The organism is Variovorax sp. GW823-FHT04B03 (assembly GCF_058796495.1).
Genome location: NZ_JBXAIT010000001.1, coordinates 1,794,759 through 1,850,658, shown reverse-complemented (window position 1 = coordinate 1,850,658; position 55,900 = coordinate 1,794,759). Strand labels below are relative to the sequence as shown.

53 protein-coding genes (2 of these 53 only partly in view) are annotated in these 55,900 nt (G+C 67.7%); 37 read left to right on the top strand and 16 right to left on the bottom strand.

The features are described 5' to 3' along the window. Window positions 1-1,100, bottom strand: partial view of an ABC transporter substrate-binding protein gene (locus tag AC1RAD_RS08665; RefSeq protein ID WP_070063979.1) — the 5' portion only. It extends 106 nt beyond the left edge of the window; only the first 1,100 of its 1,206 coding nucleotides appear in the window; it begins with the start codon at window positions 1,098-1,100; its stop codon lies off the left edge, out of view. A gap of 214 nt (window positions 1,101-1,314) precedes the next feature. On the opposite strand from AC1RAD_RS08665, the gene AC1RAD_RS08660 reads away from it, so the two are divergent. Then, window positions 1,315-2,079 (top strand): FadR/GntR family transcriptional regulator, encoded by a 765-nt coding sequence (locus AC1RAD_RS08660; RefSeq protein ID WP_070063978.1) that lies wholly within the window; start codon window positions 1,315-1,317, stop codon window positions 2,077-2,079. Between the two features lie 12 nt (window positions 2,080-2,091). Here the strand turns inward: AC1RAD_RS08660 and AC1RAD_RS08655 are convergent, their stop codons facing one another. After that, complete coding sequence (locus AC1RAD_RS08655) at window positions 2,092-2,550, bottom strand: GNAT family N-acetyltransferase (RefSeq protein ID WP_153286170.1); 459 nt, start codon at window positions 2,548-2,550, stop codon at window positions 2,092-2,094. Window positions 2,551-2,570: 20 nt separating this feature from the next. Next, window positions 2,571-3,551 (bottom strand): LysR family transcriptional regulator, encoded by a 981-nt coding sequence (locus AC1RAD_RS08650; protein ID WP_062468761.1) that lies wholly within the window; start codon window positions 3,549-3,551, stop codon window positions 2,571-2,573. A gap of 106 nt (window positions 3,552-3,657) precedes the next feature. On the opposite strand from AC1RAD_RS08650, the gene aptA reads away from it, so the two are divergent. Then, a complete protein-coding gene (gene aptA, locus AC1RAD_RS08645; RefSeq protein WP_492734526.1) occupies window positions 3,658-5,013 on the top strand; it encodes an omega-aminotransferase AptA in 1,356 nt (451 codons plus the stop codon). Window positions 5,014-5,035: 22 nt separating this feature from the next. Continuing rightward, complete coding sequence (locus AC1RAD_RS08640; protein ID WP_095744313.1) at window positions 5,036-6,553, top strand: CoA-acylating methylmalonate-semialdehyde dehydrogenase; 1,518 nt, start codon at window positions 5,036-5,038, stop codon at window positions 6,551-6,553. 177 nt (window positions 6,554-6,730) lie between these two features. Here the strand turns inward: AC1RAD_RS08640 and AC1RAD_RS08635 are convergent, their stop codons facing one another. The 5 genes from AC1RAD_RS08635 to AC1RAD_RS08615 are packed head-to-tail and all read right to left on the bottom strand — an operon-like array spanning window position 6,731 to window position 12,148. Next, window positions 6,731-8,119 (bottom strand): FAD-dependent oxidoreductase, encoded by a 1,389-nt coding sequence (locus tag AC1RAD_RS08635; protein ID WP_492677870.1) that lies wholly within the window; start codon window positions 8,117-8,119, stop codon window positions 6,731-6,733. 9 nt (window positions 8,120-8,128) lie between these two features. Further along, on the bottom strand, window positions 8,129-8,701 hold the full coding sequence (locus AC1RAD_RS08630; RefSeq protein ID WP_492734525.1) for a phosphonate degradation HD-domain oxygenase: 573 nt from the start codon (window positions 8,699-8,701) through the stop codon (window positions 8,129-8,131). 2 nt (window positions 8,702-8,703) lie between these two features. Then, on the bottom strand, window positions 8,704-10,152 hold the full coding sequence (gene phnY, locus AC1RAD_RS08625; protein WP_492677866.1) for a phosphonoacetaldehyde dehydrogenase: 1,449 nt from the start codon (window positions 10,150-10,152) through the stop codon (window positions 8,704-8,706). 21 nt (window positions 10,153-10,173) lie between these two features. Further along, window positions 10,174-11,400, bottom strand: coding sequence for a phosphonoacetate hydrolase (gene phnA / locus AC1RAD_RS08620; protein WP_062468779.1), 1,227 nt, complete (start codon window positions 11,398-11,400; stop codon window positions 10,174-10,176). 1 nt (window position 11,401) lies between these two features. Further along, window positions 11,402-12,148: a phosphonate utilization associated transcriptional regulator gene (locus AC1RAD_RS08615; protein WP_070061830.1), complete on the bottom strand. Its 747-nt coding sequence runs from the start codon at window positions 12,146-12,148 to the stop codon at window positions 11,402-11,404. Between the two features lie 160 nt (window positions 12,149-12,308). Between AC1RAD_RS08615 and AC1RAD_RS08610 the strand changes: the two genes are divergently transcribed. From AC1RAD_RS08610 to AC1RAD_RS08590, 5 genes are all read left to right on the top strand, one after another. After that, the gene (locus tag AC1RAD_RS08610) at window positions 12,309-13,346 is read left to right on the top strand and encodes a putative 2-aminoethylphosphonate ABC transporter substrate-binding protein (RefSeq protein WP_062468784.1); all 1,038 of its coding nucleotides are present in this window, start codon (window positions 12,309-12,311) and stop codon (window positions 13,344-13,346) included. A 77-nt stretch (window positions 13,347-13,423) separates the two neighbouring features. Further along, on the top strand, window positions 13,424-14,566 hold the full coding sequence (locus AC1RAD_RS08605) for a putative 2-aminoethylphosphonate ABC transporter ATP-binding protein (protein ID WP_492677858.1): 1,143 nt from the start codon (window positions 13,424-13,426) through the stop codon (window positions 14,564-14,566). Beyond that, window positions 14,563-16,287, top strand: a complete 1,725-nt coding sequence (locus AC1RAD_RS08600) for a putative 2-aminoethylphosphonate ABC transporter permease subunit (protein ID WP_492734524.1) — start codon at window positions 14,563-14,565, stop codon at window positions 16,285-16,287. The genes AC1RAD_RS08605 and AC1RAD_RS08600 overlap by 4 nt, the downstream gene beginning before the upstream one ends. Before the next feature lie 52 nt (window positions 16,288-16,339). Next, window positions 16,340-17,470, top strand: coding sequence for a 2-aminoethylphosphonate--pyruvate transaminase (locus AC1RAD_RS08595; RefSeq protein ID WP_492734523.1), 1,131 nt, complete (start codon window positions 16,340-16,342; stop codon window positions 17,468-17,470). A gap of 77 nt (window positions 17,471-17,547) precedes the next feature. Beyond that, on the top strand, window positions 17,548-18,990 hold the full coding sequence (locus AC1RAD_RS08590; protein ID WP_492734522.1) for an MFS transporter: 1,443 nt from the start codon (window positions 17,548-17,550) through the stop codon (window positions 18,988-18,990). Window positions 18,991-18,996: 6 nt separating this feature from the next. Here the strand turns inward: AC1RAD_RS08590 and AC1RAD_RS08585 are convergent, their stop codons facing one another. Then, window positions 18,997-20,289 carry an SUMF1/EgtB/PvdO family nonheme iron enzyme gene (locus AC1RAD_RS08585; protein WP_492734520.1) on the bottom strand — a complete coding sequence of 431 codons (1,293 nt, stop codon included), beginning with the start codon at window positions 20,287-20,289 and terminating at the stop codon, window positions 18,997-18,999. Between the two features lie 167 nt (window positions 20,290-20,456). Between AC1RAD_RS08585 and AC1RAD_RS08580 the strand changes: the two genes are divergently transcribed. The 3 genes from AC1RAD_RS08580 (at window position 20,457) to AC1RAD_RS08570 (ending at window position 23,117) form a co-directional block, all read left to right on the top strand. Beyond that, window positions 20,457-20,996, top strand: coding sequence for a TRAP transporter small permease subunit (locus AC1RAD_RS08580; protein WP_070061823.1), 540 nt, complete (start codon window positions 20,457-20,459; stop codon window positions 20,994-20,996). Window positions 20,997-21,060: 64 nt separating this feature from the next. Continuing rightward, complete coding sequence (locus AC1RAD_RS08575; protein ID WP_062468805.1) at window positions 21,061-22,599, top strand: TRAP transporter large permease; 1,539 nt, start codon at window positions 21,061-21,063, stop codon at window positions 22,597-22,599. Further along, window positions 22,596-23,117, top strand: coding sequence for a hypothetical protein (locus AC1RAD_RS08570; protein WP_139701873.1), 522 nt, complete (start codon window positions 22,596-22,598; stop codon window positions 23,115-23,117). The genes AC1RAD_RS08575 and AC1RAD_RS08570 overlap by 4 nt, the downstream gene beginning before the upstream one ends. 78 nt (window positions 23,118-23,195) lie before the next feature. Here AC1RAD_RS08570 and AC1RAD_RS08565 read toward each other — a convergent pair whose 3' ends face one another. The 4 genes from AC1RAD_RS08565 to xseB form a co-directional block, all read right to left on the bottom strand. Next, the gene (locus AC1RAD_RS08565; RefSeq protein WP_062468808.1) at window positions 23,196-24,275 is read right to left on the bottom strand and encodes a TRAP transporter substrate-binding protein; all 1,080 of its coding nucleotides are present in this window, start codon (window positions 24,273-24,275) and stop codon (window positions 23,196-23,198) included. 130 nt (window positions 24,276-24,405) lie between these two features. After that, window positions 24,406-26,250, bottom strand: coding sequence for a 1-deoxy-D-xylulose-5-phosphate synthase (gene dxs, locus AC1RAD_RS08560; RefSeq protein WP_070061821.1), 1,845 nt, complete (start codon window positions 26,248-26,250; stop codon window positions 24,406-24,408). A gap of 22 nt (window positions 26,251-26,272) precedes the next feature. Beyond that, window positions 26,273-27,187, bottom strand: a complete 915-nt coding sequence (locus AC1RAD_RS08555; protein WP_492734519.1) for a polyprenyl synthetase family protein — start codon at window positions 27,185-27,187, stop codon at window positions 26,273-26,275. Window positions 27,188-27,198: 11 nt separating this feature from the next. Next, window positions 27,199-27,465, bottom strand: a complete 267-nt coding sequence (gene xseB, locus AC1RAD_RS08550) for an exodeoxyribonuclease VII small subunit (RefSeq protein WP_062468817.1) — start codon at window positions 27,463-27,465, stop codon at window positions 27,199-27,201. Between the two features lie 271 nt (window positions 27,466-27,736). On the opposite strand from xseB, the gene AC1RAD_RS08545 reads away from it, so the two are divergent. The 8 genes from AC1RAD_RS08545 to AC1RAD_RS08510 all read left to right on the top strand — a co-directional run bounded on the left by AC1RAD_RS08545 (window position 27,737) and on the right by AC1RAD_RS08510 (window position 36,625). Beyond that, complete coding sequence (locus tag AC1RAD_RS08545; RefSeq protein ID WP_070061819.1) at window positions 27,737-28,882, top strand: aromatic ring-hydroxylating oxygenase subunit alpha; 1,146 nt, start codon at window positions 27,737-27,739, stop codon at window positions 28,880-28,882. A 58-nt stretch (window positions 28,883-28,940) separates the two neighbouring features. After that, on the top strand, window positions 28,941-29,873 hold the full coding sequence (locus AC1RAD_RS08540) for a DMT family transporter (protein WP_062468822.1): 933 nt from the start codon (window positions 28,941-28,943) through the stop codon (window positions 29,871-29,873). 53 nt (window positions 29,874-29,926) lie between these two features. After that, entirely contained in the window at window positions 29,927-30,835 is a 909-nt protein-coding gene (locus AC1RAD_RS08535) for a sulfurtransferase (protein ID WP_492734517.1), read from the top strand. Beyond that, window positions 30,832-31,422 carry a DUF2796 domain-containing protein gene (locus tag AC1RAD_RS08530; RefSeq protein WP_492734516.1) on the top strand — a complete coding sequence of 197 codons (591 nt, stop codon included), beginning with the start codon at window positions 30,832-30,834 and terminating at the stop codon, window positions 31,420-31,422. The genes AC1RAD_RS08535 and AC1RAD_RS08530 overlap by 4 nt, the downstream gene beginning before the upstream one ends. A 4-nt stretch (window positions 31,423-31,426) precedes the next feature. After that, window positions 31,427-32,173 (top strand): ABC transporter ATP-binding protein, encoded by a 747-nt coding sequence (locus AC1RAD_RS08525; protein WP_492734515.1) that lies wholly within the window; start codon window positions 31,427-31,429, stop codon window positions 32,171-32,173. A gap of 55 nt (window positions 32,174-32,228) precedes the next feature. Further along, on the top strand, window positions 32,229-33,491 hold the full coding sequence (locus AC1RAD_RS08520; RefSeq protein ID WP_070061815.1) for an ABC transporter permease: 1,263 nt from the start codon (window positions 32,229-32,231) through the stop codon (window positions 33,489-33,491). 2 nt (window positions 33,492-33,493) lie between these two features. Next, a complete protein-coding gene (locus AC1RAD_RS08515; protein WP_492734514.1) occupies window positions 33,494-34,120 on the top strand; it encodes a DUF3299 domain-containing protein in 627 nt (208 codons plus the stop codon). A 186-nt stretch (window positions 34,121-34,306) separates the two neighbouring features. Further along, complete coding sequence (locus AC1RAD_RS08510) at window positions 34,307-36,625, top strand: DUF3300 domain-containing protein (protein ID WP_492734513.1); 2,319 nt, start codon at window positions 34,307-34,309, stop codon at window positions 36,623-36,625. Between the two features lie 40 nt (window positions 36,626-36,665). Here the strand turns inward: AC1RAD_RS08510 and AC1RAD_RS08505 are convergent, their stop codons facing one another. Then, complete coding sequence (locus AC1RAD_RS08505; RefSeq protein WP_492734511.1) at window positions 36,666-37,937, bottom strand: glutamate carboxypeptidase; 1,272 nt, start codon at window positions 37,935-37,937, stop codon at window positions 36,666-36,668. A gap of 136 nt (window positions 37,938-38,073) precedes the next feature. On the opposite strand from AC1RAD_RS08505, the gene AC1RAD_RS08500 reads away from it, so the two are divergent. After that, on the top strand, window positions 38,074-38,712 hold the full coding sequence (locus AC1RAD_RS08500; RefSeq protein WP_492734510.1) for a class I SAM-dependent methyltransferase: 639 nt from the start codon (window positions 38,074-38,076) through the stop codon (window positions 38,710-38,712). Between the two features lie 176 nt (window positions 38,713-38,888). Next, on the top strand, window positions 38,889-40,541 hold the full coding sequence (locus AC1RAD_RS08495) for an ankyrin repeat domain-containing protein (protein ID WP_492734509.1): 1,653 nt from the start codon (window positions 38,889-38,891) through the stop codon (window positions 40,539-40,541). Between the two features lie 20 nt (window positions 40,542-40,561). On the opposite strand, the gene AC1RAD_RS08490 is transcribed toward AC1RAD_RS08495, so the two are convergent. Then, window positions 40,562-41,389 carry a sulfite exporter TauE/SafE family protein gene (locus AC1RAD_RS08490; protein WP_492734562.1) on the bottom strand — a complete coding sequence of 276 codons (828 nt, stop codon included), beginning with the start codon at window positions 41,387-41,389 and terminating at the stop codon, window positions 40,562-40,564. Between the two features lie 102 nt (window positions 41,390-41,491). Here AC1RAD_RS08490 and AC1RAD_RS08485 point away from each other — a divergent pair, with 102 nt between their 5' ends. From AC1RAD_RS08485 to AC1RAD_RS08445, 9 genes are all read left to right on the top strand, one after another. Further along, complete coding sequence (locus AC1RAD_RS08485) at window positions 41,492-42,256, top strand: AraC family transcriptional regulator (RefSeq protein WP_492734507.1); 765 nt, start codon at window positions 41,492-41,494, stop codon at window positions 42,254-42,256. A 74-nt stretch (window positions 42,257-42,330) separates the two neighbouring features. Further along, window positions 42,331-42,771: a surface-adhesin E family protein gene (locus tag AC1RAD_RS08480; RefSeq protein ID WP_492734506.1), complete on the top strand. Its 441-nt coding sequence runs from the start codon at window positions 42,331-42,333 to the stop codon at window positions 42,769-42,771. Window positions 42,772-42,941: 170 nt separating this feature from the next. Then, window positions 42,942-44,315 (top strand): chromate efflux transporter, encoded by a 1,374-nt coding sequence (gene chrA, locus AC1RAD_RS08475; protein ID WP_492734505.1) that lies wholly within the window; start codon window positions 42,942-42,944, stop codon window positions 44,313-44,315. Window positions 44,316-44,325: 10 nt separating this feature from the next. Further along, window positions 44,326-45,252: a Fe-Mn family superoxide dismutase gene (locus tag AC1RAD_RS08470; protein WP_492734504.1), complete on the top strand. Its 927-nt coding sequence runs from the start codon at window positions 44,326-44,328 to the stop codon at window positions 45,250-45,252. Continuing rightward, window positions 45,249-45,707 carry a chromate resistance protein ChrB domain-containing protein gene (locus AC1RAD_RS08465; RefSeq protein WP_492734503.1) on the top strand — a complete coding sequence of 153 codons (459 nt, stop codon included), beginning with the start codon at window positions 45,249-45,251 and terminating at the stop codon, window positions 45,705-45,707. Before AC1RAD_RS08470 ends, AC1RAD_RS08465 begins: the two co-directional genes overlap by 4 nt. Before the next feature lie 132 nt (window positions 45,708-45,839). Then, window positions 45,840-46,136: a hypothetical protein gene (locus AC1RAD_RS08460; RefSeq protein ID WP_492734502.1), complete on the top strand. Its 297-nt coding sequence runs from the start codon at window positions 45,840-45,842 to the stop codon at window positions 46,134-46,136. Between the two features lie 44 nt (window positions 46,137-46,180). Then, window positions 46,181-46,546 (top strand): DUF2845 domain-containing protein, encoded by a 366-nt coding sequence (locus AC1RAD_RS08455; protein WP_492734501.1) that lies wholly within the window; start codon window positions 46,181-46,183, stop codon window positions 46,544-46,546. Between the two features lie 204 nt (window positions 46,547-46,750). Beyond that, the gene (locus tag AC1RAD_RS08450; RefSeq protein ID WP_492734500.1) at window positions 46,751-47,566 is read left to right on the top strand and encodes a class I SAM-dependent methyltransferase; all 816 of its coding nucleotides are present in this window, start codon (window positions 46,751-46,753) and stop codon (window positions 47,564-47,566) included. A 100-nt stretch (window positions 47,567-47,666) separates the two neighbouring features. Then, window positions 47,667-48,404 (top strand): IclR family transcriptional regulator, encoded by a 738-nt coding sequence (locus AC1RAD_RS08445; RefSeq protein WP_492734498.1) that lies wholly within the window; start codon window positions 47,667-47,669, stop codon window positions 48,402-48,404. Window positions 48,405-48,416: 12 nt separating this feature from the next. Here the strand turns inward: AC1RAD_RS08445 and AC1RAD_RS08440 are convergent, their stop codons facing one another. Further along, window positions 48,417-49,322 (bottom strand): HpcH/HpaI aldolase/citrate lyase family protein, encoded by a 906-nt coding sequence (locus AC1RAD_RS08440; RefSeq protein WP_492734497.1) that lies wholly within the window; start codon window positions 49,320-49,322, stop codon window positions 48,417-48,419. A gap of 207 nt (window positions 49,323-49,529) precedes the next feature. Between AC1RAD_RS08440 and AC1RAD_RS08435 the strand changes: the two genes are divergently transcribed. The 7 genes in view from AC1RAD_RS08435 to AC1RAD_RS08405 are tightly spaced (at most 60 nt apart) and all read left to right on the top strand, a layout consistent with a single transcriptional unit that may run on beyond the window. Next, the gene (locus AC1RAD_RS08435) at window positions 49,530-50,894 is read left to right on the top strand and encodes an MmgE/PrpD family protein (protein WP_492734495.1); all 1,365 of its coding nucleotides are present in this window, start codon (window positions 49,530-49,532) and stop codon (window positions 50,892-50,894) included. Then, window positions 50,891-51,391: a MaoC family dehydratase gene (locus AC1RAD_RS08430; protein WP_159274584.1), complete on the top strand. Its 501-nt coding sequence runs from the start codon at window positions 50,891-50,893 to the stop codon at window positions 51,389-51,391. Before AC1RAD_RS08435 ends, AC1RAD_RS08430 begins: the two co-directional genes overlap by 4 nt. Before the next feature lie 2 nt (window positions 51,392-51,393). Next, on the top strand, window positions 51,394-52,635 hold the full coding sequence (locus AC1RAD_RS08425) for an acyl-CoA dehydrogenase family protein (protein WP_492734494.1): 1,242 nt from the start codon (window positions 51,394-51,396) through the stop codon (window positions 52,633-52,635). After that, window positions 52,632-53,120 (top strand): MaoC family dehydratase, encoded by a 489-nt coding sequence (locus AC1RAD_RS08420; RefSeq protein ID WP_492734493.1) that lies wholly within the window; start codon window positions 52,632-52,634, stop codon window positions 53,118-53,120. Before AC1RAD_RS08425 ends, AC1RAD_RS08420 begins: the two co-directional genes overlap by 4 nt. Then, window positions 53,120-54,376, top strand: coding sequence for a CaiB/BaiF CoA transferase family protein (locus tag AC1RAD_RS08415; protein WP_492734492.1), 1,257 nt, complete (start codon window positions 53,120-53,122; stop codon window positions 54,374-54,376). The genes AC1RAD_RS08420 and AC1RAD_RS08415 overlap by 1 nt, the downstream gene beginning before the upstream one ends. 35 nt (window positions 54,377-54,411) lie before the next feature. Further along, window positions 54,412-55,323 (top strand): HpcH/HpaI aldolase/citrate lyase family protein, encoded by a 912-nt coding sequence (locus tag AC1RAD_RS08410; RefSeq protein WP_492734491.1) that lies wholly within the window; start codon window positions 54,412-54,414, stop codon window positions 55,321-55,323. Between the two features lie 60 nt (window positions 55,324-55,383). Further along, window positions 55,384-55,900, top strand: the 5' portion of a protein-coding gene (locus AC1RAD_RS08405; RefSeq protein ID WP_492734490.1) for a Bug family tripartite tricarboxylate transporter substrate binding protein. Its footprint extends 509 nt past the window's final position; only the first 517 of its 1,026 coding nucleotides appear in the window; it begins with the start codon at window positions 55,384-55,386; its stop codon lies off the right edge, out of view.

The window sequence follows — 55,900 nt, the reverse complement described above, 5'->3', positions numbered from 1 at the left end:
TTGAGCAGGTAGTAGTCCTTGATGACCTGGTGGTCGGCCTTGCGGATTTCTTCCACGCCCGTGAGGCCGTCGAACTTCATGCCTTCGAGCGCCGCGACCACCGCCTTCGGGTCGACCGTGCCGGCCTTGACGATGCCGTCGATGAGGATCTTGGTGCAGATGTACGAGCCGGCCAGGCTGTAGTTGGGCACGATCTTGAGCTTGTCGGCAGTGCGCTTCACCAGGTCCTTGTTGAGCGGCGTGTCGACCGTGTGCCAGTACTGCGCACCGAAGTAGACGCCGTCGCACAGGTCGGCGCCCAGCTCGTCGAACTGCTCCAGGCCCGAGGCCCAGGCCATGAGGATCGTCATGTTCTTGTGCATGCCGAAGCTCACCGCCTGGCGCAGCGCGGCGGACGACTGCGCGCCGAAGTTCAGCAGCAGCAGCACGTCGGGCTTGGCGGCCATGGCGTTGGTGAGGTAGCCGCTGAACTCCTTGTCGTTGAGCGAGTGGTAGCTGTTGCCCACGTGCTCGATGCCCTTCTCCTGGAAGATGGTCTTGGCCGCGCTCAGCAGGCCGTCGCCGAACACGTACTGCGGCGTGATCGTGTACCAGCGCTTGGCCTTGGGCATGGACGCGATCAGCGGGCGCACCGTCTGCTCGATCGCACCGAAGGTGGGCACCGACCAGCGGAAGGTGGCGGGGTTGCAGTCCTTGCCGGTGATTTCGTCGGCGCCCGCGGTGGTGATGAACAGGCCGCCAGCCTTCTCGGCCTCCTTGCCCATGGCCAGCGCCTCGGAAGACAGGATGCCGCCGACGAAGAACTTCGCGCCCTGCTGCTGCGAGGCCTCCTGCACCTTGCGCACGGCCGTGGCCGGCTTGCCCTCGGTATCGAGCACCGTGTAGGCCAGCGGCCGGTTCAGCACCTTGCCGTACTGCTCGATCGCCAGCTTGGTGCCCAGGTCGGCGAACTTGCCGTTGGCCGCGAAGGCACCCGACATGGGCACCGGTGCACCGAATCGGATCGCGTCGGTGGCCTGGGCGAAGACCGAGCGGCTCATCAGGAGCGAAGCCGGGGCGGCCGACAGGGCGGCCAGCTGAAGGAGTTGTCTGCGTTGCATGGGGTTCTCCGGTCGTGGTGTGGGAAGTGGGGAAGAAAACACAGTGCCTGCGATCGCCGGCAATTTAAGCGGATAAATAGGATTAATATGTTGGTAAAAACCCGTTAGCAAGCCCCGTGCCCAAACCCAACCCGACCCTGCCGATGACGCCGTTAAGATCGCGCGCTGTTGCGCATCCCGCGCATCTCCCGATGTGCATGGATGGAGCGTTTTGATGAGAGTGGGGCACAACCCTCCGAAGCGGCAAAAGCTCTCGGACGTCATCGTCGAAGACGTCAAGCGATGGATCGTTGCCGAGCGCAAGCAGCCCGGCGACCGGCTACCGAACGAGAAGGAACTGATCGAGCTCTTCGGCTATTCGAAGAGCACGGTGCGCGAGGCGCTGAAGGCGCTCGAGGTGCGCGGGCTGATCTCGATCCGCACCGGCCCCGGAGGCGGCGCGTACCTGCAGCAGGTGTCGGTCGACCATGCGTCGGAGCCGCTGCGCAACTTCCTGCACTTTCATCACCTGGACGGCCACCACATCTACCAGCTGCGCAAGGCGCTGGAGCCCGAACTGGCCGTGAGCGTGGTCGGGCGTCTCACGCCCGAACAGTTCGCGCGGCTCGAAGAGAACGTGCGCCTGTGCACCGTCGAGCCGACCAACGAAGACGAATTGCGTACGCAGCGCGAGGCCGAGCTGGCCTTTCACACGATGCTGGCCGAGGCCTGCCCCAACCCGGTGCTGTCCTTCATGTGCCGCTTTCTCAACGACCTGCTGCGCGACCTCGTCGTCTACAAGAAGGCGCTGGACCACCACCACTTCGGCGAGACCAATGTGGACTACCACACGCAGCTGCTGGCGGCCTACCGCAAGGAAGATGCGGACGAGGTGCGGCGGTTGATGGTGGAGCACATGGTGGATGCGGAGCACCACATGCATGAGATGGAAGCGCACATCGGGGCGAAGCATTTGTTGCTGCCCAGCGGACAGCGATAGCACCACAAAGGTCTAGAAGACCTTGCGGAACCGCTCGGCCCTGCCGAAGCGCACGGCGACAGTGCCATTCGCCTCGAATCCGCATCGAAGGTAGAACGACCCGGCGTGTGGATTGCCGGTGACGTGGAGTGCCGACGCACCCTGGCGCCGGGAAAGCTCGACACAATGCGCGACCAATGCCTTGCCGATGCCGCGACGCCATGCCTCGGGCTCGACGAACAATCCATCGAGTTCGGCGCTGCCGTCATCGTTGGGCAGCACGACAGCGAATCCCGCCGTCACGCCATGGATCTCTGCCACGAACACCCGGCCATCGACGATCTGGGCCAGAGGCAGTTCGATGGCGTCCGGGTCGGACTGAATCGCCTCGCGATCGCCAGGGTTCGCGAGCGATGCGCGCCGCTGCAAGTCTTCGAGTGCCCGGTGTTCCGACGCAAGTGCAGGGCGAATACGCAGTGGTGTTTCGGTCATCTGGGGTGGTTTCAGTGCCTTCAGATCTTCGCACCGCCATGCGCCTGCTCCAGGCACGCCTGAAACGCCAGCACCGCCCGCGAAGGCTTCGGCGACCGCCGCAGCAGGCTCACGAACCGGCACGCATAGTTGAAGCGCGCCGGCAGCACCGCCTTCATCAGCCCGCGCTGCTCGAACACCTGCGCGTAGTGGTCGGGCAGAAAGCCCAGGAAGCGCCCTGACAGGATCAGCGTCGCAATCGCCTCCTGGTCGAACCCCGTCGCCTTGCGCGACAGCCTTGCCCGGTGACTCAGCTCCATGTTCGGCGAGTGATACCCCAGCCCCGCGAAATGGTGCTCGCCCAGCTTCGACCACGTGAGCTTGCCGTGCGGGCTGTCGAACAGCGGATGCCCCTGGCCGCAGTACAGCAGCATGGTTTCATCAAACAGGTCGGCGTAGACGAGGCTCTTCGAGCTGCGGTGCGCCGGGATGATGCCGATCTGGAAATTGCCCTCCAGCACACCCTGCTCGATGGCGTTGATGGAGCCCACGTGCACCGCCAGGTTCACCTCGGGCGCGATCTCGGTGAAGCGGGCAATGGCCTCGCCGATGCGCGCCTTCGGGTTGGTCGCGGTCTTGTCGAACAGCGCCACGTCGAGCTGCCCGCCCATGCGGTTGTGGATGTCGTCGATGCTGCCGCGAAAGGCATCGACCGAGGCCAGCAGGCGCAGCGTCTCGTCGTACACGCGCTGGCCCTCGGCCGTGAGCGCAAAGCCCGCCCGGCCGCGCCGGCACAGCACGAGGCCCAGGCGCGTTTCCAGGTCTTTCACGTGGCGGCTCACGGTCGAGGTGCCGATGTTCAGCTCCAGTTCGGCCGCCGCCATGCCGCCGCAGTCGACCACGCTCTTGAACACCTTGAGCAGGCGCAGGTCCATGTCGCTGAGCTGCCCCAGCACGGCGCGGTTGCGGGTGCCCTGGGCAGCGGTTTCGTCGGCGGGCGAGGCCTTGGCCTTTACTTGCATGGATCGTCAAGTGAACATTGATATTGCGCCATTCTCCACACTGAAGGCGTTGCGAACAATCGGCGCATCCCTTCACCCCCGGAGCCCGCCTTGCGCGGGATGCGCCATGACCCTCGCCACACCCGCCATCGAACCCACGCCCACCGCGCGCACCGACGCCGCCTGGCTCGAGGCGCACTGGATGCCCTACACCGGCAACCGCAACTTCAAGGCCGATCCGCGGATCATCGTGGAGGCCAAGGGCGCCTACTTCACCGACAACGACGGTCGCAAGATCTTCGACGGCCTGTCGGGCCTGTGGTGCTCGGGCCTGGGCCACGGCCGCCCCGAGATCACCGAGGCGGTGAGCCGCCAGATCGCCAAGCTCGACTACTCGCCCGCCTTCCAGTTCGGCCACCCGCTCTCGTTCGAACTGGCCAACAAGATCAAGGAACTGACGCCCGCCGGCCTGGACTACGTGTTCTTCACCGGCTCGGGCTCCGAAGCCGCCGACACCTCGCTGAAGATGGCGCGCGCCTACTGGCGCACCAAGGGCCAGGCCGGCAAGACGCGCCTGATCGGCCGCGAGAAGGGCTACCACGGCGTGAACTACGGCGGCATCTCGGTGGGCGGCATCGCGGCCAACCGCAAGCTGTTCGGCCAGGGCGTCGAGGCCGACCACCTGCCGCACACGCAGCTGGCCAGCAATGCCTTCTCGCGCGGCATGCCCGACAGCGGCGCCGAGCTGGCCGACCGCCTGCTCGACCTCATCGCACTGCACGACGCCTCGACCATCGCGGCCGTGATCGTGGAGCCCTTTGCCGGTTCGGCCGGCGTGGTGATTCCGCCCAAGGGCTACCTGAAGCGCCTGCGCGACATCTGCACGGCCAACAACATCCTGCTGATTTTTGACGAAGTGATCACCGGGTTCGGCCGCTGCGGCGCGCTCACGGGCGCCGATGCCTTCGGCGTCACGCCCGACATCATGAACATCGCCAAGCAGGTCACCAACGGCGCGCAGCCGCTGGGCGCCGTGGTGGCCAGCAAGGACATCTACGACACCTTCATGGCCGCCGGCGGTCCCGAGTACATGCTCGAATTCCCGCACGGCTACACCTACGGCGCGCACCCCGTGGCCTGCGCCGCCGGCATCGCCGCGCTCGACGTGCTCCAGAAGGAAGACATGATCGGCCGCGTGCAGACGCTGGCCCCGCACTTCGAGAACGCCGTGCACAGCCTGAAGGGCAGCAAGCACGTGGCCGACATCCGCAACTACGGCCTGGCCGCCGGCATCACCATCGCCGCGCTGCCGGGCGAGCCCGCACGCCGCCCCTACGAGATCGCGATGAACTGCTGGAAGAAGGGCTTCTACGTGCGCTACGGCGGCGACACGATCCAGCTCGCACCGCCCTTCATCGCCGAGAAGGCCGAGATCGACCGCATGGTCAATGCCCTCGCCGACGCTCTGGCCGAAACCAACTGATCCCCTTTCGAGACCTGAAGACATGCAACACGACAAGAACGTCACCGCCACCATCGGCCACTTCATCGACGGCAAGCACGTCGGCGGCGGCAGCCGCGTGCAGCCGGTGTTCGACCCCGCCACCGGCCTGTCGGCCAAGAGCGTGGCGCTCGCCGACAAGCTCACGGTCGAGCAGGCCATCGCTTCGGCGCAGGCCGCCTTCCCGGCCTGGCGCAACACGCCGCCGCTCAAGCGCGCCCGCGTGATGAGCCGCCTGAAGACGCTGCTCGAGGAAAACGCCGACACCATCGCCGCGCTGATCACCGCCGAGCACGGCAAGGTGCTGGCCGACGCGCACGGCGAGCTGCAGCGCGGCATCGAGAACGTCGAGTACGCCAGCTACGTGCCCGAGCTGCTCAAGGGCGAGCACAGCAAGAACGTGGGCCCGTCGATCGACTCGTGGAGCGAGTTCCAGGCCATGGGCGTCGCCGCCGGCATCACGCCGTTCAACTTCCCCGTCATGGTGCCGCTGTGGATGTGGCCGATGGCCGTGGCGTGCGGCAACACCTTCGTGCTCAAGCCTTCGGAGCGCACGCCCTCCTCCACGCTGTTCATGGCCGAACTCGCGCTGCAGGCCGGCCTGCCGCCGGGCGTGCTGAACGTGGTCAACGGCGACAAGGAAGCGGTCGACACGCTGCTGACCGACCGCCGCGTGAAGGCCGTGAGCTTCGTGGGCTCCACGCCCATCGCCGAATACATCTACACCACGGGCACGGCCCACGGCAAGCGCGTGCAGGCGCTGGGTGGCGCCAAGAACCACGCGGTGGTGATGCCCGACGCCGACATCGGCAACGCCGTGAGCGCGCTCATGGGCGCGGCCTACGGCTCGTGCGGCGAGCGCTGCATGGCGATCCCGCTGGTGGTGGCCGTGGGCGACGCCACGGCCGACGCGGTGGTCGAGGGCCTGAAGGTCGAGATCGCCAAGATGAAGGTCGGCCCCGGCACCGACAACGGCAACGACATGGGCCCGCTGGTCACCCAGCCGCACTTCGAGAAGGTCAAGGCCTTCGTCGACGCGGGCGTGGCCGCCGGCGCCAAGCTGGTGGTCGACGGCCGCGGCATCCAGGTCGAAGGCCACGAAGGCGGCTACTACCTGGGCGCCTGCCTGTTCGACCACGTCAAGCCCGGCATGACGATCTACCAGGAAGAAATCTTCGGCCCGGTGCTCGGCGTGGTGCGCGTGAAGACGCTGCAGGAAGCCATGGACCTGATCGATGCGCACGAGTACGGCAACGGCACCTGCATCTTCACGCGCGACGGTGAGGCCGCGCGCTGGTTCAGCGACAACATCCAGGTCGGCATGGTCGGCATCAACGTGCCGCTGCCAGTGCCCGTGGCGTACCACTCGTTCGGCGGCTGGAAGCGTTCGCTGTTCGGCGACCTGCACGCCTACGGCCCCGACGCCGTGCGCTTCTACACCAAGCGCAAGACCGTCACGCAGCGCTGGCCCTCGGCCGGCGTGCGTGAAGGGACGATGTTCTCGTTCCCCTCGAACCGTTGATGCGGTAGCCGCGGGTCAGAAGGTGGGAATGAATCCGCCGTGTCCGAGCAGCCCGCGCAGGCGCGTGCCCTCAAGGCGCAAAGCGCAGCCGTAGCTTGAGCTACGGCGAGCATTTGCAACGCCGAGGGCGCGTGTCTGCGCGGGATGAGCGGGCATGGCGGGTTCGTTCACACCTTCTCAAGCCTTGTCGGCCTTGCCTGCGGCGTTCGCCAGCTTGCTGAGCATGCGGTCCACCAGCCATGGCTGGCGGTCCTCATCCTCAGCGCGTTCCTTGCGGCGGATCGCGTTGCGCACGACGATCGAGCCCACATAGCGCATCGGCTCCGGCGGAAAGTAGCCCAGCGGCCCGTTCGTGATCGGGCTGCGCGTCCATGCGTTGTCCTGGTCGAGCACCAGCGACGACAGGATCTGCCCGCCCATGTAGGTCGGCCCCACCCCGTTGCCCGAGTAGCCGAAGCCGTAGTAGATGTGCGGCGCGCCATCGAGCTTGCCGAAGAACGGAAAGCCCGTCACCGAGCGGTCGGACGGGCCGTTCCAGCTCGCGGTGATCGGCGTGTCGCGCAATGCGGGGAAGAAGGAATGCAGGGCCTGCGTGAGCTCGCCCTCGTAGGGCGAGCGCTCGTCGAACACCTTGGCCATGCGACCGCCCCACGCGAAGGTGTTGCCGCCCTTGCCCAGCATGATGCGGCCGTCGACCGTGCTGCGGTAGTAGTACACGAAGGTGCGCGAGTCGAGCACCGACACGCCGTCGGTCAGGCCGATCTGCTGCAACAGCTCGGGGCAGCGCTCGGTGATGATCATGTCGCTCGACACGATGGCGATGGTCCGCTCGAACTGCGGGAAGCGGCTGGCCATCCACGCGTTCATCGCCAGCACCAGTTTCTTCGCGCGCACGCGCCCGGTGGGCGTGTGCACCAGCACGGGCTGGTCGGTGCTGAAGTCGAGCATGGGCGTGCGCTCGTGGATGCGGATGCCCATGGCCAGCGCCACGCGCCGCAGCCCGCGCACCAGCTTGCCCGGGTGCACGGTGGCGGCGATCGGCGAGTACACGCCGGCCAGGTTGCGCGCCGAGCCCGAGCGCCGCGCCACCTCGTCGGGCGGCAGCGCGTGGTACGAGTGGATGCCGCGCGCCTCCAGCGCCTGCATCATCGGATCGAGCGTGCCGATCTGCGCCTGCGAGGTCGCGGTGTAGAGCGTGCCGTCGCGCCGAAGTTCGGCGTCGATGCCGTGCGCCGCGCAGAAGTCGGCGATGTGCCCCACCGCCGCTTCCGACGCCTTCACGAGGCGCACCGCCTCGTCTTCGCCGAACAGCCGCCGCAGCGTCAAAAACTTGGCCGACCAGGTGAGCAGGCAACCGCCGTTGCGCCCGCTCGCGCCGGCGCCGCACAGGTCGCTTTCGAGAATGACGATGTCCAGCGCGGGCGCCTGCAGCTTGGCCTGGATGGCCGTCCACAGGCCGGTGAAGCCGCCGCCGACGATGCAGACGTCGGCGGTGGTTTCACCTTGCAGCGCCGGTGCCAGATCGCCGTCGTTGAAGAGCGCTTGTTCGATCCAGAAGGGGCGCATCCGTGTGCCTTAAGCGGTGGTGAGGGCTTGCCGGTGTTCGGCGGAACTGATCTCGAGGTGGCGCACGAAGTGCGCGAGGCCGGGCATGTCGGCATCGGCCAGCTTGGCCGTGTCGTCCCACTGCCGCAGGCGCACCGCGTCCATCGCATGCGGCAGCGTCTCGAAAGCCTTGGCCTGTGCCTCGTCGAAGACGCCGCCCTGCAGTTGCAGGCTGCGCTTCGAGTCGGGCGACAGCGCCTCCAGGTAGCCCGGCACGCGCGCGCACAGGAAGCGCTTGGCGTCCACATGCAACCGGATCGGTTCCAGCGTGGCCGGGCCGAACAGCGCGCGCAGGAACGGCAGGCAGCGGTACTGGTGCAGGTCGTCCAGCCCCTGCTGCGTCGGCGTGCCGCCGAAGTCGTGCAGCAGGTGGCCCAGGTCATGCAGCAGGGCGGCGGCGATCAGCGCGCTGTCCGCCCCCTCCTGCTCGGCCAGGTGCGCGGACTGCAGCGCGTGCTCCAGCTGCGTGACCGGCTCGCCGTCGTACTGCGCATGGCCCTTGGTCTCGAAGAGGCCGACGATGTCGGGGATGCTGAGGCTCATGGTTACCAGGGCAGCGAGTAGGTCTTGGTGTTGGTGAAGCTCTTCATGGCTTCGAGCACGCCTTCCTTGTAGCCCAGGCCCGAGTCCTTGATGCCGCCGAAGGGCGTGAGCTCCAGGCGGTAGCCGGGCACTTCGCGCACGTTGACGCTGCCCACGTTCAGCTCGCGGATGAAGCGCGTGATGTAGTCCAGGCGGTTGGTGCAGATCGAGGACGACAAACCGTAGGCCGTGCCGTTGGAGATGCGGATCGCCTCGTCGATGTTCCTGAAGCGGATCACCGGCGACACGGGGCCGAAGGTCTCGTGCTTGGCAACGGTCATCTCGGGATCGACGTGGTCGAGCACGGTGGGCGAGTACAGCGCGCCGCGGCGTTCGTTGCCGTACAGGAGCTTGGCGCCTGCGGCGATGGCTTCGTTGACCACGGCCTCGAACTGCTTCGCAGCTGCCTCGTCGATCACGGTGCCCATGTCGGTGTCGGGGTCCATCGGGTCGCCGTATTTCAGTGCGCGGGTCTTCTCGACCAGCAGTTCGACGAAGCGATCTGCGACCGACTCGTGCACCAGCATGCGTTTGACTGCGGTGCAGCGCTGCCCCGAGTTCTTGTACGACCCATTGGCAGCCAGCGTCGCCGCCTCCTCGATGTCCGCGTCTTCCATCACGATGATCGGGTCGTTGCCGCCCAGCTCCAGGATCTGGCGCTTGTAGGTGGCCTTGCCCGCGATGTACTTGCCGATGGGCACGCCACCCGTGAAGGTGACGAGGTCGACATCGGCATTGGTCAGCAGCTCGTCGGCGATCTCCTTGGGGTCGCCCGTGAGCACCGACAGCATCTGCGGCGGCAGGCCCGCCTCGTACAGGATGTCGGCCAGCAAGAAGGCCGTGAGCGGCGTCTTCTCGCTGGGTTTCAGAACGATGCGGTTGTTGGTCGCAATGGCCGGTGCCACCTTGTGGATCACCTGGTTCAGCGGATGGTTGAACGGCGTGATGGCGGTGATGGCGCCCAAGAGCGGCTCGCGCATCGTGTAGACCTTGCGGCTCTTGCCGTGGTGCGTGAGGTCGCAGGAGAACACCTGGCCGTCGTCCACCAGCGCCTGGTTGGCGGCGAACAGCAGCACGTCGGAGGCGCGGCCCACTTCGTACAGCGAGTCCTTGCGCGACAGGCCCGACTCGAGCGTGATGGTGCGCGACATCTCGTCCAGGCGCGAGGCGATGATCTCGCCGGCGCGCATGAGAATCTTGTAGCGCTCGTAGCGCGTGAGCGTGGGCTTGTAGTCGCGGGCGATGCGCAGGGCATGGCGCACGTCGTCCAGCGTGGCCTTGGGCACGGTGGCGATCACCTCGCCGGTGTACGGGTAGGTGACCTCGATGGTGCGGTCGCGATGGACTTTCTCGCCGGCGATGCGCAAGGCTTCGCGGTGGACGGTGCCTGGCTTCAGGATGGCTTGGCTCATGGGTGCTTGCTCCGTGTGGCTTCAGCGTGCGTGGTTCAGGGCGAGGTCGAGCGCATCGAAGTTGCGCAGCCGGCGGCCGGGGGCAATGCCTTCGACCGGGCGGTTGCAGATCAGCGGCACCTTCTGCTCGGACACGCCGCCGTGCGAACGCAGCGGCACTTCGAGGGCCGACAGGTCGTGGCGACTGGCGGCGGTGCCGATGACGGTGCTCTGTTCGCTCACCACCACGATGTCGCCGATGCGGTCCGGCGGCAGCTCGAAGCGCTTGGCGGCTTCGGCGCGCGAGAGCACGAGCTCCATGCCCGGGATGCCCTTGATGCGTTCGATCCAGCCCGGCACGCTGGCTTCATCGGGCGCGTACACGGTGGCGAAAGAACCGAGCGCGCCGTGGTGCACGACGTAAGGGTCGGTGATCGGCAGGATCACGCGGGCCTTTTCAGCGCCGTACCAGCCGTCGAGCACGTCCTGCAGATAGATCACGTTGGGCGAGCCGTCCGCGCCGTGCTTGTCGTTCATGCCGTGGTCGGCCGTGAGCACGATGGTGGCGCCCAGCGCATCGAGTTGCGCGAGATAGCCGTCCATCATTTGATAGAACGCGTTGGCGGCGGGGCTGCCCGGCGCGGCCTTGTGCTGCACGTAGTCGGTGGTCGACAGGTACATGAGGTCAGGGCGCTGTGACTCCATCAGCTTCACGCCGGCGGCAAACACGAACTCCGAGAGCTCCGCGCTGTACACCGAAGGCACCGGCATGCCGACCATGTCGAGCACGTTGTCGATGCCGTTTTCTTCCATCGTCACCTGGTCCGACTTCTCGGACGAGAAGCAGATGCCCTTCATCTTGTGGCCCAGCAGCTTGCGCAGCTTGTCCTTGGCCGTGACCACCGCGAGCTTGGCGCCCGCATCGGCAAACGCAGCCAGCACCGTGCCGGCGCGCAGGTACTTGGGGTCGTTCATCATCACTTCCTGGCCCAGCTCGCGGTCGAAGAAGTAGTTGCCACAGATGCCGTGCACGGCCGGCGGCGCGCCGGTCACGATCGACAGGTTGTTGGGGTTGGTGAACGAGGGCACGACGCAATCGGCGAGCAGGTCGGCACCGTCCTTGCGCATGCGGGCGATGTAGGGCGCCACGCCGGCTTCGATGGCCGCGTCGAGGTAGGCCGGCTCGCAGCCGTCCACGCACACGACCACGATCGGACGCGCCATCCAGCGATAGCTCCTGGCATTGACTTCAAGTGTCTCCGGTGTCATTTCAGACTTCCTTTTGGGGTGGGTGGTTCGGGGTAGCGGTGGTGTTGCTCGAAGTGGCCGCATCGGCGTCGATGCGGCCGAAGGCCTTGTGCATGCGTGCGCGGCTGCCGGCCACGTGTTCGCGCAGTGCGCGCCCGGCCGTGTCGGGGTTGCCGCTGGCGATGGCGTCGACGATGTGGCTGTGCTCGTCGGCCGAGACCCGCAGGCCGCCGCCGCTGTCGAGCGCGCGCATTCTGAAAAGGTGCAGCTCCTTGACGAGCCGCTTGTAGGTTTCGGTGAGCTTCTTGCTGCCGGCGGTGTCGAGCAGGATCTCGTGGAACTGCAGGTTGAGCTGCGCGTACTGCTCCACGTCCTGCGCCTGCGCCGCCGAGCGCATGGCGTCGACCATGGCGCGCAGGCGCTCCACCGCGTCGGGCTGGATCGCCAGCGCCACGCGCCGGCCGATGATTTCTTCCAGCGCCTCGCGCAGCTCGTAGATCTCGTCGGCTTCCTCGAACGCGATCTCGCGCACGAAGACGCCGCGGTTCTTCTCGTTGCGCACGAGGCCCGCTTCTTCCAGGGCACGCAACGCCTCGCGGATCGGGCCGCGGCTGGTGTTGAAGCGCTGCGAGAGCTCGCTCTCGTTGATGCGGCTGCCCACGGGGAGCTCGCCCGTCATGATCAAACGCTCGATTTCTTCCTGCATCAGCATCGGCAGCGAGCTGGACTGGAGGAACGCGAGGGCGGCGGAGTGATTGCTGGTGACCATGGGGCGTATTTTCCCGAAGGATCGTCAACTGTCAACAATTTTTTATTGACAGTCATCAATCAGCAACCTACATTGCAAACACCGGATGGCGTTGCCCACCCTCGCGCCGGCGCCAGCCCTCACCCTTCTTCAGTGACAGCCAGCCTTTCAGGAGAAACAGATGACGATGAAACAAAGCACGCGCCGTCTCACGGCCGCCCTGTGTGTTGCGGCCCTCGGCCTCGTGTCCGGCAGTGCGTGGGCGCAAAAGACGCCGCTCCTGGTCTACACGGCGCTCGAGACCGACGCCATGAAGCTCTACAAGGACGCGTTCGAGAAGGCCAACCCCGACATCGAGGTGAAGTGGGTGCGCGACTCCACCGGCATCGTCACCGCCAAGCTGCTGGCCGAAAAAGCCAACCCGCAGGCCGACGTGGTGGCCGGCCTGGCCGCCAGCAGCCTGGCGCTGCTGCAGCAGGAAGGCATGCTGCTGCCTTATGAGCCCAAGGGCTTCAAGGAGCTGAACCCCGCGTACTCCGACGCCGCGCGCCCGCCCGCCTGGGTCGGCATGGACGTGTGGGCCGCCACCATCTGCTTCAACACGGTCGAGGCCAAGAAGCTCGGCCTGCCCAAGCCCGAGAGCTGGAAGGACCTGACCAAGCCCGTCTACAAGGGCACGATCTCGATGCCGCACCCCGCCTCCAGCGGCACCGGCTACCTCGACGTGTCGTACTGGCTGCAGAACATGGGCGACGCCGAAGGCTGGAAGTACATGGACGCGCTGCACCAGAACATCGCGCAGTACGTGCACTCGGGCTCCAAGCCCTGCAAGCAGGCGGGCGCGGGCGAGTTCCCCATCGGCATCTCGTTCGAGTTCCGCGCGCACCAGGTGAAGAAGTCGGGCGCGCCGGTCGACCTGATCTTCCCCAAGGAAGGCCTGGGCTGGGACATCGAGGCCACCAGCCTCATGAAGACCAGCACGAAGCTGGCGCAGGGCAAGCGCTTTGCCGACTGGATGGCGAGCAAGGAAGCCAACCAGATCAGCGCGCGCTGGTGGGCCGTGGTCGCCTACCCGGGCGTGGTCTCCAAGCTGGAAGGCATTCCGGACAACTACGAGAAGCTGCTGGCCAAGAACGACCTGAACTGGGCCGCGAAGAACCGCGAACGCATCCTGGCCGAATGGAGCAAGCGCTACGAAGGCAAGGCCGAACCCAAGTAAGCCCGACGGCATCCCCCGGTTTTCAATTCAAGGGTGCCGCCGCAGCTGGTGACGCCCTCCAACGACGAGTGCGAAAAATGGACATGACCGACACCCGCTTCATCGCCAGCCAGTTGACTCCCACCTCGGCCCCGCCCGCGGCCCTCGAGATCGTCGGCGTTCGCAAGGACTTCGAGACCTTCAGCGCGCTGCGCGACGTGCACCTGCGCGTGAACCCGGGCGAGATGCTGTGCTTTCTCGGCCCCTCCGGCTGCGGCAAGACCACGCTGCTGCGCATCATCGCGGGCCTGGAGACGCAGACCGCCGGGCAGATCCTGCAGAACGGCAAGGACGTCTCGTGGCTCTCGCCGGACAAGCGCGACTACGGCATCGTGTTCCAGTCGTACGCGCTCTTTCCCAACCTGTCGATCGCCGAGAACGTGGGCTACGGCCTCGTCAACAGCCGTGCGAAGCGGGGCGAGATCAAGTCGCGTGTCGACGAGCTGCTGAAGCTGGTCGGCCTGCCGACCTCGGGCGCCAAGTACCCGAGCCAGCTCTCGGGCGGCCAGCAACAGCGCGTGGCCTTGGCCCGCGCGCTGGCCACGCGGCCCGGCCTGCTGCTGCTGGACGAGCCGCTGTCGGCGCTCGACGCGCTGGAGCGCATTCGCCTGCGCGGCGAGATCCGCCGGCTGCAGAAGCAGGTCGGCATCACGACCATCATGGTCACGCACGACCAGGAAGAAGCGCTGTCGATGGCCGACCGCATCGTGGTGATGAACCACGGCGTGATCGAGCAGGTCGGCACGCCGATGGAAATCTACGAACAGCCGGCCACGCCCTTCGTCGCCGACTTCGTGGGCAAGGTCAACGTGCTGCGCGCGATGGCGCTGGGCAACCAGCGCTTCCAGGTCGGCGACATGGAACTGCAGTGCGACGCCTGCGACGGCGCCTTCGAGCCCGGCGACGCGGTCAACCTCTACCTGCGGCCCGAAGACCGCGCGGTGGAACACCTGCGCGAGGACACGCCCAACCGCCTGCAGGCCAAGGTCACGAAGGTCGAGTTCCTGGGCGGCCTGTGCATTGCCGAAGTGACGGCCGACGCACTGCACGGCCAGACACTGGGCCTGCATTTCTCGCTGAACCAGCTGCACGACCTGGACATCCGCGAGGGCAACACGATCGACATCGCGCTGCGCGCCAACCGCATCCGCGCCTTTGCCGCGCGCACCGCCAAGCCATGAACACGCTGGCTCATCCCCGCCCTGTGCTCGCCGCACGCCCGGCCTTGCGCTGGAGCCGCGACGAGACCATCGCGCGCGCCATCCTGTTCGTGGTGATGGCGATGCTGTTCGTGTTCCTCATCGCGCCGCTTTTGACCATCCTGGCCCACGCGGTGCAGGACAAGAACGGCCGCTTCGTCGGCCTGGCCCACTTCATCACCTACTTCCAGACGCCGAGCCTGCTGCGCGCGGCCTGGAACTCGGTGTGGGTGTCGGCCGCGGTGGTGATGATCTCGGTGCCCACGGCCTTCGTGTTCGCCTACGCGCTCACGCGCAGCCGCATGCCGGCGCCGCTGAAGGCGGTGTTCCGGCTCATCGCGCTCATTCCGCTGCTCGCGCCCTCGCTGCTGTCGGCCATCTCTTTCGTGCAGTGGTTCGGCAACCAGGGCGCGCTCAAGTTCCTGCTGGGCGGCGCCTCGATCTACGGTGCGCCCGGCATCATCCTGGCCGAGGTCTACAACACCTTTCCGCACGCGCTGATGATCCTGGTCACCGCGCTGTCGCTGGCCGACGGCCGGCTGTACGAGGCGGCCACCGCGCTGCGCACGCGGCCCCTGCGCCAGTTCATGACGATCACCCTGCCCTCGTGCAAGTACGGCCTGATCAGCGCGGCCACCGTGGTCTTCACCTACGTGGTGAGCGACTTCGGCGCGCCCAAGGTCATCGGCGGCAACTTCAACGTGCTGTCGGTCGACGTGTTCAAGCAGGTGGTGGGCCAGCACAACTTCTCCATCGGCGCGGTGGTGGGCATGCTGCTGCTCATTCCGTCGATCATCTCCTTCGTGATCGACTACGTGGTGCGGCGCAAGCTGAAGGCGCAGCTCACGGCGCGCTCGGTGCCCTACACACCCAAGCCGCGCAAGGTGGCCGATGCGCTGCTCACGCTGTTCTGCACCGTGGTCTGCAGCCTGCTGCTGGCCACCATCGGCATGGCGATCTACACCTCGGCGATCTCGCTGTGGCCGTACGACCTGTCGTTCACGCTCAAGCACTACCACTTCGTGCTGGTCGAAAGCGACATGGCCGCCGCCTACGGCAACAGCCTGCTGGTGGCCATGGTCACCGCGGTGGCCGGCTCGCTCATCGTGTTCGTGGGCGCCTACCTGATCGAGAAGACGCGCAACCTGGGCCTCATGCGCAAGGGCATGCACCTGATGGCGGTGCTGTCGATGGCGGTGCCGGGCCTGGTGCTGGGCCTGGGCTACGTGATGTTCTTCAACCATCCGTCCAACCCGCTGAACTTCCTGTACCAGACGATGGCGATCCTGGTCATCTCGATGGTGGTGCACTACTACACCTCGAGCCACCTCACGGCGGTGACGGCGCTCAAGCAGATCGACAACGAGTTCGAGGCCGTGTCGGCGTCGCTGAAGGTGCCGTTCTTCAAGACCTTCCTGCGCGTGACGGTGCCGGTGTGCCTGCCGGCCATCCTGGACATCGGGCGCTACTTCTTCGTGGTGTCGATGGCCAGCCTGTCGTGCGCCATCTTCCTGTACACGCCGGAGACCATCCTCGCGTCGGTCGCGATCATGCACCTGGACGACGCCGGCGACATCGGCCCGGCCGCCGCGCTGGCCAGCCTGATCGTCGTCACCTCGACGCTGGTGTGCATCGCCTACGCACTGCTCACCCGCGTGCTGCTCGCACGCACGCAGGCCTGGCGCAACCTCGGCCGCGGCTGAACGAACCCTTTTACCTCTCGCCCCTCATTCCCTTTCCCTGCCTGGAGACACCATGAGTCAAGCCGCCCACCCCATCCTGCTCACGCCCGGCCCCCTGACCACCTCGGACCGCACCCGCCAAGCGATGCTGCGCGACTGGGGCTCATGGGACGCCGACTTCAACCAGATCACGGCGCGCATCCGCAAGGAAGTGCTCAACATCGTGCACGGCACGGGCACGCACGAATGCGTTCCGTTGCAAGGCAGCGGCACCTTCTCGGTCGAAGCGGCCATCGGCACGATCGTGCCGCGCAACGGCCATGTGCTGGTGCCGAGCAACGGCGCCTACTGCCAACGCCTGGCCAAGATCTGCAAGGTGCTCGGCCGCAAGCTCACCACCATCGACTACACCGAAGAAAAACAGGTCTCGCCCGCCGACGTCGACCGCGCGCTCGCGGCCGACCCCAGCATCACGCACGTCGCGGTGGTGCACTGCGAAACCGGCGCCGGCGTGCTCAACCCGCTGCACGAGATCGCGCTGGTCGTCGCCAAGCATGGGCGCGGCCTGATCATCGATGCGATGAGCTCCTTCGGCGCGCTGGAGATCGACGCGCGCAAGACACCGTTCGATGCCGTGGTCGCCGCCTCGGGCAAGTGCCTCGAAGGCGTGCCGGGCATGGGCTTCGTCATCATCAAGCGCAGCACGCTCGAAAAGTGCGAAGGCAACTGCCACTCGCTGAGCATGGACCTGTACGACCAGTGGGTCTACATGGAGAAGACCACGCAGTGGCGCTTCACGCCGCCCACGCACGTGGTGGCCGCGCTCGACACCGCCATTGCGCAGTACATCGAGGAAGGTGGCCTGCCCGCACGCGGCGGACGCTATGCGCGCAACTGCAAGGCGCTGGTCGACGGCCTCGCCACGCTGGGCTTCCGGCCTTTCCTCGACCCGGCCATCCAGGCGCCGATCATCGTCACCTTCCATGCGCCCGACGATGCCAACTACGACTTCAAGACCTTCTATCAAGAGGTGAAGAAGCGCGGCTACATCCTCTACCCCGGCAAGCTGACACAGGTCGAGACCTTCCGCGTGGGCTGCATGGGGCACTTCGGCGACGCGGGCATCCCGGGCGCGGTGGCGGCCATTGCCGACACGCTGAAAGCCATGGGCATCCGGCAGGTGACGGCGGCCGTCGCGGCCTGAAGCACCTGTGAGCGGACCGGCGCATTGCAGCGCCGGTCCTACAACGCGGGGGTGATGCGCTTCGCATAATGCCCCGCATGACGGTTCTGCGCAGCGACATCCCTGCCCGCCTGGACCGCCTGCCGTGGTCGCGCTGGCACTGGCGCGTGGTGATCGCGCTGGGCGTGGCCTGGATCCTCGACGGCCTCGAGGTCACGCTGGTGGGCTCCATCGGCGCGGTGCTGGAGCGGCCCGACACGCTCGGGCTCACGGCGGCAGAAATCGGCTGGTCGGGCTCGATCTACATCGCGGGCGCGGTGATCGGCGCGCTGGTGTTCGGCCGGCTCACCGACCGGCTCGGGCGCAAGAAGCTCTTCCTGCTCACGCTCGTGGTCTACACGCTCGGCACGCTGGCCACGGCCTTCTCCCCCAACTTCGCCTTCTTCGCGCTGTGCCGCTTCGTCACGGGGCTGGGCATCGGCGGCGAGTACGCGGCCATCAACTCGGCCATCGACGAACTCATTCCGGCGCGTGTGCGCGGGCGCGTCAACCTCGCGATCAATGGCAGCTTCTGGATCGGTGCAGCGCTCGGCGCGGCGCTGAGCCTGGTGCTGCTCGATGCGCGCGTGATCGGCCCCGTGTGGGGCTGGCGCGCGGGCTTCGCGCTGGGGGCGGTGCTGGCGGTGGCGATCCTGCTGGTGCGCCGCCACGTGCCCGAGAGCCCGCGCTGGCTCATCGCGCACGGACGTGCGGACGAAGCCGAGCGCATCGTCGCAAACATTGAGCGCGAAGTCGAAACGCAGCACGGGCCGCTGCCCGCTGCGCAAGGCCACGTCATGTACACCGCCGCGCGCCAGAACAGCCCGCCGATGCGCGAGGTGGCGCGCGTGCTGCTGCGGCGCTACCCGGCGCGCAGCGTGGTGGCGACAGCGCTCATGGTGTCGCAGGCCTTTTTCTACAACGCGATCTTCTTCACCTACGCGCTGGTGCTCACACGCTTCTACGGCGTGGCCGAAGGCCGCGTGGCGCTGTACATCTTTCCGTTCGCGCTGGGCAACGTGCTCGGGCCGCTGCTGCTGGGTCCGCTGTTCGACAGCGTAGGCCGGCGCCGGATGATCGCGCTGACCTATGTGCTGGCCGGCGTGGGCCTGGCGCTCACGGGCTGGGCCTTCATGCAGGGCTGGCTCGACGCGCGCAGCCAGGCGCTGTGCTGGTCGGCGGTGTTCTTTCTTGCGTCGGCCGCGGCCAGCTCGGCCTACCTGACGGTGAGCGAGGTGTTCCCGCTGGAGATGCGCGCCATGGCCATCGCGATCTTCTATGCCATCGGCATGGGCGCGGGCGGCTTCGCGGCGCCGGTGCTGTTCGGGATGCTGATCGAGACCGGCAGCCGCGGCGCGGTGATGGTGGGCTACCTGATCGGCGCCATGCTGGTCATCGTCGCGGGGCTGCTGGCGCTGCGCTACGCGGCCGATGCGGAACGCAAGCCGCTGGAAGAAGTGGCGCCGCCGCTGTCGTCGGAAGCGGGCGGCGAGCGGCCCTGAAGACGGCTACAGCGCGCAGGTGCGGAAGCCGAAGAAGCCGTCGTCGGCATCGGGCAGCGCGAAGCCACGGCGGCGCGGCGAGCGCAGCCGCGCACGGGTCGCGAACGAGGCGCCGCGCAGCACGCGCGCACGGCCGAAGGCGGCCACCGGATCGAACTCGCCACCGGCGCTCCACGGATCGGACCGGAAGCCCGGCCAGGGCTGCAGCGTGCCTGCCGTCCACTCGTGCACATCGGCCCAGCGAAAGCCGCGGCGCGCGGCCGTGTGGGCCGCGATCTCCCATTCGACCTCGGTCGCGATGCGCCGGCCGGCCCAGCGCGCCCAGGCGTCGGCCTCCCACCAGCTCAGGTGCACGGCGCTGTGGTGCCCGGCCGCGCGCACGGTGACGCCGAAGCGCTGCTGCAGCACCGAGCCACCCGTGCCGTTGCGCGACACGCCGATCTGCTCCACATGGCGCGGCCCGCGCCGGCCTTCGGTCTGCGCGGCGAGCCAGCGCCAGCCGTCGCTGTGCCACAGTTCCTCGCGGTCGTAGCCGCCGTCGTCGACGAACTCGATGTACTGGTCCCAGGTGACGGGCTGCGCGTCGATCTCGAACTCGGGCACGTCGACGCGGTGCGCCGCGCCTTCCTGCGCAAACAGGAAGCCGCTGTGCTCGGGCAGGCCGAGCTCCCAGCGCGTGGCCGGCAGCAGCAGCGGCTCGCGCGTGACGGCGGTGGGCGGCTGCTCGATGTTCAGCGGCAGGCCCAGCGTCTGCGCCAGCACCACGAGCTGTTCGCCGCGCAGGTCTTCATGGAAGAGCGCGAGCCGGTAGAAGTACAGGCCGGCGTCGGTCTCGGCGGCGTTCTCGAGCAGCTCGAGCGTGCTTTCGAGGGTTTCGAGCAGGTAGGCCTTGGTCTGGCCCAGGCCCGGCAGGTCGGGCGACCAGCAGCGATCGGCCGCGCCCTGGGCCGGGTTCCACCAGTCGTCGGCGTCGGGGTCGATGGCGGCCAGCCGCGTGGGGCGCACGGGGCAGTCGATGCCGAAGGCGCGCTGGGTGTTGCGCCCGATCCACCATTCGGCGAACCAGCCGATGTGGCCCGCCAGCCAGACCGGCGGCACCACGCCCGGCTGCGGCGGCACGCGCATGGCTTCGCCCAACGCCTGTTCAAACAGGGACAGCAGGTGCAGCGTGTGGTTGCGCGCGTCGATGAGGGCCAGCGAGAGCAGGTCGCGGCCGGCGCGGCGCATGTCGGGGGAGTCGATCGACAGGGGCGGGCTCGCCGCACCGAAGGGCGTCGAAGGCGGCGGGCTCGAAGACATGGGCCATTATGGCGACCGCCCGACAGGCCCTCTGGCGACGCGGATTCCGGGTAAACCCGAGTTTGTGTCAAGGCAATACTAAGGTTCACCGAGATACCATTGCGGGCTTTGCGCGCAGCCCCCACCAGGGGCCGGCGCTTCACCTTGGGCTTCGCGGGAGACACCCCTTGTCTGTATTCCTCAAATTCGCGGCCGTCATGGACTGGGTCAGCGAAAAACTCGGCAAATTTGCCGGCTATGCGGTCCTGGCCGCATCGCTCATCTCGGCCGCCAATGCCTTCGTCCGGTACGGCTTCGACTTCAGCAACAACGCCTTCCTCGAGATCCAGTGGTATCTGTTCGCCGCCACCGTGATGCTCGGTGCGCCGGTGGTGCTGCGCTTCAACGAGCACGTGCGCGTGGACATCATCTACGGCAAGCTCAAGGGCCACGGGCCGGTGTATGTTGACCTGTTCGGCCTGACCTTCTTCCTGCTGCCGGTGATGGGCCTGCTGACCTACCTCACCTGGCCGTTCTTCTGGAACACCTGGGTGTCGGGCGAGATGTCGGGCAACATCGGCGGGCTGATCCGCTGGCCCGCCGCGCTGCTGATGCCCGTGGGTTTCTGCACGATGTTCCTGCAAGGTGTCGCCGAGATCATCAAGCGCATCGCCTACCTGCGCGGACTGATCGAGATGAACACGCACTACGAGAAGCCGGTGCAGTGATGGCGTTCGTCGCGCTTCGCCAGACCGCCCCGACACCGCCCGTACCGCAGGACAAGTAGACATCATGCACATGGAAAATTTCGCCCCGATCATGTTCGCGGGGCTCGTGGTGATCATGCTGATCGGGTTTCCGGTCGCGTTTTCGCTCTCGGCCCTCGGCCTGATCTGCGGCTTCTTCGCCATCGAGATGGGCTGGTTCCCGGCCGGCTTCATGGCCAACCTGCCGCTCAACGTGTTCGGCATTTTGTCGAACGAGACGCTGCTGGCCATTCCGTTCTTCACGCTCATGGGAGCGGTGTTAGAAAAATGCGGGCTCGCCGAGGACATGCTCGACTCGATGGGCCAGCTCTTCGGCCCGATCCGCGGCGGCCTGGGCTACTCGGTGATCATCGTGGGCTTCATCCTCGGCGCCATCACCGGCACGGTGGCCGGCCAGGTGATCGCGATGGCGATGATCTCGCTGCCGGTCATGATGCGCTACGGCTACAACATGCGCTACTCGACCGGCGTGCTCGCCGCCTCGGGAACCATCACGCAGCTGGTGCCGCCCTCGCTGGTGCTGATCGTCATGGCCGACCAGCTCGGCACCGACGTCGGCCAGATGTACAAGGGCGCCTGGGGCCCGTCGATCCTGCAGGTGGTGATCTTCGCGATCTACACCTTCCTGGTCTCGCGCATCCGTCCGCACTACGTGCCCGGCCTGCCCGCCACGGCGCGCACGCTGCACGGCTGGGCGCTGTGGGGCAAGTGCCTGCGCGGCATCATCCCCTCGGCCATCCTGATCTTCGCGGTGCTCGGCTCGATGGGCGGCCTGCCCTTCATGGACAAGGCCATCGCCACGCCGACCGAGGCGGGCGCCATGGGTGCGGTCGGTGCGCTGGTGCTGGCGCTCATTCACCGCCGCCTGAACTGGGCGCTGATGAAGGACGCGATGGAAGGCACCATGCGCCTCACGGCGATGGTGGTGTTCATCCTGATCGGCTCGCGCGTGTTCTCGCTGGTGTTCCAGGGCGTGGACGGCGCCAAGTGGATCGAGCACATGCTCTCGGGCCTGCCGGGCGGCCAGATCGGCTTCCTGATCGCGGTCAACATCTTCGTGTTCTTCCTGGCGTTCTTCCTCGACTTCTTCGAGATCGCCTTCATCATCCTGCCGCTGCTGGGCCCCGTGGCCCACAAGCTGGGCATCGACATGGTGTGGTTCGGCGTGCTGCTGTGCGTGAACATGCAGACCTCGTTCATGCACCCGCCGTTCGGCTTCGCGCTGTTCTACTTGCGGGGCATCGCCGACACCCTGTTCAAGAACGGGGCGTTGCCCAAGAAGGTGGAGTCGCGCGACATCTACCTGGGCGCCGTGCCCTGGGTCGTGATGCAGCTGCTGCTGGTGGCCATCGTGATCTTCTTCCCGCAGACGGTGACCGTGTTCCTCGAGAAGGAAAAGGTCGTCGACATCGACAAGGTCAACCTCGACATGCCGGTCGACCCGAACGCGCCGCCCGCCACCGACAACGGCGTGAACATGGAAGACCCGTTCGGCAACCAGAAGACGCCTGAGGAAACGCCGGCGCCGGCGGCCCCGGCGGCGGGCGAAGCTTCCAAGCCGTGAGCGACGCCCGCCCCGGCGACGCCCCGAACGACCACCCCGCGACAACAGAAGGCGGCCCGCTCGAAAGCGCCGCCTTCCCGCCGCTGCTGCGCACGCTGGCGGTGGTGCTGGTGGTCGATCTCTTCGCCTTCGCGCTGTGGAGCCTGCCGTCGCTGCGCACCACCAGCTGGTCGGCCACCAGCCTCTTTGTCTTCGGTGTGGCGGGCCTGTGCGTGATCTGGGTCGGCTACTGGATCGTCTACAGCCGCACCCGCCTCGAAGGCGACGTGCTGACGCAGACCTGGCTGTGGAACAAGCGCGTGAGCGCGCAGGACGTGGCGCAGCTCAAGCTGGTGCACATCCGCATGCTCGAGCGCGTGATCGCACCGCGCCTGCTGGTGCGCCGGCGCTTCGGCGGCATCACCTGGTTCCATGCCTACGACCCGCAGGTGCTGATCGCGTTCGGCGAACAGGTGGCGATGCGCACGCTGCCCTCCGCGCCGCCGCCCTCCCCCGACCCCGACCCCGCGTCCAAATGAAAAAAGCCCCGCCGAAACCGGCGGGGCTTTTTTTCTTGTGAGGTGCGAAGCGCCGGGTTGCGGCGCCGCGTGCCTTACTTACAGCTTCTGCTGTTGCATGAAGCGGTCGAAGGTGCCTTCGGTGTAGCGGAACCAGGCGTTCTGGTCGGCCAGGAACTTGGACCAGTCGCTGTAGATCTTCTTCCACTCGGGGTTGCTGTTGTTCAGGTCCGAGTAGATCTGCTGGGCCGACTTGAAGGCGGCGTTCATCACGTCCTGCGAGAACGGACGCAGCTTGGTGCCCGAGCCCACGAGCTGCTTGAGCGCGATCGGATTCTTGGCGTCGTACTTGGCCGTCATCGTGATGTTGGCGTGCGCGGCAGCCGCTTCGACCACGGCCTTGAAATCGGCCGACAGGCTTTCCCATGCCTTGGTGTTGATGTAGAAGTCGAGCTCGGGGCCGCCTTCCCACCAGCCGGGGTAGTAGTAGAACGGGGCGATCTTGTTGAAGCCCAGCTTCTGGTCGTCGTACGGGCCGACCCATTCGAGACCGTCGAGCGTGCCCTTTTCGAGCGCGGGGTACAGGTCGGCGCCGGGGATCGATTGCGGGATCACGCCGAAGGGCTCGAGCACCTTGCCGGCGAACGGGTTGGTGCGGAACTTCAGGCCCTTCAGGTCGGCGACCGACTTGATTTCCTTGCGGAACCAGCCGCCCATCTGCGCGCCCGTGTTGCCGCCCGGCAGGTTGATGATGTTGTACTTGGCGTAGAAGGCGCGCATCAGCTTCAGGCCGTTGCCTTCGTACATCCAGGCGTTCTGCTGGCGGGTGTTCATGCCGAAGGGCACGGCGCAACCCAGGCAGAAGGTCGGGTCCTTGCCGTAGAAGTAGTAAGGCGCCGTGTGCGCCATTTCGACCGCGCCGCTCTGGATGCCGTCGACCACGCCGAAGGCGGGCATCAGCTCGCCGCCCGCGTGCACGGAGATCTGGAACTTGCCGCCCGTCATGTCGCTCACGCTCTTCGAGAACACCTCGGCGGTGCCGAAGATGGTGTCCAGCGACTTGGGAAAGCTCGATGCGAGACGCCAGCGAACGGTGGCTTGCGCGTGAACCGCGGGCGCGATGCCGGCAGCCAGAACGCCCGCGATGCCGGCGTTTTTGATGAGGGAACGACGATCCATTGAATTCACTCCGAGTGCTTTGGAAAAAACAAAACGCGGCTTGTGACCGCGTCAGGGACTTTTGTGAGTCCTTTTGATTGTAAAAACGCGCTTACAGGTGGCCGGCGGGGGTTTACCCTGCGACCTCTTGTCAAACGAAGCGTTTCTTGATCGCGGCGGCAATGCCGTCGGCATCGAGGCCGATCGATGCGAGCAGCTTGGCCGGATCGCCGTGCTCGATGAAGCGGTCGGGCAGGCCCAGTTGCAGCACCGGCTTCTGGATGCCCGCGGCCTGCAGGGCCTCGACCACCGCACTGCCCGCACCGCCCATGATGGCGCCCTCTTCGAGCGTGACGAGCGCGTCGTGCGTGCCCGCCACTTGAAGCAGCAACTCGACGTCGAGCGGCTTGGCCCAGCGCATGTTGACCACGGTCGCATCGAGCGACTCGGCCGCGGTGAGCGCCGGGTACAGCAAGGTGCCGAAGGCAAGGATGGCAATGCGTTGGCCTTCGCGGCGGACCTCGCCCTTGCCGAAGGGCAGCGCGTCGAGCGTGAGGTGCGGCGTGGTGCCGGCGCCCGCGCCGCGCGGGTAGCGCACGGCCACCGGATGGTTCTGTTCGTAGGCGCTCGTCAGCAGCTGGCGGCACTCGCGCTCGTCGGCCGGGCAGGCGATGCTCATGTTGGGAATGCAGCGCAGGAACGGGATGTCGTACGCACCCGCGTGCGTGGCACCGTCGGCGCCCACGAGGCCCGCGCGGTCGAGCGCGAACACCACGGGCAGGTTCTGGATCGCCACGTCGTGGATCAGCTGGTCGTAGGCGCGCTGCAGGAAGGTCGAGTAGATCGCCACCACGGGCTTCAGGCCCTCGCAGGCCAGGCCGGCGGCGAACGTGACCGCGTGCTGCTCGGCGATGCCGACGTCGTAGTAGCGATCAGGAAAGCGCTTCTCGAACTCCACGAGCCCCGAGCCTTCGCGCATCGCGGGCGTGATGCCCACGAGGCGGCCGTCGTGCGCGGCCGTGTCGCACAGCCACTGGCCGAAGACCTGCGTGAAGGTCTGCTTGGCGGCCGTGGTCGACTTGACCAGGCCCACTTGCGGATCGAACTTGCCCGGGCCGTGGTAGGCCACCGGGTCGGCCTCGGCCAGCTTGTAGCCCTGCCCCTTCTTCGTGACCACGTGCAGGAACTGCGGGCCGTCCAGGTGCTTGAGGTTCTCGAGCGTGGGCACCAGCGAGTCGATGTCGTGGCCGTCGATGGGCCCGACGTAGTTGAAGCCGAACTGCTCGAACAGCGTGGCCGGCACGACCATGCCCTTGGCATGCTGCTCCAGGCGCTTGGCCAGCTCGAACAGCGGCGGCGCGTTGCGCAACACGCTCTTGCCGACGCTCTTGGCGGCGGCGTAGAAGTTGCCGCTCATGAGCTGCGCGAGGTAGCGGTTGAGCGCGCCCACCGGCGGGCTGATCGACATGTCGTTGTCGTTCAGGATGACCAGCAGCTTGCAGTCGCACACGCCCGCGTTGTTGAGCGCCTCGAAGGCCATGCCGGCCGTGAGCGCGCCGTCGCCGATGATGGCCACGGCATGGCGCTTCTCGCCCTTCTGCTTGGCGGCCATGGCCATGCCGAGCGCGGCCGAGATGCTGGTCGACGAGTGGGCTGTGCCGAAGGTGTCGTACTCGCTCTCGGTGCGCTGCGGAAAGCCCGAGATGCCGCCGAGCTGGCGCAGCGTGGGCATGCGCTCGCGCCGGCCCGTGAGGATCTTGTGCGGGTAGGTCTGGTGGCCCACGTCCCACACCAGCCGGTCATGCGGCGTGTTGAACACATGGTGCAACGCCACCGTCAGCTCGACCGTGCCGAGGTTGGAGCTCAGGTGGCCGCCGGTGCGCGAGACGTTGTCGAGCACGCAGGCGCGCACCTCGTCGGACAGCTGCTTGAGCTGGGCCCGGTCGTACTGGCGGATCGGCGAAGGGTCGTGGAGAGTGGGAAGCAGCGGAGCCATGGAGGTGGGTTCTTTTTTCTTCTCAGCGGTCGCGGTCGACCACCATGTGGGCCAGGGCGCGCAATGCGGCGGTGTTCGTCAAGCCGCTCTTGCCCAATGCGGCAATCGCGTCAGCCAGCAGCTGGCTCGCCTGCGCGCGCGCGCCGTCCAGGCCGAGCAGCGACACGTAGGTGGGCTTGTCGGCCGCGGCGTCCTTGCCGGCGGTCTTGCCCAGGGTTTGCGAATCGGCGGTGACGTCGAGGATGTCGTCGACCACCTGGAACGCCAGCCCGATGGCGGCGCCGTAGTCGCGCAGCGCCGCCAGCGCGGCCGGCGACACGGTGCCGCAGGCGGCGCCCATCTCGACGCTGCCCTGCAGCAGCGCGCCGGTCTTCAGGCGGTGCATTTCGCGCAGCTGGGTTTCGTTCAGTGCGATGCCGACGCTGGCCAGGTCGATGGCCTGGCCGCCGGCCATGCCCTGGCTGCCGGCCGCGCGCGCCAGCAGGCGGCACAGCAGGGCCTGCATGGCCGCGGGCACCTCGTCGCCCTCGGGCGCGAGCAATTCGAAGGCCAGTGCCTGCAGCGCGTCGCCCGCGAGCAGCGCGTCGGCTTCGCCGAACTTCACGTGCACGGTGGGCTTGCCGCGGCGCAGCACGTCGTTGTCCATGCACGGCAGGTCGTCGTGCACCAGCGAATAGGCGTGGATGAGTTCGGTGGCGCAGGCCGCACGCAGCGCGGCGTGGGCGTTGCCGCCGACCGCTTCATTGGCCGCGAGCACCAGCAGCGGCCGCAGCCGCTTGCCGCCGTCGAGCACGGCATAGCGCATGGCATCGCCCAGCAGCACCGGCGCATCGACGCCGACCCAGCGCGACAGCGCCGCTTCGACCGTGGCCAGATGGGGCTCGGCCCAGCCGGCCAGCGTCTTCGCGTCCCAGGGGGTGATGGCGGTGGAAGTCATCGGGACGGCGCTCATTCGGCCGTCCAGGGCTTGAGGCTGCCTGCGTCGAGCACCTTGATCTGGTCCTCGACCGCCTGCAGCTTGTCGCGGCAGAAGCCGAGCAGTGCGGCGCCGCGCTGGTAGCTGCCCAGCAGCTGGTCCAGCGGCAGCTGGCCCGATTCGAGTTCTGCAACCAGTTGTTCCAGTTCCTGGAGCCCGGCTTCGTAGCTGGCGGGCAACGGCCCGGTGTCGGGCGTGGCCGCCGGGCTGGTCGTGGAAGGAGAAGGCACCTTGGGCATGCAACGAATCGTGGATGAAACGGAACATTTTAGGGCGGGGCGCAACGAACCGCCGGGCAGCCCGCGCACGCGTGCGCGACCCTTTGCAACACCCTGTATGGCGCCCGGCCATGCGAGGCAAAAACCCGGCGGGCGCAAAAATGCCCCCCGGGTACAATCCCCGCTTCCCCCGCCGGTCGCACCGGCACACCTCTTCGGGCCGTCACCCTTGCAGACGGCGCCTTCCGTTTTTTCTTTTTTTCTCCCTGTGGGGAGCTTGGTCAGGTCCTCCATGTCTGATTTAAGTCTTCAACTGCAGCAGGCCGCGAGCCAACTTCCAGTTACCGCGTATTTCGACGAGGCCTTGTACGCCCGCGAAATGCAGAACCTTTTCGCGCGAGGGCCCCGCTACGTCGGGCACCGACTGGCCGTGCCCGAGCCGGGTGACTTCCACACCCTGCCGCAGGAACACCAGGGCCGCGCGCTGGTCCACACGCCCAAGGGCGTGGAGCTCATCTCGAACGTCTGCCGCCACCGCCAGGCCCTGATCCTGCAGGGCCGGGGCCAGCTCGACGCCCAGACCGGCGGCAACATCGTCTGCCCGCTGCACCGCTGGACCTACGCCGCGAAAGATGCGCGCACCACCGGCACGCTGATCGGCGCCCCGCATTTCGACCAGGACCCGTGCCTGAACCTGCACAACTACCCGCTCACCGAATGGAACGGCCTTCTGTTCGAGAAGAACGCCGACGGCAGCGGCCGTGACGTGGCGGCCGACATGGCGGGCCTGGGCCCGCAGGCCGACCTCGACTTCTCGGGCTACGCGCTCGACCGCGTCGAGCTGCACGAGTGCAACTACAACTGGAAGACCTTCATCGAGGTCTACCTCGAGGACTACCACGTCGGCCCGTTCCACCCCGGCCTGGGCAGCTTCGTCACCTGCGACGACCTGCGCTGGGAGTTCAAGCCCGAGTTCTCGGTGCAGACGGTGGGCGTGGCCAACCGCCTGGGCCGCGCGGGCAGCCCGGTCTACCAGAAGTGGCAGGAGCAGCTGCTCAAGTACCGCGACGGCAAGCCGCCGAAGTACGGCGCGATCTGGCTCACCTACTATCCGCACGTGATGATCGAGTGGTACCCGCACGTGCTCACCGTGTCGACGCTGCACCCGGTGAGCCCGACCAGGACGCTCAACATGGTCGAGTTCTTCTACCCCGAGGAGATCGTCGCCTTCGAGCGCGAGTTCGTCGAGGCCCAGCAGGCCGCCTACATGGAAACCTGCGTGGAGGATGACGAGATCGCCGAGCGCATGGACGCCGGCCGCCGCGCGCTCATGCTGCGCGGCGACAACGAGACCGGCCCCTACCAGAGCCCCATGGAAGACGGCATGCAGCAGTTCCACGAGTGGTACCGCAACGCGATGCAACAACCACGCGCCTGAACGCCGCCCCGCCCCGCACCCGCCGGGGCTTTCTTTTTTCTGATCTGGATGTCAATCGATGCAAGCGCTGTGGATGGTGCTCGGGGCCTTTCTGTTCGCCACCATGAGCGTGGTCGTGAAGGTGGCCTCCGAATGGTTCAACAGCGGTGAGATGGTCCTGGGGCGCGGCCTCATCGGCATCGTGTTTCTCTGGCTGCTGGCGCGCAACCGCGGCACCTCGCTCGCCACCAAGTACCCCGGCATGCACGCCTGGCGCAGCACCATCGGCGTGGTGTCGCTGGGCGCGTGGTTCTACGCCATCGCCCACATGCCGCTGGCCACGGCCGTCACGCTCAACTACATGAGCAGCGTGTGGGTCGCGGCCTTCCTGGTCGGCGGCGCGCTGCTGGCCTGGGTGCCGGTGCCCGGGCGCGACGGCCGCATCGAGCGCCCGCCGCTGCAGGGCCCGCTGGTGATGACGGTGCTCGCGGGCTTTGCCGGCGTGGTGCTCATGCTCAAGCCCACGGTGGGCGGCGGCGACGGCTTCGCGGGCATGCTGGGCCTGCTGTCGGGCGTCACGGCCGCCTTTGCCTACATGCAGGTGGTGGCGCTGTCGCGCATCGGCGAGCCCGAGCTGCGCACGGTCTTCTATTTCGCGGTCGGCTCGGCCGTGGCCGGCGCCTTCGCCACGGCCGCGACCGGGTTTTCGGGCGGCAGCTCGTGGACGTGGCAGCATGCGCTGTGGCTGCTGCCGATCGGCCTCTTGGCCGCCCTCGGACAGCTGTGCATGACCCGCGCCTACGCCACCGCCAAGACCCAGGCCGGCACACTGGTGGTGGCGAACCTGCAATATTCGGGCATCGTGTTCGCGGCCTTCTACAGCGTGGTGCTGTTCGACGACCGCATCGACGCCGCCGGCTGGGCCGGCATGGCGCTGATCATCGCCAGCGGCATCGCGGCCACCGTGCTGCGGCAGCGGGCCGTGCCGAAGGCGCCGGCCGAGGAACACTGAACGCAGCAGCCACGGCACCCATCGCCGATCCATTTTTCGAAGGAGCTCCCGCCATGTACACCACCCTCATCTCCGTCGAACAACTCAGGCAACTGCGCGAGGGCGACTCGCCCCTCATGGTGTTCGACTGCAGCTTCGACCTCATGAAGCCCGAGGCCGGCGCGCAGCTGTATGCCGCCGCGCACATCCCGGGCGCGCAGTACGCCAACCTGGACACCGACCTCAGCGCCAAGCATGGCCTGCCCGGCGCGCGCGGCGACGTGGTGGTGGCGCAGGACGACGGCGTGCCCGCCTCGGGCGGGCGCCATCCGCTGCCCAGCCGCGAGAAGTTCGCGGCCTGGCTGTCGTCCGTGGGCTTCTCCAACACGATGCAGGCCGTGGTGTACGACCGCAACGGCGCCAACTACTGCGGGCGCCTGTGGTGGATGCTCAAGTGGATGGGCCACGACGCCGTGGCCGTGCTCGACGGCGGCCTGCAGGCCTGGCAGGCCGCGGGCGGCGAAGTGACCGACCGCGAGGAGCCCGCGCGCTTCCAGTCGAATTTCGTACAGGGCGAGCCGATCGCCAGGCTCGTGACCACCGACACCGTGGTGCGCCGGCTCGGCCAGCCTGACCAGAACCTGATCGACGCGCGTGCCGGTGCACGTTACCGCGGCGAGGTGGAACCTCTGGACCCGATCGCGGGTCACATCCCCGGGGCCCTGAACCGGCCCTTCGCCGACAACCTCGGTCCCGACGGCAAGTTCAAGCCCGCCGCGCAACTGCGCGCCGAGTTCGAAGCACTGCTCGCGGGGCGCGATGCGGCGACCGTCGTCCACCAGTGCGGCAGCGGCGTGAGCGCCGTGCCCAACCTGCTCGCGATGCAGATCGCGGGGTTCGGGACGACCGCGCTCTATGCCGGCAGCTGGAGCGAATGGAGCAACACGCCGGGGCTGCCGACCCGGCAAGGCGCAGAACCATGATGCACACCCTGCACACCCGACTTCGACGCACGTCCTCCGGCTTCGCACTGACCGCCGCCGCGCTGTTCGCGGCCGCCGCCCTTCCCGCACACGCCCAGCAACAGCACGCGCATGTGCACGGCCAGCTCAAGCTCGACGTGGCGATCGACGGGCCCACCATCGTGATCGCCATGGAGTCGCCACTCGACAACATCGTCGGCTTCGAGCGCGCGCCCAAGACCGACGCCGAGAAGAAGACCGTCGAAGCCGCCATCGCCCAGCTGCGCGCGGCCGACAAGCTCTTCACCATCGACCCCGCCGCCAACTGCAAGCTCGGCCCCGTCGACCTGCGCTCCGGCGCGCTCGGCCTGGGCAACCCCGACCCGGCCGAATCGGGCGGGCACGCGGACCTCGACGCCTCCTTTTCCTTCAACTGCACCCAGGCCGCCGCCGCGAAGTTCATCGACCTGAACCTGTTTGCGGCCTTCAAGGGCGCACGCCAGATCGACGTGCAGATCGCCAGCGCGCAAGGCCAGTTCAAGCGCCAGCTGAAGCGCCCGAGCGGCGCGCAGGCGGCGCAGCCTTCCCGCCTGACGCTGGGCAAGTGACAGCGTGAGCACCCTCCCGCAGGCCGAGACCACGCACTTGCGCGTCGTGCTCGCCGCCGAAGCCCTGCGCTTCACCTGGCCCGGCGTGAAGACACCCTGCATCGACATCGAGGCCCTGCGCATCACGGCGGGTGAGTCCGTGTTCCTGCACGGCCCGAGCGGCTGCGGCAAGAGCACGCTGCTGTCGCTGCTGGCCGGCGTGCTCGTGGCCGACGAAGGCCGCGTCACGCTGCTGGGGCACGATTGGGCCAAGCTCTCGGGCACGCAACGCGACCGCGCCCGCGTGGCGCACGTGGGCTACATCTTCCAGCAGTTCAACCTGCTGCCCTACCTGAGCGTGCTCGACAACGTGCTGTTGCCCTGCCGCTTCTCGGCGCGGCGCGAGGCGCAGGCTGCGCGCAACGGCAGCTCGCGCGACGAGGCCGAGCACCTGCTCGACCAGATGGGCCTGGACCGCGGGCTGTGGAAGCGCCAGGCGCTGCAGCTCTCGGTGGGCCAGCAGCAGCGCGTGGCCGCGGCGCGCGCGCTCATCGGCCAGCCCGAGGTCGTGATTGCCGACGAGCCCACCTCCGCGCTCGACGAAGACCGGCGCGAAGCTTTTCTCGACGTGCTGCTCACGGCCTGCGCCGTGAACCACAGCGCGCTCGTGTTCGTGAGCCACGACCAGCGCATCGCACCACGCTTTGCGCGGCACGTGCTGCTGCCGGAGATCAACCGTGCGGCGTCGAGCGCGATGGCGGTGGACGCATGAGCCGCCGGGCCGCTCCCAAGGCGAATACCGCAGCGCGTAGCGCGGAGGTCTACTGATGAGAGCTTTGTTTTCCATCGCATGGCGCAGCGCCTGGAACCGCCGCTTCACGCTCGCGCTCACCGTGTTCTCGATCGCGCTGTCGACCTTCCTTTTGCTGGGCGTCGAGCGCATCCGCACCGAGCTGCGCGAGAACTTCGCGTCGTCGGTCTCGGGCACCGACCTCATCGTGGGCGCGCGCACCGGTTCCACGCAGCTCTTGCTGTACTCGGTGTTCCGCATCGGCGCGGCCACCAACAACATCTCGTGGAAGAGCGTGCAGGCGCTGCAGGCGCACCCCGGTGTCGACTGGGTGGTGCCGCTGTCGCTGGGCGATTCGCACCGCGGCTTCTCGGTGCTCGCGACCACGCCCGAGTACTTCACGCACTTCCGCTACGGCGACCGCCAGACCTTGAAGCTGCGCGAAGGCAAGCCCTTCGACGCACTGTTCGACGCCGTGGTCGGCGCCGAGGTGGCCGACAAGCTGGGCTACCACGTGGGCCAGAAGATTACGCTGGCGCACGGCAGCGGCGAGCTCAACGTGGCCGAGCATGCCGACAAGCCCTTCACCGTGGTGGGCGTGCTCGCGCGCACCGGCACGCCGGTCGACCGCACGGTGCACATCGGCCTGGCGGCCATGGAAGCCATCCACCTCGAATGGGTGGGCGGCGCGCCGATGCCGGGCGTGAAGATTCCCGCCGAGCAGGTGCGCAAGTTCGACCTCACGCCCAAGAACGTGACGGCCGCACTGGTGGGCCTGAAGAACCGCGCCGCCGTGTTCGGCGTGCAGCGCTGGATCTCCACCTACACCGGCGAACCGCTGATGGCCATCCTGCCCGGCGTGGCACTCGACGAACTGTGGAGCGTGATCGGCATCGGCGAGAACGCGCTGCTGCTGATGTCGGCCCTGGTCGCGCTCGTGAGCCTGGCAGGGCTGGTGTCGGTGGTGATGGCGGGCCTGAACGAACGCCGCCGCGAGCTCGCCGTGCTGCGCGCCGTGGGCGCGGGCCTGCGCCATGTGCTGGCGCTGCTGGCGCTCGAAGGCGCACTGGTCACCGTGCTGGGCGTGCTGCTGGGCGTGACGATGGCGGTGCTCGGCATCGCCCTGCTCTCGCCATGGCTGCAGGCGCAGTTCGGGCTGACGCTGAGCCTGTCCGAACCTACACTGAACGAATGGCTGCTGACGGCGAGCCTGCTGGTCGCCGGCTGGCTCGCGAGCCTGCTGCCCGGCATCCGGGCCTACCGACTGTCGCTGGCCGACGGCCTTTCTCCGAGAATCTGACCATGACGAAGACCTCCACACCCCGCGTGCTCACCGCCCTGTCGATGCTGCTGGCCGGCGCCGGCCTCACAGCCGCCGCCTGGGCCGCCGAGCCCGCACCGAAGGACACCACTGCGACCAATCCGCTGGGCGGCAAGCCGGCCGCCACCGCGCCCCAGGCCGCGGCGGGCCAGCCGCGCCAGATCAGCTGGGAAGAGCTGGTGCCCAAGGACTGGGACCCGGCCAAGGCCTTCAAGGGCATCGACCTGAGCACGCTCGACGACGGCGACCCGCGCGCCAACGAGCTGCTGATGAAGATGCAGGAGGTGTCGAACAACGCGCCCACCAACCCCGCGCTCAACGGCGTGGAAGTGAAGATCCCCGGCTTCATCGTGCCGCTCGAAGAGGCCAAGGGCGAGGTCACCGAGTTCCTGCTCGTGCCCTACTTCGGCGCCTGCATCCACACGCCGCCGCCGCCGGCCAACCAGATCCTGCACGTCATTCCGCAAAAGGGCGCCAAGTTCCGCGCCATGGACACCGTGTGGGTCACCGGCAAGCTGCAGACGCTGCGCAACGACTCGATGATGGGCGTGAGCGGCTACCACGTGAAGGCCAGCAGCGTCACCAAGTATTCGGGCGGCGCCAAGTAACGACAGAGGTTCTTCCCCGGGCGATCGCCACGTCGCCCGATGGTCTCGTGGTCCTGCGCCGACAGCACAGGCGGCGCACCGCCGACACAGACCGTTGCATCCGGGGCGCAGGCTGTGTCATCGCCTGCTCTGGCCCGCCGTTGAAGGAGTTCCGGGCACCCTGCCGGCGTCTTCAGGACATGCCAGATGACACCCTCTCCCCACCGCCCCCTCCTTCAGCGGCGCCTCATGGCTTCGCTGTGCATCGCAGCGTTGTTCGTTGCAGGCTGCGACAAGCCCGCACCACCGCCTCCCGCCGCTGAAGCACCGGCCACCCAGGCCCCCGCGCCCGTCGCCGCGCCGGTGCCGGCCGCCTACACGCCGCCCTCGGCCGAGCAGCTCTACCAGTTGGTCGCGCCCATCGCGCTGTACCCCGACAAGCTCGTCGCGCAGATCCTGGCCGGTGCCACCTACCCCGATCAGATCACCGCGGCCCACGGCTGGCTGCAGCAGAACCCCACGCTCAAGGCCGGCCCGCTCGCCGACGCCGCCAACCAGCAGCCGTGGGACCCGAGCGTGAAGTCGCTCACCGCGTTCCGGCCCGTGATGGACCAGATGGCCGGCAACATCGCGTGGACCACCTCGCTGGGCAAGGCCTACTACAACGACCCGGCCGACGTGATGAACGCGATCCAGGTGATGCGCCAGCGCGCAGCGAAGGCCGGCCGCCTCAAGAACAACGACAAGCTGCGCGTGGCGCGCGCCGCGACGCCGCCCAACTACACGCCCGCGCCCGACATGCAGCCGATGTACGCGGGCCCCCTGGTGATCGAGCCGCCCGAGGAACTCATCACCATCGAGCCCGTGCAGGCCGACGTGGTGTACGTGCCGCGCTACGACCCGCAGGTCGTGTACGACACGCCCGTGGCCGTCTACCCCGGCTATGCCTATGCACCGCCGCCGGTGGTGGTCGAGCCCGGCTACAGCCGTGGCCAGGTGGCCGCAGTGGGCGCGCTGGCCTTCGGCAGCGGCGTGATCGTCGGCTCGGCGCTGGAGCGCCACGGCTGGGGCTGGAACGCCTGGAACATGAACTGGGGCGCGCCGCGCTGGCGCGACCGCGCGGCACCGCCGCCACCGGCCTACCGGCCTGCGGTGGTCTACAACAACAGCACGTATGTGTCGCGCTCGACCACGGTGGTCAACAACGTGCGCAACGTCTACAACAACAACAACTACGCAGGCGATCGCAGCGGCCCGCCGACCGGTGCGGCGGCATGGCAGGCGGCGCAGCAGCAAGAGCAGCTGCAACAACAGGCGCGTGCCCAGCAACAGCAACAGCAGCAAGCGCTGATGCAGCAGCAGGCGGCGCATAACCAGTTGCGCGAGCAACAGCAGGCCCAACAGGAACAGGCTCGGCGCCAGCAACAGGTGCAGCAGGAACAGGCCTTGCGCCAGCGCCAGGACCAGCAGGAGCAAGCCCGTCGACAGCAGATGCAGCAGCAACAAGCGGCACAGAACCAGCAACGCCAACAGCAGGCGCAGCAGGAGCAGGCACGGCGTCAGCAGCAGATGCAGCAGGACCAGGCCCTGCGCCAACGCCAGGATCAGCAGGAACAAGCCCGTCGCCAGCAGATGCAGCAACAGCAGGCCACGCAAGACCCGCAGCGTCAACAACAGGCCCAGCAGGAGCAGGCACGGCGCCAGCAGCAAGCGCAGCAGGAACAGGCACTGCGTCAGCGGCAAGACCCGCAGGAGCAAGCCCGTCGCCAACAGATGCAGCAACAGCAGGCCGTGCAGGACCAGCAACGTCAACAACAGGCGCAGCAGGAACAGGCACGGCGTCAGCAGCAAGCGCAACAGGAGCAGGCACTGCGTCAACGCCAGGACCCGCAGGACCAAGCCCGTCGCCAGCAGATGCAGCAGCAACAGCAGGCCGCGCAAGACCAGCAGCGCCAACAACAGGCCCAGCAAGAGCAGGCGCGTCGCCAGCAGCAGGCGCAGCAACAGGAACAGGCGTTGCGCCAACAACGCCAGGACCAGCAGGAGCAGGGCCGCCGCCAACAGATGCAGCAGCAACAGGCGCAACAGGAGCAGCTACGTCGGCAGCAGGAACAGCAGCAGGCCCAGGCCGCCCAGCAACAGCAACAGCAACGGCAGGCGCAGCAGATGCAGCAACAGGCTCAACAGGCTCAACAGGCTCAACAGGAGCAGGCCCGTCGCCAGCAGCAGTTGCAACAGCAACAACAGGCACAGGCGCAAGCCGCGCAACAGCAACGCCAGGCCCAGATGGAACAGGCGCGCCAGATGCAGATGCAACAGCAGCAAGCCGCCCAGGCCCAGCAACGCCAGCAGCAGGAGCAGATGCAGCGCCAGCAGGCCGTGCAAAACCAGGCGCGCCAGCAGCAGCACCAACAGGAACAGATGCAACGCCAGCAGGCGCAACAGCAGCAAGCCCAGGCTCAGGCCGCCGCGGCGGCAGCGGCCGCCCATCGCCGCCGCCCGGGCGATCCCAACGCACCACAGTGAACCCGCGGCCCCTGCCGCGGGCGCACTGCGCGCTACAGACTCAGTTCTTGCCGATCTCGGTCAGCAGCCGCGTCACGAGGTACAGGCGCGGCACGATCGAGTCGACCTCGATGTACTCGTCGCGCGCGTGGTAGCCGAAGCCCGCGAGGCCGAAGCTCTCGACCACCGTGGCCTTGCCCGAGCGGCCCGCGAAGCCCGCGTCGGTGCCGCCGCCGGTCATCGGCGTCAGCGCCAGTTCGCGGTCGAGCTCCTTGTAGATCGCCTGCGCCTTCTCGGCCAGCGCGCGGCCCTTGGCGCCCGCGACGAAGGCCGGGCGGCCCACCTCGACCTTCACCGTAGTCTCGGTGTCGGGAATCAGCTTGCCGCTGGCGATCTTGGCCTGCAGCGCCTCGGTGAGTTTCTTCTCGGCACCAGGTTGCGTAATGCGGATGTCGCCCAACGCCTGCGCCTTCTCGGTGATCTGGTTGATCGGACCGGTGGCGCGCGCCACGGTCCAGTTCAGCGTCACGCCGGGGATGTCCTTGGCGAGGTCCTTGGTCTGCAGCATCTGGTACGACAGCTCGTACAGCGCGTTGCGGCCCAGCTCGGGCGCGGCGCCGGCGTGCGCCGCGCGGCCCTTCACCTCGAGCGTGGCCTGCGCGATGCCGGCCGCGCCGAGCAGCAGCGACTCGCCCTTGGCCACTGCCTTGGCGGCCGTCGGCTCGAAGGACAGCACGGTGTCGTGCAGGTCGGCCGTGGTGGCGATGAGTTCGCCCGAGCCCACCGAGCCCACCTCTTCGTCGGGGTTCACGAGCACGGTGAGCGTGTCGTAGTCGCGCCAGCCCGCGTCGGCCAGGATCTTCAGCGACGCCATCATCACCGCGAGGCCGCCCTTGTCGTCGGCGATGCCGGGGCCGTAGATGCGGTTGCCGTCCACCTTGTAGGGCTGGCTGTTCAGGATGCCCGGCGCGTACACCGTGTCCATGTGGCCCTGCAGCATGATCTTGCGCTTGCCCGTGCCCTTGATCGTGCCGATGACGATGTCGGCCCCCGCACCGGCCGAGGCCTTGCGGCGCTCCGTCTTGAAGCCGGCCGCCTTCAGGCGCCCTTCGATCACGTCGGCCATCTTCATCAGGCCCTCGACGTTCAGGCTGCCCGATTCGATCGACACCATCTCCTTCAGGTTGTCGATGACGGCGGGCTGCGCCTTCTCGGCAGCGGCCAGCAGCTTCGCATCGGGCGCCGCCTGCGCGGTGGCCGCGGCGCCCAGCGCCAGGCCGCAGGCCAGGGCGACGGAACGCAGGGAGAAGAAAGACGAGGTACGCATGGTCATGAGAGTCTCTTTTCCTGGAGTGATTGGCGGGCGCCAGCATAGCGACATGGCGGGCGAAGCGGCGCAAATCGGCGACAGCGCCCGGGCGGCGGTTTACAGTGCGCCGCATCCTTCCACACGCCGCCGATCCAAGACCATGAGCCTCGCGAACGACGCCAGATTCTGGGACCGCAGCTCGCGCCGCTACGCGAAGAGCGCCATCGCGGACGCAGCCGGCTACGCACGCACGCTCGAGCGGACCCGCGCCCTCTTCAAAACGGACGCGCGCGTGCTCGAACTGGGCTGCGGAACCGGCACGACGGCACTGCGCCTCGCGGGCCACGCCCGCGCGTACCTGGCGACGGACATCGCCGAAGGCATGATCGCCATCGCCGAAGAGAAGCACGCCGCCGCCCCGGTCCCCGGCCTGGCGTTCCGCGTGGCGACCGCCGAGACGCTGGCACCGGACGACAGCCCCTTCGACGCCGTGCTGGGCTTCAACTACCTCCACCTGGTGCGCGACCTGCCCGGCACGCTGCGCTGCATCCACGCCCTGCTCGCGTCGCAGGGACTGTTCATCTCCAAGACGCCCTGCCTCGGCGACATGACCCCGCTCTTGCGGCTGGCCTTGCTGCCCGCGATGCGCGCGATCGGGCTGGCGCCGCATGCCGGCGTGTTCCGGGCGGCGGAGCTGGGAGCGCATCTACAAGCTGCCGGCTTCGAGGTGCTTGCCGCTGAGAACCACGCGACGAAGGGTGGCGAGAACCGCCCCTTCATCGTGGCGCGCAGGCAGTGATACGGGCTTCGGCGCGCGGCGTCGCCCTGCCCCAATCCGCTACCATCCGAGCCGCGGTGCAAGCCGCGCCCGGGCCCGCGGGAAGGGTTGAACCCACTTGCCTTCTTCATGACGATCCACAGCCTTTTGTGCAGCCGGATTTGCGGGTCATCGGCGCCTGATGCACGGAGGTTTCCATGAAGCGCATTCCCGCCCGGCCCGACATCGGCCACCTGAAGAAGCAAGCCAAGGAACTGCTTGCCCTCTACCGAAGCAACGACCCCGAGGCCTTTCACCGGTTTCGCAGTGCCTTGCCAGCTGCGTCGGGCAAGACCGATGCCGCCCTCGCAGCCCAGGGCTTGCGCCTGCACGATGCCCAGTCGTGCGTGGCGCGCGAGTACGGCTTCGCGTCGTGGGCCGACCTGCAGGGCTTTGTCCTCGCCCGCAGGGCGCAGGTCGATAACCCGGCCCAAGCAGTGCTCCATTGGCTGCGCCTCGTGTACGCGGGCGACATCGCCGGCGGCACGAACCGCGCACGGCCTGCGGCGGCCTTGCGCATGCGCGACGAGAACCCCGCCCTCGCGGCGGGTGGCGACCCGTGGGTGGCCTGCGCCATGGGCGATGAAGCCGCGCTGCGCCACGCCACCGCGCAAGACCCGGCATGGGTCCATCGCGCGGGCGGCCCGCTGCAACTGCCGCCCCTCGTGGCCGTCACGCACTCCGGCCTGATGCAGCTGCCGGGCTATCGCGAACGCCTGCACGCGTGCGCGAAGTTCCTGCTCGACGCCGGCGCGTCCCCCGATCAATCGGCCGGCAACCGCTGGCCTCCCGCGTCGCTCGAAGCGCCTGCCGACACCGAGCGGCTGTCCGCGCTGTACGGCGCGGCCGGCCAGAACCACGACCCCGAACTGACGAAGCTGCTGCTCGACGCCGGGGCCGACCCGAACGACGGCGAATCGCTGTACCACTCGCTGGACCAGCCCACCTGCACGAAGCTGCTGCTGGAAGCCGGCGCACGCGTGACGGGTTCCAACGCGCTGTACCGGGTGCTCGACCTGGACGACGTCGGGACCTTGCGCCTCCTGCTCGCACACGGCGGCGACGCGAACGAACCGCCGCAGGGCCCGCCCATCTCGGACTGGGGTTCGCCGCTGCTGTGGGCCCTTCGTCGCCGCCGCTCGCCCGCACACATCGAAGCCCTGCTGACCGCCGGTGCACAACCGAACGTGTCCACGCCGGATGGCACGCCCGCCCACACGGTCGCCCTGCGCTTCGGGCTGACCGAGGTCGCGCAGCTGCTGCAGGCGGCGAGCGGTGAGCAGACGCCGCTCTCCACCAGCGAAGCCTTCATCGCTGCATGCGCGCGCGGCGACGAAGCCACGGCGCGCGAACTGCAGGCGCGGCACCCTGGCCTCATCGGCTCGCTCGACACCACGCAGCTTCGCCTGCTGCCCGAGCTCGCAGCGCAGGGCTGCAGCGATGCGGTGAAGGCGATGGTCACGCTCGGCTGGCCGCTCGAAGTCCGTGGCGGCGACTGGGACGCCTCGGCGCTCAACCACGCCGTGTTCTGCGGCGATGCGGCGCTCACCCGGTTCCTGCTCGCACACGGCGCCGACTGGCAGGCGCTGCACGGCTTCGGCGACAACGCCTGCGGCTCCTTGTCGTGGGCCTCGCTCAACGAGCCCGTCGAAGGCGGCGACTGGGTGGGCTGTGCCCAGGCCCTGGTGGCGCACGGCATGCCTCCCGCGCGGCCCGACCCGCAGGACGCGGACGGCGTGCTCCTCGGTGCGCGGCGCAGCGTGTTCTCGGACGAGGTCACGGACTTCCTGCTGGGCGCATCGATGGCGTGAAGCGGGACGGTGCCGCGCGCTCAGCGCACCACCATCGCCCCGAACACCACGATCAACAAGGCCAGGTAGACCTTGGCGTGGATGCGGTCCGGAATGCGCCCGATCCACAGCGCGGCGACGCGGATGCCGATCCACGAACCCACCACGAGCGCCGCCGCCGCGCGCACGTCGACATACCCGACGTGCCACGGCCCGAACGTCGGCGTCGAGGTGGCGGACAGGGCCACGTAGGTGGCCGTGCCGGCCAGCGCCACCGGCAGCGACAGCGGGTTGGCCATGGCCGTCGCACGGCGCATCTCGATGCCGCGACGGCGCATGAGCGGCACCGTCATCACGCTGCCGCCGACGCCGAGGAAGGCGGCAATCCAGCCGATCGCCAGGCCCGACAGCGCCGTGGCCGTGAGAGAGGGCGCCGCCTTGCTCGCCACGGCCGGCGAAAGAAAGCCGGGCCGCAGCCAGCAGTCCATGATCGTCAGCGCCAGGTACGCGGCAAACGCCCAGCGCAGCCATTCCCCGTGGACCGCGGTGGCGGCCAGCGCCCCCAGCACCGCACCGGCACCGATGACGCCCAGCAGCGGCCGGATGTGCGACCAGTCCAGCGTTCCTGCACGCTGATGGCGCCACGTGGCCAGCAGCGCGCCAAAGACCATCACGCAGGTGGACGTGGCCACCGCGATCTGCATGGCCGACTGCCCGACGGCGCTGTCGGCCGCGTTCAGCTGGGACAGCAGCTGGTAGAGCAACGGGACCACGACGAATCCACCGCCGAAACCGAACAGCACGGTGGTGACGCCCGTCAGGCATCCGCACACCACCAACATCACATACAACGACACAAGGCACTCCATCGACACGGAAAGAAGCCTCGAGGCTAGAGTTCGAGGGGCTGGCGCGCTTGCGATGTTCGGTCAACAATATTTGCGTTCCGGCCAACCCACCGACCCACTGCCGTGCGCAACCAGCCTCTCGACACCCTCGACCCCACGCCCCGCGCCGTGCTGGCCATCGGCACCGACTACGCGCCCGGCACCCTGCTGGAAATGCACCGCCACCGCCGCGCCCAGTTTCTCTACGGCGCGACCGGGCTGATGGAGGTGGGCACGGACGACGGCGCCTGGGTCGTGCCGCCGCACAGCGGCGTCTGGATTCCGGCCGGCAAGCCGCACCGGGTGCGGATGGTGGGCGTCAGCACGCGCAGCCTCTACATCGAGCCGGCCGCCGCGCCGCGCGGTGGCCCGCAGTGCGGAGTGCTGGCCGTGTCGCCGCTGCTGCGGCAGTTGCTGATCGAGGCCATCGACGTGCCGGCGCTGTACGACGAACGCGGCCGCGATGGCCTGTTGATGTCGCTGGTGCTGAAAGAAGTCGGCCGCGCGGCGGCCCTGCCCTTCTTTGCGCCGCTGCCGGGCGAGCCGCGGCTGGCGGCGCTGTGCATCGCCTTCCTGCACGCGCCCGACGTGCGCACGTCTCCCTTGGCTTGGGCACGGCAGTTGCACCAGAGCGAACGCACCTTCAGCCGGTTCTTCCGCCTGCACACCGGGATGGCGTTCGCCGAGTGGCGCAGCCAGGCCTGCCTGCTCTCGGCCATGGCCCAGCTGGCGATGGGCCGGCCGGTGACCGCGGTGGCGCTTCAGCTGGGCTACGACAGCCCGGGCGCCTTCTCCACCATGTTCCGCAAGCGGCTCGGGCAGAAGCCTTCGGCATTCATCGCGGCCTGAGGTGGAGGTTCCTGCCCACGGCGATGCATGGCATTCTTCGCCTGCTTGCCACCGATTCACAGGGAGTGAAACCAATGAAGCCTCGTCTGCCCAAGCACCGCACCGTGCTGGCATGCCACCTTGTCGCATCCGCCTTCGCAGCAGCGACCTTGCTGGCTGCAGTTCCCACACACGCCGCCGACACCTGGACCGAGATCGCCACCACCCCTCGCAAGCAGGTGCTGCTGCAACGCGATTCGGTCAAGCCGCATGGCGATGCTGTGGAAGCGTGGACGCTCTACCGCTACGACGAGTTGCAGACTGACGTGGGCAAGACCCCGTTTCGCACCTCGCGCTATCTCTACGACTACGACTGCAAGGGCCGGCGCGAAAAGATGCGCCGCGTCATCAGCCACAACGGGCCGCTGGAAGTGCACGACATCGACCTCGCCCGTCGCAGCGAATGGAAGGCCGTGGGCGGCCCGACCACGGTGAGCGGGATCGTGTTCAAGCACGTGTGCGCGAAGGCGCGCTGACCGAAAAGACGCACAGGCGCTTTCCAGCAACGTGAAGAGGGCCTGAGAGCCCTGCGTTGCCAGCAGGAACGGCCACTGCTACGATGCCCTTCCGCGGGAAAACAGCCTCCCGCGCTGCAAAGCAAGACGGCGTCCCGTCCAAGCGCTGGTGACCCTCAACGGAGTTTTCCGTGGACACCGCCTTGCCTGACGCCTCCTCTGCGCTTCCTGCGCCCCCTGCCCCCATTTCCTTTGCCGAAGCGTTTCGCTTCTGGCTCAAGCTCGGCTTCATCAGTTTCGGCGGGCCCGCCGGGCAGATCGCGATCATGCATGCGGAACTGGTCGAGCGACGGCGCTGGATCAGCGAAAAACGCTTCCTGCATGCGCTGAACTTCTGCATGCTGCTGCCCGGCCCCGAGGCGCAGCAACTGGCCACCTACATCGGCTGGCTCATGCACCGCACGCGCGGCGGCATCGTGGCCGGCGCCCTGTTCGTGCTGCCCTCGCTGTTCATCCTCATCGCGCTGTCGTGGGTCTACCTGCGCTTCGGCAACGTGCCGGTGGTGGCGGGCGTCTTCTACGGCATCAAGCCCGCGGTCACCGCGCTGGTGCTGCATGCGGCGCACCGCATCGGCAGCCGCGCGTTGAAGAACCGATGGATGTGGGGCATCGCCGCCGCGGCCTTCGTCGCCATCTTCGCGTTCGACGCGCCATTTCCAGCGATCGTGCTGGCCGCCGGCCTCATCGGGCACTTCGGCGCGCGACGGGCGCCCGAGGTGTTCGCACTCGGCGGCGGCCACGGCAGCGCGCAGCAGCACTACGGCCCGGCGCTGATCGACGACGACACGCCCACGCCGGCGCACGCGCGCTTTTCCCGCGCGCACCTGCTCAAAATTCTGGGCATCGGCCTGGGCTTGTGGCTGCTGGCCATGGGCGTGCTCATCGCGACCCAGGGCCTGCACGGCACGCTCACGCAGATGGGATGGTTCTTCACCAAGGCTGCGCTCTTGACCTTCGGCGGCGCCTATGCCGTGCTGCCTTACGTGTACCAGGGGGCCGTCGAGCAGTACCACTGGCTCTCCGGCGCGCAGATGATCGACGGGCTGGCGCTGGGAGAAACCACGCCGGGGCCGCTCATCATGGTGGTGGCCTTCGTCGGCTTTGTCGGCGGCTGGCTGACGCAGGTGCTGGGGCCCGACTCGCTGTTCCTCGGCGGCGCGCTGGCCGCGACGGTCGTCACCTTCTTCACCTTCCTGCCCTCATTCATCTTCATCCTGGCCGGCGGGCCTGCCATCGAGGCCACGCACGGCCGACTGGGCTTCACGGCACCGCTGTCGGCGATCACCGCGGCGGTGGTGGGCGTGATCCTGAACCTGGCGCTGTTCTTCGCGTACCACGTGCTCTGGCCGCACGGCTTCGGTGGCCGCTTCGACGCGATCTCGGCGGTGATGGCCGTGGCCGCGGCCATCGCCCTGTTCCGCTTCAAGGTCGGCGTGATGACGTTGCTCGGTGCCTGCGCGGCCATCGGGTTGGCAGTCACCCTGTTGCTTCCGCTGCTGCGCTGAAGGAGTCGTCATGGACGCCCGAACTCAAGCCTTGCCCTTCGATCCCGCCGCGCTACGCGGCCTGTCGGCGCAACTTCTGAACAGCCATCACCAGAACAACTATGGCGGCGCCGTCAAGCGCCTCAACGCCATCCGCGCAAAGCTCGCCACGGCATCTTTCGCCGCCATGCCCGGCTTCGAACTCAACGGCCTCAAGCGCGAAGAGCTCATCGCCAGCAACTCGATGCTGCTGCACGAGCTGTACTTCGCATCGCTCGGCGGCGACGGCCGGTCGATGGAGCCCGCCATGGCGCTCGCCCTGGCGGCCAGCTTCGGCAGCGTCGACCGATGGCGCGAGGAATTCGCAGCGATGGGCAAGGCGCTTGGCGGCGGCTCGGGCTGGGTGCTGCTCACCTTCCAGCCGCGCGAGGGCACGCTGGTCAACCAATGGGCCGCCGACCACACCCATGCGCTGGCAGGCGGCACGCCGCTGCTGGCGCTGGACATGTACGAGCACGCCTACCACCTGGACCACGGCGCCGCCGCCGGTGCGTATGTCGATGCCTTCATGGCCAACATCGACTGGGCCCCGGTGTACGCGCGCTACCAGCAGGCGGTGCACGCCGCCAGCGAACTCTTCGGCGCGGCGCAGGACGACGTAGCCGGCTCGGTGCTGCTCGACGTGCGCCGCGCCGGCGTGTTCGCGCAGGCCGCGTCGATGCTCCCCGGTGCCCGCTGGCGCGACCCGGCGGCGGTCGAGCACTGGGCCGCCGAGCTCCCGGCCGACCGCGCGCTGGTCGTCTACTGCGTGTACGGCCACGAGGTGGGACGCAGCACGGCCCTGCGGCTGCGCGCCGCAGGCCTGGATGCACGTTATCTGCGCGGCGGCATCGACGGCTGGCAGGCCGCCGGCCGGCCGCTCCAGCCCAAGCCTGCCGACCCAGGAGCCACGCCATGAAATGGATCACCCGCGAACGCCCGAAGATCGACCGCATCGCCTGCCCGTGGCTGATCCTGCGCTTCATCGACCGCGAGGCCGAGTTTCTCTACGTGCCACCGGCCGACGTGCTGGCCATGGCGCAAAGCACCGGCGCCACGCCCTACGACATTCCGGGCGTGGAGATGAGCCACGTCGGCGAGCGCTGCAGCTTCGACGCCTTCCTCGCGAAGTACCGGCTCACCGAGCCTGCGCTGCACCAACTGGCCGACATCGTGCGCGGGGCGGACACCTCGCGGCTCGACCTCACGCCACAGTCGGCTGGGCTCTACGCCATCTCGCTGGGCCTGTCGCGCATGTTCGCCGACGACCACGTCATGCTGCAGCACGGGCTGGTGATGTACGACGCGCTCTATGCCTGGTGCAGCGAGGGCCGCGGCGAGACGCACAACTGTCCGCCGAAGATGCCGGCGTGAAGCGGGTCGGAGGACGATGGCCTGCCTTGCCGGAAGCACGCTAACATTTCGCCCGGCTCCGCCGCACCACCCGGGTCGGACCCTCGAGCGCACAGCGACAACCCAGGGTGTCACCGCAAATGGAGCGTCCCGATGAGGAGCATCCTGGCCGACCTTGTTGTCGGCATCTTCGATTTCATCCTCGATGTCCTGCTGTTCCGGGGCCTGCGCCGCAAGCACGGCCAGCGCAACCGCAGCGTGGCGGAAGACACCGTCGAGGTCGCGCGTTTCGATTTCGTCACACTGACTTTCATCGCGCTGGTCAGCGTCGGCTTGATGCTGATCCTGGCCATCGGATTCGACGTGCCGGCGGGCTGGAGCGTGGGCATCGGCATCACCGTCGGCGCAATCTGGGGCCTCTGGCGGTATGCCCAGCTGGTTCGTGAGTGAGCGATGCGCACATGAAGCATTCAAGAAGGTCAACGATGCCGGGTGTGACTCGTTTCACACGCCTGGCCACCGGGGTTTCGATCGCCACTGCCGCCTTGCTGATCGCCAGTTCCGCGGCAGCCCAGTCCCTCGCCTGCAACGGCTACCTCGTCGGAAAAGGCGCATCGCCCGCGACCTTGCTCCAGACCTGCGGCGAGCCGGTCTACCGGCAGGCGGTCTGCGTGCCGATGGTGCAGCTCGGCTGGGTCCTCACGCCCTATCGGCCAGGCAGCCCCGAGGCCGTGCTCGCCAATCAATGCGTACCGATGGAGGAATGGACCTACGACCGCGGGCCGGGCACCTTCTTCGGCATCGTGCGCATCTACAACGGCACCATCGAATCGGTGCGCGACGGGGACCGCGGCCGTTAGGGGTCGACCGATCACCGCACCCGAAACGCCCGGCAACATCTCTGGTGCCCACTACAGGGGAGGACGCCCGCGCAACGGCGTTGACGACGATGCCTGGCAGGGCCACCATGGCCCATCGTCCCCGTCACGCATGCCCAAACAGGCAACGGACTCGTTGGAGCAAGGGAGCAGGCCCGCTCTGTTCAGAGCTTTCAAGGAGTTCCCATGGCTGCCGAAAGCGACAAGGTGTTCGCGGGCTCGATCCCGAAGTTCTACGACACGCTGATGGTCCCCCTGATCTTCGAGGGCTACGCCGTCGACGTGGCCTCCCTGGTCGCTGCGTTCTCGCCCGGCGCGGTGCTGGAAACGGCGGCCGGCAGCGGCGCGGTCACGCGGATGCTGGCACCCCAGCTTGGCGCCGGTGCGCGCTACGTGGTGACCGACCTCAACCCCGCCATGCTCGACTACGCCGTCACCCGCCAAGCGGCTGACAACCGCATCGAATGGCAGCAGGCCGACGCGCTCGCCCTGCCGTTCGAGAACGCCTCCTTCGATGTGGTCCTGTGCCAGTTCGGCGCCATGTTCTTCCCGGACCGGGTCGCCGGCTACAGCGAGGCGCGCCGCGTGCTGAAACCCGGCGGGCGCTTCGTGTTCAGCGTCTGGGACCGCATCGAAGACAACGCCTTCGCCGACGACGTCACCCGCGCCGTCGCCACCGTGTTCCCGGACGACCCACCGCGCTTTCTCGCGCGCACGCCGCACGGCTACCACGACGTCGCGCAGATCCGCGGCGACCTGCACCGCGCGGGGTTCACCGACATCGAGGTCCAGACGCACGAGAAGCTGAGCCGCTCACCCTCGGCACGCGAGGTGGCGGTGGCCTACTGCCAGGGCACGCCGCTGCGCAACGAGATCGAGGCGCGCGACGCGAGCCTGCTCCAGCTTGCGACCGACCGCGCGGAGGAGGCGATTGCCAGCCGCCATGGCACCGGGCCGGTGGCGGGCAAGATCCAGGCGCATGTCATCGTGGCGATGGGGTAGACGCAAATCGCCTGCGATTCGACGGACCGTCCTCCTGGTTTCGCACAGGCTGAGACAATGGCAACCTCAGTCCCTGCCCCTCATCAACCAGAAGATTTCAGTGCAGAACGGCCTCGTCAAGTCAGCCATCCGTGTCTTTGATCTGCTCGAGCTTTTCGATGCCGAGCGTCGACCGTTGCGCGTGACCACCATTGCACAAAAACTGGAAGCCCCTCAGTCTAGTGTCTCCATGCTGCTGAAGTCGCTGGTTTCCCGCGGCTACATGGAGTTCGATGCGACCACGCGCGAGTACTGCCCGTCGGTGCGCGTCGCGTTCCTGGGCGACTGGGCCACGCGCATTCCGCACCGGCGCGATGCGGTCCAGGATGCGTTGCGGCGACTCGCGAACGAAACGGGTGAAACGGTGCTGCTGGGGCGCCAGAGTGGCATCCTGCTGCAGTACCTCTCGGTCATCGAGTCGCAGAACGTCCTGCGCTTCTCGCCCTCGCCCGGCACCATGCGTCCGATGCACCGCACGGCGACGGGCATCATGCTGCTCAGCGCCCAGGACGACGAGCGAATCGGCCGGCTGCTTCGGCGCTACAACGCCGAGCCTGGAAGAACGGGGCCGGTGGCAAAGATCGCCACGACCATGCGTGCCGTCGAATGGGCGCGCGAACATGGCTACTACGAATCGGCCAACCTCGCGACACAGGGCGCCGGCGTCATCGCGACGCTGCTGGCCACGCCGATCCGGGGGCAGCGCCTGAGCATCGGCGTCGGCGGGCCTGTCGATCGCCTGCACGCCCGCCGTGCCGAGCTCGTGCGCATCGTGCTTGCCGTCGCCAGCACCAGCTGATCGGCGCGGGCCCTAGCGCCCGTGCACCGTCCGCCTCTCGATGGCGTCGTGAATGGCCAGCAGTGCCTGCGCTTGCGCCAGATGCAGGCGTTCGACCATCTTTCCATCAAGGTTGACGACACCCGCACCGGCGTTCTCCGTCCGCGCAAAGACCGCAACGATCCGCCGCGCGTCTGCCACCGCAGTTGCCGAAGGAGAGAAAGCCTCGTTCGCCGGGCCGATCTGCGTGGGATGAATGAGTGTCTTGCCGTCGAAGGCCATCTTCACGGAATCGGCCGCTTCCGCTGCGAAACCCGACTTGTCGGCGAAATCGTTCCAGACCCCATCGAGCACGCACACGCCATGGCGCTTGGCACAGAGCACGATGTGCATCAGCCAGGGCCGAAGAAAGGCGCGTCCATCGCCAGGGAAAACGCCGGTCTCCTTGGCGATGTCGTTGGTGCCGACCACGAGGCAGTCGAGACCGGGCTGCGACGCGAGGCCCGTGCGAACAATCTCGTCGAGCGAGAGCAGCGCCGCAGGCGTCTCGATCATGGCCCACAGGCGAATCGCCTCGTTCACGCCACTCTTCGGCAATGCGCCCGCGATCACCGCGAAGTCATCGGGACTCGAGAGCTTCGGCACCAACACGACATCCGGACGGCAGGCCGCGACGGTTGCCATGTCGGCTTCGAAATCCGTCGTGTCGATCGCATTGACCCGGATGACCCGCTCCTGCATGCCCTCCTTCGGCGTCGCGAAGAAGGCTTCGAGGTTGCGCCTCGCGGCTTCCTTCCTGTCGGGCGCTACCGCATCCTCGAGATCGAAGATGACCGCATCGCAGTCGAGCGATGCGACCTTGGCGAGCGCGCGCTGATTGATGGCGGGAACGTACAGGGCCGAGCGTCGGGGTCGTCGGGCTTGGGCAGTGAATGTCATGACAAGGCATCGATGAGTTGAACAGACGCGTCGCAGAGGAACCGACGCGAGTTCCGAGTCTGGCGCTGATGCACAACCACTTCCATCATGGATGTGATGATGAAGCGCATCTTTCAACCATCACATATGTGATGCATCTTTGCCCGAGCCTGCTCAATACTTTGGAGAACCCACCAAACGAGCCTCCCACCGGGGCCAAGAGACAACGTGAAGAATCAGACCAACGAGAGCATCGACAGCGTGGCGGTCACGCACCTGATGGCCGACTGGATCAGCCACACCGACGATGCCGCTCTCACCCCCGCGGCGTACCAATGGGCGAAGCATGCAATGCTCGACTGGCTCGCCGTCAGCATCGCAGGCACAGCCGAGCCACTGGTGCAGATCCTTGCCGATGCATACCAGGGGTCGGCAGACCAGCCCTGCCTTCTGCTGGCCAGCGGACGGCGTGCCGCGCCGCACGATGCGGCGCTCATCAACGGCGCCGCAGGCCACGCGCTGGACTATGACGATGTCGCATCGCGGATGTTCGGCCACCCCACGGTGCCGGTGGCGCCGGCCGTTCTCGCCATGGCCCAGTCGCGCGCGGCCTCCGGTCGCGACCTGTTGCGTGCCCTGGTGGTGGGCCACGAGATCGAAAGCCGGCTCGGAGAGATCGTCGGTCCAAGCCACTACCAGCATGGCTTCCATGCCACCGGGACCGTCGGCACCTTCGGCGCCGCGGCGGCCTGCGCGAACCTGCGCGGCCTGAACAGCGACCAGACAGCGCATGCACTGGGCCTCGCGGCGACCCAGGCCGCAGGACTCAAGTGCATGTTCGGAACCATGGGCAAGCCGCTTCATGCCGGCAAGGCCGCGATGAACGGACTGATGGCCGCCGAGCTCGCCGCGCGCGGCTTCACGGTGAACGACAGCGCGATCGAATGCATACAGGGCTTTGCCCGCACCATGGCACCGGCGCTGAACGGCGTGGCACCGTCGATCGACACACGCCACGGCTTTGCCGTCGAACAGACGCTCTTCAAGTACCACGCCTCCTGCTACCTCACCCATTCCACGATCGAGGCGATCCGCGCATTGCGGCAGCACGACGGCGTCGATCTCGACGCACTGGAGTCGATGACCCTCCAGGTTGCCGGCAACCATCGCGGGGTCTGCGACATCGCGGTGCCGCAGAGCGGGCTCAACGTGAAGTTCTCGATCCAGCATCTGGCCGCACTGGCGCTCGACGGCGCGGACACCTCCGACCTCGGCTTGTACTCGGGCCGCACCGCACTCGATGCGCGCTACGCCGCCGCCGCCCGGTGCGTGTCCATGGTCGTGGTCGAGGCCGAGAACCGCGACGCGGCCACCGTGACGATGCACACGCGCGACGGCCGGACGCTCTCCCGCACCGCCAACGTGGTGATTCCCGCCACCGACCTCGACGCGCAGTGGGCGCGCCTGCTGGCCAAGGCCCGTTCGATCGCCGAACCCGTGCTCGGTGCCGCCCGCTTCGACCGGTTCGTCGAGGCCGTCGACGCACTCGACCGTTCCCCATCTCTCCACCCCCTGTTCGAAGCCATCCAATGACTCCCAACGACCCCACGGTCGCACGGCTGAAAGCCGACGCGACGCTGCGACCCCGCGGCAACCGCTACGAAGATTTCGAGATCGGCCGCGCTTTTGCGCACCACTGGGGCCGCACGGTCACGGCGGCCGACAACACGCTCTTCTCGACGCTCACGCTTCACTACAACCCGCACTACACCAACGAGGCCTTTGCCAAGGCACACGGCCATCCGGCCACGCCGGTCAATCCACTGCTGGTGTTCAACACGGTGTTCGGGCTGTCGGTCGAAGACCTGTCGGAAGGCGGTGGCCCGTTCCTGGGCGTCGACGAACTCAGCTACTGCAAGGCGGTGTACCCCGGCGACACGCTGTACGCGCGCTCCGAAGTCATTGCGCGACGCCTGGCCTCCAACCGGCCCGGCTACGGGATCGTGACCTGGCACACGCGCGGGTCGAACCAGCAAGGCGAGGAAGTCATCGACTTCAAGCGCTCCAACCTCGTCAAAACAAGGAACTGAGAATGTCAGAAGACGGACTGGGCTACATGACCGAAGAGCGTCGCATGATTCGCGACGCCGCACGCGACTTCACCATGCGAGAGGTGCTGCCGGTTGCCAACCGGCTCGACGGGCCCGACGGCGAGATCCCGATGGACCTGCGCCAGAAGCTGGCCGACATGGGTTACTTCGGCATCATGATCCCCGAGGAATACGGCGGCATGGGGCTGGGCTACTTCGAGTACTGCCTCATCTGCGAGCAACTGGCGCGCGGCTGGATGTCGGTGGCGTCCATCGTGGCCCGCGCCCAGGGGGGATGGATCAAGTCGGCCATGCCGGAGGAGATGCGTGCGCGCTACCTGCCCCGCGTCGTGCGCGGCGAGTTCCTCAACGCCAGCGCCCTGAGCGAGCCCGACACCGGCTCCGACCTGGCCTCGATCTCGTGCCGCGCGGTGCGCGACGGCAACGAGTGGGTGCTCACCGGCAACAAGTACTGGTGCACCTTTGCCGATGGCGCCGACTACCTCACGCTCTTTGCGCGCACCTCGCCGCCGCCGAGTTCGGACAAGCGCTACCTGGGCATCTCGTGCTTCCTGATCGAGAAGGAGCGCGGCTGCTTTCCCAAGGGCATGACGGGCTCTTCCATCCCGAAGATCGGCTATTTCGGCTGGAAGACCTTCGAGCTCGCGCTCGACGGGTTGCGCGTGCCGGCCGAAGGGCTGATCGGCGAGGAGGGCAAGGCATTCCACCTGATGACCAAGGGCCTCGAAGGCGCACGCGCACACACGGCGGCCCGCGCCATCGGCCTCGCGCAAGGCGCACTGGAAGACGCCATTGCCTATGCGGGCGAACGCAAGCAGTTCGGCATGCCGATTGCGGAATACCAGGCGATCCGTTTCAAGATCGCGACCATGGCGACCGAGATCGAGGCGGCACGTCAGCTGATGTACTACGTGTGCGGCCAGATCGACAGCGGCAGGCGTTGCGACAAGGAGGCGTCGATGGTCAAGTACTTCGCCTCCGAGATGGCCGAGCGCGTGACGTCCGAGGCCATGCAGATCTTCGGCGGCGCGGGCTACACCAAGCTGTTTGCGGTGGAGCGCTACTGGCGCGACGCACGCCTGACCAAGATCTTCGAGGGCACGTCGGAGATCCAGCAACGCATCATCTCGACGCACCTGCTGGGCAAGTCGGAAGTGGAAGCCATGATCGCGGGGCGCGCCTTCGAGAAGCTGCAAGCCGCCAAGGGAGGGGCCACGGCATGAAGACGTCGGAACTCACCAGCACGGACAACTACTTCGAAGACTTCGAAGTGGGCGCTTTGATCCGGCACGCCCGCGGCAAGACCGTGACCGAGATGGACAACGTGCTCATCACCAACATGGTCATGAACACGGCCGAGGGCCACTTCAACGAGCATGCGATGAAGCGCGATGCGCGCGGCATCTTTTCGCAGCGCGTGGTGTTCGGCGGCATCAACCTGTCGATGGTGCTCGGGCTGGCGGCGCAGGACACGGCCGAACAGTGCCTGCGCGAACTGACGCTGGACAAGATCCGCCTGTCGAACCCGGTCTTCCATGGCGACACGCTGTACGCCTTCAGCGAAGTGCTCGAACGCAGCGACGCCGACCAGCCCGACGCCGGCATCGTGCGCTTCCGGCACTACGGCATCAACCAGGACGACAAGCTCTGCGTCGAGGCCGAGCGGACCGTGCTGCTCAAGCGCAAGAGCCACTGGGCAGGCAAGTAATGCGTACGCATACTGCGGCGCCCGCCCGATGCGCGACGGGGGCCCTCGAAGGCCTCGTCGTGCTGGACCTGACGCAGATGCTCGCGGGCCCGTACGCCACGATGATGCTGGCCGACCAGGGCGCACACGTCGTGAAGATCGAGCCGCCGGGTGGCGACCTCACGCGCCGCACCGGCCCGCACCTCGAAGGCGCCAGGCGGATCGACGAACAAGGCTTCGGCAGCTACTTCGCCTCGATCAACCGCAACAAGGATTCGCTGGTCCTCGACCTGAAGCATCCCGCCGGCAAGGCCGCGCTGTTGCGGCTCGTGCGGCAGGCCGATGTGCTCGTCGAGAACTACCGTTCGGGCGTGATGGAGCGGCTGGGCCTGGGCTACGAGACGCTGGCGCAGGAGAACCCGCGCCTCGTGTATGCGGCGCTGCGCGGCTTCGGCGACGCACGCAGCGGCGAGAGTCCATACGCCGACTGGCCCGCCTACGACCCGGTGGCCCAGGCGATGGGCGGCATCATGGGCATCACTGGCGCCGTGCCGGGCGGCGCCCCCACGAAGATCGGGCCCGGCGTGGGCGACATCGTGCCCGCCATGTACCTGGCCTACGGCATTGCCGCGGCCTGCTGGCGCACGCAGCGCACCGGCCAGGGCCAGTTCCTGGACGTGGCAATGGTCGATGCCGTGCTCGCGGTCTGCGAGCGGCTGGTGTTCCAGCACAGCGCCACCAGTGCCATACCGGGGCCCGAGGGCAACGGCCATCCGCTGCTGTGTCCCTTCGGGCTCTTTCCCGCGAAGGACGGCCATGTGAGCCTGGGCGTGCCCAATGACCGCTTCTGGGTGCCCCTCGTGCAACGCATGGGCCAGCCGGAACTCGCGGCGGACCCGCGCTATGCGACCAACGAGGCGCGCGTCAAGCACAAGGCGAGCGTCGAAGAAATCGTCGGCAGCTGGACTGCGCGCCACACCAAGGCCGAGCTCTCGGCGTTGCTGGGCGGCGAGATTCCGTTCGGCCCCGTCTTCGATGCGGCCGACATCTTCGACGACCCGCACTTCCGCGCACGCCAGATGCTGGTCGATGTCGAGCAGCCCGGCGCCTCCCGCCCGCTCACGGTGGCCGGCACGCCGGTGCGTATGAGCGGCACCCCGGGCGGCGTTCGCCGCCGCGCGCCCCTCACCGGCGAACACACCGACGAGACGCTGCGGACCTTCGGCTTCAGCAGCGAAGACATCGCGGCGTTGCACGCCGAGCACGTCATCCAGTAACCCCTTCCCTCTTTTTGATCTCCCAAGGAAAACCCATGCAAGAAAGACCCAGGCGGCTGCGCCGTTGCCAGTTGTCCGTTCCCGGCTCCAGCGAAAAGATGATGCAGAAGGCCGCCGGCATGGACGTCGATTTCGTCTTCCTCGACCTCGAAGATGCGGTCGCGCCCTCCGAGAAGCGACCCGCACGCGCCAAGATCGTGCAAGCACTGAACACGCTCGACTGGGGACGCACCACGCGCTGCGTGCGCATCAACGACCTGACCACCGAGTACGCCTACGAGGACATCATCGAGGTCGTAGAAGGTGCGCGCGAGAACCTCGACATGATCATGCTGCCCAAGGCCATGAGTGCGGCCGACGTGCAGTTTGTCGACAAGCTGCTCACCATGATGGAAAAGAAGCTCGGCCTGAAGAAGCGCATCGGCATCGATGTGCTGATCGAAGAAGTCGAAGCCATGATGCAGGTCGAGGAGATCGCCGCATCGACGCCGCGGCTCGAGTGCCTGATCTTCGGCATGGGCGACTACTCGGCGAGCCAGGGCGTCTCGATCCGCGACATCGGGGGCCCGAGCGGCTACCCCGGCGACATCTGGAGCTACCAGCGTCACAAGCTCACGATCGCGGCGCGTGCGAACCGCATCGATGCGGTCGACGGGCCCTTCGCCGACTTCAAGGAACCGGAGTCCTTCCGCGAAGAGTGCCGCAGGTCCATGATCCTCGGCATGGTCGGCAAGTGGGCGATCCACCCCTCGCAGGTGGAGATTGCGCAGGCCACCTTCTCGCCGGCCGCCGCCGACGTGGCGCGCGCGCGAGAAATGATCCAGGCTTATGACGCGGCACTGGCGCAAGGGCTGGGCGCCGTCCAGTACGGCGGAAAGATGATCGACATCGCCTCGGTCCGCATCGTGAAGAACCTGGTCGACCGCGCGGACCAGATCGGCATGTAGCCCCGCCCCCTGGGCCGCAGGGCCGGCACACCCGATCCCCCACAAATGACGGAGACAAACATGACAACGAGCATCGAATCGACATTGGCCCCCGAGGCTGCGCAACGCCGCCGCCTTCTGGGCACCGGGCTGGGCCTGCTGGGTGCCGGATGGCTTCCGGGCCTGGCGCGTGCGCAGGACTGGCCCTCGCGGCCCATCAAGATCATCGCGGCGCAGGCGCCGGGTTCCTCGAACGACGCGACCGCACGCGCGCTCGCCGAATACATGACGGGCCGGCTCGGCGTTCCCGTGGTCGTGGAGAACCGCCCCGGCGCCATCGGCATGATCGCGGCGGACGCAGTGGCGCGCTCCGCACCGGACGGCTACACCTTGCTGATCACGCTGCACAGCCAACTGGCACAGGCACCCGTGCTGCTCAAGAAGGTGCCGCTCGACACCACCAAAGACCTGACGCCGATCGCTGCGTTCAGCACCGGCACGTCGCCCATGGTCGTCAAGAAAGACCTGCCGGTGAAGAACTTCAAGGAGCTGATCGAGCTGGCGCGCAAGCGGCCGGTGAGCGTCGGCAACTACGGCA

What these genes read in the sequence shown, in the direction of transcription:
- AC1RAD_RS08505 (WP_492734511.1), bottom strand. Translation starts at nt 37,937, where the DNA reads ATGACCATGCGTACCTCGTCTTTCTTCTCCCTGCGTTCCGTCGCCCTG.
- AC1RAD_RS08640 (WP_095744313.1), top strand. Translation starts at nt 5,036, where the DNA reads ATGCAACACGACAAGAACGTCACCGCCACCATCGGCCACTTCATCGAC.
- AC1RAD_RS08450 (WP_492734500.1), top strand. Translation starts at nt 46,751, where the DNA reads ATGGCTGCCGAAAGCGACAAGGTGTTCGCGGGCTCGATCCCGAAGTTC.
- AC1RAD_RS08520 (WP_070061815.1), top strand. Translation starts at nt 32,229, where the DNA reads ATGAGAGCTTTGTTTTCCATCGCATGGCGCAGCGCCTGGAACCGCCGC.
- AC1RAD_RS08415 (WP_492734492.1), top strand. Translation starts at nt 53,120, where the DNA reads ATGCGTACGCATACTGCGGCGCCCGCCCGATGCGCGACGGGGGCCCTC.
- AC1RAD_RS08510 (WP_492734513.1), top strand. Translation starts at nt 34,307, where the DNA reads ATGACACCCTCTCCCCACCGCCCCCTCCTTCAGCGGCGCCTCATGGCT.
- AC1RAD_RS08420 (WP_492734493.1), top strand. Translation starts at nt 52,632, where the DNA reads ATGAAGACGTCGGAACTCACCAGCACGGACAACTACTTCGAAGACTTC.
- AC1RAD_RS08605 (WP_492677858.1), top strand. Translation starts at nt 13,424, where the DNA reads ATGGACATGACCGACACCCGCTTCATCGCCAGCCAGTTGACTCCCACC.
- AC1RAD_RS08615 (WP_070061830.1), bottom strand. Translation starts at nt 12,148, where the DNA reads ATGGTCACCAGCAATCACTCCGCCGCCCTCGCGTTCCTCCAGTCCAGC.
- AC1RAD_RS08410 (WP_492734491.1), top strand. Translation starts at nt 54,412, where the DNA reads ATGCAAGAAAGACCCAGGCGGCTGCGCCGTTGCCAGTTGTCCGTTCCC.
- AC1RAD_RS08590 (WP_492734522.1), top strand. Translation starts at nt 17,548, where the DNA reads ATGACGGTTCTGCGCAGCGACATCCCTGCCCGCCTGGACCGCCTGCCG.
- AC1RAD_RS08465 (WP_492734503.1), top strand. Translation starts at nt 45,249, where the DNA reads ATGAAATGGATCACCCGCGAACGCCCGAAGATCGACCGCATCGCCTGC.
- AC1RAD_RS08650 (WP_062468761.1), bottom strand. Translation starts at nt 3,551, where the DNA reads ATGCAAGTAAAGGCCAAGGCCTCGCCCGCCGACGAAACCGCTGCCCAG.
- AC1RAD_RS08555 (WP_492734519.1), bottom strand. Translation starts at nt 27,187, where the DNA reads ATGACTTCCACCGCCATCACCCCCTGGGACGCGAAGACGCTGGCCGGC.
- AC1RAD_RS08425 (WP_492734494.1), top strand. Translation starts at nt 51,394, where the DNA reads ATGTCAGAAGACGGACTGGGCTACATGACCGAAGAGCGTCGCATGATT.
- AC1RAD_RS08600 (WP_492734524.1), top strand. Translation starts at nt 14,563, where the DNA reads ATGAACACGCTGGCTCATCCCCGCCCTGTGCTCGCCGCACGCCCGGCC.
- aptA (WP_492734526.1), top strand. Translation starts at nt 3,658, where the DNA reads ATGACCCTCGCCACACCCGCCATCGAACCCACGCCCACCGCGCGCACC.
- AC1RAD_RS08515 (WP_492734514.1), top strand. Translation starts at nt 33,494, where the DNA reads ATGACGAAGACCTCCACACCCCGCGTGCTCACCGCCCTGTCGATGCTG.
- AC1RAD_RS08660 (WP_070063978.1), top strand. Translation starts at nt 1,315, where the DNA reads ATGAGAGTGGGGCACAACCCTCCGAAGCGGCAAAAGCTCTCGGACGTC.
- phnY (WP_492677866.1), bottom strand. Translation starts at nt 10,152, where the DNA reads ATGAGCCAAGCCATCCTGAAGCCAGGCACCGTCCACCGCGAAGCCTTG.
- AC1RAD_RS08595 (WP_492734523.1), top strand. Translation starts at nt 16,340, where the DNA reads ATGAGTCAAGCCGCCCACCCCATCCTGCTCACGCCCGGCCCCCTGACC.
- AC1RAD_RS08470 (WP_492734504.1), top strand. Translation starts at nt 44,326, where the DNA reads ATGGACGCCCGAACTCAAGCCTTGCCCTTCGATCCCGCCGCGCTACGC.
- AC1RAD_RS08535 (WP_492734517.1), top strand. Translation starts at nt 29,927, where the DNA reads ATGTACACCACCCTCATCTCCGTCGAACAACTCAGGCAACTGCGCGAG.
- AC1RAD_RS08565 (WP_062468808.1), bottom strand. Translation starts at nt 24,275, where the DNA reads ATGGATCGTCGTTCCCTCATCAAAAACGCCGGCATCGCGGGCGTTCTG.
- phnA (WP_062468779.1), bottom strand. Translation starts at nt 11,400, where the DNA reads ATGACACCGGAGACACTTGAAGTCAATGCCAGGAGCTATCGCTGGATG.
- AC1RAD_RS08610 (WP_062468784.1), top strand. Translation starts at nt 12,309, where the DNA reads ATGACGATGAAACAAAGCACGCGCCGTCTCACGGCCGCCCTGTGTGTT.
- AC1RAD_RS08495 (WP_492734509.1), top strand. Translation starts at nt 38,889, where the DNA reads ATGAAGCGCATTCCCGCCCGGCCCGACATCGGCCACCTGAAGAAGCAA.
- AC1RAD_RS08490 (WP_492734562.1), bottom strand. Translation starts at nt 41,389, where the DNA reads ATGGAGTGCCTTGTGTCGTTGTATGTGATGTTGGTGGTGTGCGGATGC.
- AC1RAD_RS08480 (WP_492734506.1), top strand. Translation starts at nt 42,331, where the DNA reads ATGAAGCCTCGTCTGCCCAAGCACCGCACCGTGCTGGCATGCCACCTT.
- AC1RAD_RS08575 (WP_062468805.1), top strand. Translation starts at nt 21,061, where the DNA reads ATGCACATGGAAAATTTCGCCCCGATCATGTTCGCGGGGCTCGTGGTG.
- AC1RAD_RS08585 (WP_492734520.1), bottom strand. Translation starts at nt 20,289, where the DNA reads ATGTCTTCGAGCCCGCCGCCTTCGACGCCCTTCGGTGCGGCGAGCCCG.
- xseB (WP_062468817.1), bottom strand. Translation starts at nt 27,465, where the DNA reads ATGCCCAAGGTGCCTTCTCCTTCCACGACCAGCCCGGCGGCCACGCCC.
- AC1RAD_RS08635 (WP_492677870.1), bottom strand. Translation starts at nt 8,119, where the DNA reads ATGCGCCCCTTCTGGATCGAACAAGCGCTCTTCAACGACGGCGATCTG.
- AC1RAD_RS08540 (WP_062468822.1), top strand. Translation starts at nt 28,941, where the DNA reads ATGCAAGCGCTGTGGATGGTGCTCGGGGCCTTTCTGTTCGCCACCATG.
- AC1RAD_RS08630 (WP_492734525.1), bottom strand. Translation starts at nt 8,701, where the DNA reads ATGAGCCTCAGCATCCCCGACATCGTCGGCCTCTTCGAGACCAAGGGC.
- AC1RAD_RS08545 (WP_070061819.1), top strand. Translation starts at nt 27,737, where the DNA reads ATGTCTGATTTAAGTCTTCAACTGCAGCAGGCCGCGAGCCAACTTCCA.
- AC1RAD_RS08460 (WP_492734502.1), top strand. Translation starts at nt 45,840, where the DNA reads ATGAGGAGCATCCTGGCCGACCTTGTTGTCGGCATCTTCGATTTCATC.
- AC1RAD_RS08430 (WP_159274584.1), top strand. Translation starts at nt 50,891, where the DNA reads ATGACTCCCAACGACCCCACGGTCGCACGGCTGAAAGCCGACGCGACG.
- dxs (WP_070061821.1), bottom strand. Translation starts at nt 26,250, where the DNA reads ATGGCTCCGCTGCTTCCCACTCTCCACGACCCTTCGCCGATCCGCCAG.
- AC1RAD_RS08440 (WP_492734497.1), bottom strand. Translation starts at nt 49,322, where the DNA reads ATGACATTCACTGCCCAAGCCCGACGACCCCGACGCTCGGCCCTGTAC.
- AC1RAD_RS08655 (WP_153286170.1), bottom strand. Translation starts at nt 2,550, where the DNA reads ATGACCGAAACACCACTGCGTATTCGCCCTGCACTTGCGTCGGAACAC.
- AC1RAD_RS08500 (WP_492734510.1), top strand. Translation starts at nt 38,074, where the DNA reads ATGAGCCTCGCGAACGACGCCAGATTCTGGGACCGCAGCTCGCGCCGC.
- AC1RAD_RS08530 (WP_492734516.1), top strand. Translation starts at nt 30,832, where the DNA reads ATGATGCACACCCTGCACACCCGACTTCGACGCACGTCCTCCGGCTTC.